This is a genomic window from Phyllobacterium myrsinacearum, assembly GCF_002980555.1.
Lineage (GTDB): Bacteria > Pseudomonadota > Alphaproteobacteria > Rhizobiales > Rhizobiaceae > Phyllobacterium > Phyllobacterium myrsinacearum.
In genome coordinates this window covers 341,436-399,106 of record NZ_PVBT01000001.1, presented here as the reverse complement: position 1 = coordinate 399,106, position 57,671 = coordinate 341,436, and the positions used below count along the sequence as shown (strand labels likewise).

Annotated in this window: 51 protein-coding genes and 1 riboswitch (2 of these 52 cut by a window edge); of the genes, 27 read left to right on the top strand and 24 right to left on the bottom strand. The window is 60.3% G+C overall.

Annotated elements, in window-relative coordinates; all coding sequences use genetic code 11:
• Nucleotides 1–93: riboswitch (cobalamin riboswitch) on the bottom strand; it reaches 83 nt to the left of the window's first position.
• Nucleotides 94–119: 26 nt separating this feature from the next.
• Entirely contained in the window at nucleotides 120–728 is a 609-nt protein-coding gene (locus C5750_RS01880; RefSeq protein WP_105732167.1) for an MOSC domain-containing protein, read from the bottom strand.
• Between the two features lie 119 nt (nucleotides 729–847).
• The gene (gene ettA / locus C5750_RS01875; RefSeq protein WP_105732166.1) at nucleotides 848–2,497 is read right to left on the bottom strand and encodes an energy-dependent translational throttle protein EttA; all 1,650 of its coding nucleotides are present in this window, start codon (nucleotides 2,495–2,497) and stop codon (nucleotides 848–850) included.
• A gap of 564 nt (nucleotides 2,498–3,061) precedes the next feature.
• Here ettA and C5750_RS01870 point away from each other — a divergent pair.
• The 6 genes from C5750_RS01870 to C5750_RS01845 all read left to right on the top strand — a co-directional run bounded on the left by C5750_RS01870 (nucleotide 3,062) and on the right by C5750_RS01845 (nucleotide 9,700).
• A complete protein-coding gene (locus tag C5750_RS01870) occupies nucleotides 3,062–4,030 on the top strand; it encodes an alpha/beta fold hydrolase (RefSeq protein WP_105732165.1) in 969 nt (322 codons plus the stop codon).
• A gap of 5 nt (nucleotides 4,031–4,035) precedes the next feature.
• On the top strand, nucleotides 4,036–5,223 hold the full coding sequence (locus C5750_RS01865) for a CaiB/BaiF CoA transferase family protein (RefSeq protein WP_105732164.1): 1,188 nt from the start codon (nucleotides 4,036–4,038) through the stop codon (nucleotides 5,221–5,223).
• A complete protein-coding gene (locus tag C5750_RS01860; RefSeq protein ID WP_105732163.1) occupies nucleotides 5,207–6,856 on the top strand; it encodes a thiamine pyrophosphate-binding protein in 1,650 nt (549 codons plus the stop codon). Before C5750_RS01865 ends, C5750_RS01860 begins: the two co-directional genes overlap by 17 nt.
• Nucleotides 6,857–6,930: 74 nt before the next feature.
• Nucleotides 6,931–7,677 (top strand): glycosyltransferase family 2 protein, encoded by a 747-nt coding sequence (locus tag C5750_RS01855; protein WP_105732162.1) that lies wholly within the window; start codon nucleotides 6,931–6,933, stop codon nucleotides 7,675–7,677.
• Nucleotides 7,670–7,990, top strand: coding sequence for a lipid-A-disaccharide synthase N-terminal domain-containing protein (locus C5750_RS01850; protein ID WP_105732161.1), 321 nt, complete (start codon nucleotides 7,670–7,672; stop codon nucleotides 7,988–7,990). Before C5750_RS01855 ends, C5750_RS01850 begins: the two co-directional genes overlap by 8 nt.
• 24 nt (nucleotides 7,991–8,014) lie before the next feature.
• Nucleotides 8,015–9,700, top strand: coding sequence for an ArnT family glycosyltransferase (locus tag C5750_RS01845; RefSeq protein ID WP_105732160.1), 1,686 nt, complete (start codon nucleotides 8,015–8,017; stop codon nucleotides 9,698–9,700).
• Nucleotides 9,701–9,722: 22 nt separating this feature from the next.
• Here C5750_RS01845 and C5750_RS01840 read toward each other — a convergent pair whose 3' ends face one another.
• Together C5750_RS01840 and mgrA are read right to left on the bottom strand one after the other, a co-directional pair.
• A complete protein-coding gene (locus C5750_RS01840) occupies nucleotides 9,723–11,042 on the bottom strand; it encodes a UDP-glucose dehydrogenase family protein (protein ID WP_105732159.1) in 1,320 nt (439 codons plus the stop codon).
• A 154-nt stretch (nucleotides 11,043–11,196) separates the two neighbouring features.
• Nucleotides 11,197–12,258, bottom strand: a complete 1,062-nt coding sequence (gene mgrA, locus C5750_RS01835) for an L-glyceraldehyde 3-phosphate reductase (RefSeq protein ID WP_105732158.1) — start codon at nucleotides 12,256–12,258, stop codon at nucleotides 11,197–11,199.
• 171 nt (nucleotides 12,259–12,429) lie between these two features.
• On the opposite strand from mgrA, the gene C5750_RS01830 reads away from it, so the two are divergent.
• Together C5750_RS01830 and C5750_RS26970 are read left to right on the top strand one after the other, a co-directional pair.
• Nucleotides 12,430–12,687, top strand: coding sequence for a type II toxin-antitoxin system Phd/YefM family antitoxin (locus tag C5750_RS01830; RefSeq protein WP_105732157.1), 258 nt, complete (start codon nucleotides 12,430–12,432; stop codon nucleotides 12,685–12,687).
• A gap of 145 nt (nucleotides 12,688–12,832) precedes the next feature.
• Nucleotides 12,833–13,066 (top strand): hypothetical protein, encoded by a 234-nt coding sequence (locus tag C5750_RS26970; RefSeq protein ID WP_342588447.1) that lies wholly within the window; start codon nucleotides 12,833–12,835, stop codon nucleotides 13,064–13,066.
• A 3-nt stretch (nucleotides 13,067–13,069) separates the two neighbouring features.
• Here the strand turns inward: C5750_RS26970 and C5750_RS01820 are convergent, their stop codons facing one another.
• From C5750_RS01820 to C5750_RS01795, 6 genes are all read right to left on the bottom strand, one after another.
• Nucleotides 13,070–14,071 (bottom strand): ABC transporter ATP-binding protein, encoded by a 1,002-nt coding sequence (locus tag C5750_RS01820; RefSeq protein ID WP_105732155.1) that lies wholly within the window; start codon nucleotides 14,069–14,071, stop codon nucleotides 13,070–13,072.
• 28 nt (nucleotides 14,072–14,099) lie between these two features.
• A complete protein-coding gene (locus C5750_RS01815) occupies nucleotides 14,100–15,167 on the bottom strand; it encodes a Gfo/Idh/MocA family protein (protein WP_105732154.1) in 1,068 nt (355 codons plus the stop codon).
• Complete coding sequence (locus C5750_RS01810; protein WP_105732153.1) at nucleotides 15,164–16,003, bottom strand: carbohydrate ABC transporter permease; 840 nt, start codon at nucleotides 16,001–16,003, stop codon at nucleotides 15,164–15,166. Before C5750_RS01810 ends, C5750_RS01815 begins: the two co-directional genes overlap by 4 nt.
• Before the next feature lie 12 nt (nucleotides 16,004–16,015).
• Entirely contained in the window at nucleotides 16,016–16,966 is a 951-nt protein-coding gene (locus C5750_RS01805; protein ID WP_105732152.1) for a carbohydrate ABC transporter permease, read from the bottom strand.
• Between the two features lie 208 nt (nucleotides 16,967–17,174).
• The gene (locus C5750_RS01800; RefSeq protein WP_105732151.1) at nucleotides 17,175–18,434 is read right to left on the bottom strand and encodes an ABC transporter substrate-binding protein; all 1,260 of its coding nucleotides are present in this window, start codon (nucleotides 18,432–18,434) and stop codon (nucleotides 17,175–17,177) included.
• A 34-nt stretch (nucleotides 18,435–18,468) separates the two neighbouring features.
• On the bottom strand, nucleotides 18,469–19,380 hold the full coding sequence (locus C5750_RS01795; RefSeq protein WP_105732150.1) for an N-acetylmuramic acid 6-phosphate etherase: 912 nt from the start codon (nucleotides 19,378–19,380) through the stop codon (nucleotides 18,469–18,471).
• 198 nt (nucleotides 19,381–19,578) lie between these two features.
• Here C5750_RS01795 and C5750_RS01790 point away from each other — a divergent pair, with 198 nt between their 5' ends.
• The 9 genes from C5750_RS01790 (at nucleotide 19,579) to C5750_RS01750 (ending at nucleotide 28,459) form a co-directional block, all read left to right on the top strand.
• Nucleotides 19,579–20,466, top strand: coding sequence for a glucosamine kinase nucleotide-binding domain-containing protein (locus tag C5750_RS01790; RefSeq protein ID WP_105732149.1), 888 nt, complete (start codon nucleotides 19,579–19,581; stop codon nucleotides 20,464–20,466).
• A complete protein-coding gene (locus tag C5750_RS01785) occupies nucleotides 20,459–21,247 on the top strand; it encodes a GntR family transcriptional regulator (RefSeq protein WP_105732148.1) in 789 nt (262 codons plus the stop codon). Before C5750_RS01790 ends, C5750_RS01785 begins: the two co-directional genes overlap by 8 nt.
• A 17-nt stretch (nucleotides 21,248–21,264) precedes the next feature.
• The gene (locus C5750_RS01780) at nucleotides 21,265–22,275 is read left to right on the top strand and encodes an SIS domain-containing protein (RefSeq protein WP_105733061.1); all 1,011 of its coding nucleotides are present in this window, start codon (nucleotides 21,265–21,267) and stop codon (nucleotides 22,273–22,275) included.
• Entirely contained in the window at nucleotides 22,272–23,441 is a 1,170-nt protein-coding gene (gene nagA, locus C5750_RS01775; protein ID WP_105732147.1) for an N-acetylglucosamine-6-phosphate deacetylase, read from the top strand. Before C5750_RS01780 ends, nagA begins: the two co-directional genes overlap by 4 nt.
• A 52-nt stretch (nucleotides 23,442–23,493) precedes the next feature.
• On the top strand, nucleotides 23,494–24,093 hold the full coding sequence (pncA, locus tag C5750_RS01770) for a bifunctional nicotinamidase/pyrazinamidase (protein WP_105732146.1): 600 nt from the start codon (nucleotides 23,494–23,496) through the stop codon (nucleotides 24,091–24,093).
• Between the two features lie 162 nt (nucleotides 24,094–24,255).
• Entirely contained in the window at nucleotides 24,256–25,566 is a 1,311-nt protein-coding gene (gene ugpB / locus C5750_RS01765; protein WP_105732145.1) for a sn-glycerol-3-phosphate ABC transporter substrate-binding protein UgpB, read from the top strand.
• Nucleotides 25,567–25,631: 65 nt separating this feature from the next.
• Nucleotides 25,632–26,522 (top strand): sn-glycerol-3-phosphate ABC transporter permease UgpA, encoded by an 891-nt coding sequence (ugpA, locus tag C5750_RS01760; RefSeq protein WP_105732144.1) that lies wholly within the window; start codon nucleotides 25,632–25,634, stop codon nucleotides 26,520–26,522.
• A gap of 11 nt (nucleotides 26,523–26,533) precedes the next feature.
• Nucleotides 26,534–27,382 (top strand): sn-glycerol-3-phosphate ABC transporter permease UgpE, encoded by an 849-nt coding sequence (gene ugpE / locus C5750_RS01755; RefSeq protein WP_105732143.1) that lies wholly within the window; start codon nucleotides 26,534–26,536, stop codon nucleotides 27,380–27,382.
• 6 nt (nucleotides 27,383–27,388) lie between these two features.
• Nucleotides 27,389–28,459, top strand: coding sequence for a sn-glycerol-3-phosphate import ATP-binding protein UgpC (locus C5750_RS01750; RefSeq protein WP_105732142.1), 1,071 nt, complete (start codon nucleotides 27,389–27,391; stop codon nucleotides 28,457–28,459).
• A gap of 59 nt (nucleotides 28,460–28,518) precedes the next feature.
• Here C5750_RS01750 and C5750_RS01745 read toward each other — a convergent pair whose 3' ends face one another.
• The 5 genes from C5750_RS01745 to C5750_RS01725 all read right to left on the bottom strand — a co-directional run bounded on the left by C5750_RS01745 (nucleotide 28,519) and on the right by C5750_RS01725 (nucleotide 34,286).
• The gene (locus tag C5750_RS01745; protein ID WP_425350402.1) at nucleotides 28,519–29,301 is read right to left on the bottom strand and encodes a MetQ/NlpA family ABC transporter substrate-binding protein; all 783 of its coding nucleotides are present in this window, start codon (nucleotides 29,299–29,301) and stop codon (nucleotides 28,519–28,521) included.
• A gap of 30 nt (nucleotides 29,302–29,331) precedes the next feature.
• Entirely contained in the window at nucleotides 29,332–29,997 is a 666-nt protein-coding gene (locus tag C5750_RS01740) for a methionine ABC transporter permease (RefSeq protein WP_105732141.1), read from the bottom strand.
• Nucleotides 29,987–31,027, bottom strand: coding sequence for a methionine ABC transporter ATP-binding protein (locus tag C5750_RS01735; RefSeq protein ID WP_105733059.1), 1,041 nt, complete (start codon nucleotides 31,025–31,027; stop codon nucleotides 29,987–29,989). The genes C5750_RS01740 and C5750_RS01735 overlap by 11 nt, the downstream gene beginning before the upstream one ends.
• 642 nt (nucleotides 31,028–31,669) lie before the next feature.
• Nucleotides 31,670–32,977 carry an O-acetylhomoserine aminocarboxypropyltransferase/cysteine synthase family protein gene (locus C5750_RS01730; RefSeq protein ID WP_105732140.1) on the bottom strand — a complete coding sequence of 436 codons (1,308 nt, stop codon included), beginning with the start codon at nucleotides 32,975–32,977 and terminating at the stop codon, nucleotides 31,670–31,672.
• Between the two features lie 211 nt (nucleotides 32,978–33,188).
• Complete coding sequence (locus C5750_RS01725) at nucleotides 33,189–34,286, bottom strand: NADH:flavin oxidoreductase/NADH oxidase (protein WP_105732139.1); 1,098 nt, start codon at nucleotides 34,284–34,286, stop codon at nucleotides 33,189–33,191.
• 110 nt (nucleotides 34,287–34,396) lie between these two features.
• Here C5750_RS01725 and C5750_RS01720 point away from each other — a divergent pair, with 110 nt between their 5' ends.
• Nucleotides 34,397–34,726 carry an ArsR/SmtB family transcription factor gene (locus tag C5750_RS01720; RefSeq protein ID WP_105732138.1) on the top strand — a complete coding sequence of 110 codons (330 nt, stop codon included), beginning with the start codon at nucleotides 34,397–34,399 and terminating at the stop codon, nucleotides 34,724–34,726.
• A gap of 304 nt (nucleotides 34,727–35,030) precedes the next feature.
• On the top strand, nucleotides 35,031–37,373 hold the full coding sequence (locus C5750_RS01715; protein ID WP_105732137.1) for a putative bifunctional diguanylate cyclase/phosphodiesterase: 2,343 nt from the start codon (nucleotides 35,031–35,033) through the stop codon (nucleotides 37,371–37,373).
• Nucleotides 37,374–37,399: 26 nt separating this feature from the next.
• Here the strand turns inward: C5750_RS01715 and C5750_RS01710 are convergent, their stop codons facing one another.
• The 5 genes from C5750_RS01710 to C5750_RS01690 form a co-directional block, all read right to left on the bottom strand.
• The gene (locus tag C5750_RS01710) at nucleotides 37,400–39,196 is read right to left on the bottom strand and encodes an acyl-CoA thioesterase (protein ID WP_245420953.1); all 1,797 of its coding nucleotides are present in this window, start codon (nucleotides 39,194–39,196) and stop codon (nucleotides 37,400–37,402) included.
• Nucleotides 39,197–39,487: 291 nt separating this feature from the next.
• The gene (locus C5750_RS01705) at nucleotides 39,488–40,288 is read right to left on the bottom strand and encodes an inositol monophosphatase family protein (protein WP_105732135.1); all 801 of its coding nucleotides are present in this window, start codon (nucleotides 40,286–40,288) and stop codon (nucleotides 39,488–39,490) included.
• Nucleotides 40,289–40,311: 23 nt separating this feature from the next.
• Nucleotides 40,312–41,373, bottom strand: coding sequence for an ABC transporter ATP-binding protein (locus C5750_RS01700; protein ID WP_105732134.1), 1,062 nt, complete (start codon nucleotides 41,371–41,373; stop codon nucleotides 40,312–40,314).
• On the bottom strand, nucleotides 41,370–43,598 hold the full coding sequence (locus tag C5750_RS01695; RefSeq protein ID WP_105732133.1) for an ABC transporter permease: 2,229 nt from the start codon (nucleotides 43,596–43,598) through the stop codon (nucleotides 41,370–41,372). The genes C5750_RS01700 and C5750_RS01695 overlap by 4 nt, the downstream gene beginning before the upstream one ends.
• A gap of 86 nt (nucleotides 43,599–43,684) precedes the next feature.
• A complete protein-coding gene (locus C5750_RS01690) occupies nucleotides 43,685–44,713 on the bottom strand; it encodes an ABC transporter substrate-binding protein (RefSeq protein ID WP_105732132.1) in 1,029 nt (342 codons plus the stop codon).
• A gap of 202 nt (nucleotides 44,714–44,915) precedes the next feature.
• Here C5750_RS01690 and C5750_RS01685 point away from each other — a divergent pair, with 202 nt between their 5' ends.
• Entirely contained in the window at nucleotides 44,916–45,929 is a 1,014-nt protein-coding gene (locus C5750_RS01685; RefSeq protein ID WP_425350401.1) for a LacI family DNA-binding transcriptional regulator, read from the top strand.
• 4 nt (nucleotides 45,930–45,933) lie between these two features.
• Here C5750_RS01685 and C5750_RS01680 read toward each other — a convergent pair whose 3' ends face one another.
• The gene (locus C5750_RS01680) at nucleotides 45,934–47,268 is read right to left on the bottom strand and encodes a sensor domain-containing diguanylate cyclase (RefSeq protein WP_158531231.1); all 1,335 of its coding nucleotides are present in this window, start codon (nucleotides 47,266–47,268) and stop codon (nucleotides 45,934–45,936) included.
• Nucleotides 47,269–47,476: 208 nt separating this feature from the next.
• Nucleotides 47,477–47,983, bottom strand: coding sequence for a peptide deformylase (locus C5750_RS01675; RefSeq protein ID WP_105732129.1), 507 nt, complete (start codon nucleotides 47,981–47,983; stop codon nucleotides 47,477–47,479).
• A gap of 172 nt (nucleotides 47,984–48,155) precedes the next feature.
• Between C5750_RS01675 and C5750_RS01670 the strand changes: the two genes are divergently transcribed.
• From C5750_RS01670 to C5750_RS01640, 7 genes are all read left to right on the top strand, one after another.
• Complete coding sequence (locus tag C5750_RS01670) at nucleotides 48,156–50,330, top strand: sensor histidine kinase (RefSeq protein WP_105732128.1); 2,175 nt, start codon at nucleotides 48,156–48,158, stop codon at nucleotides 50,328–50,330.
• Nucleotides 50,331–50,514: 184 nt separating this feature from the next.
• The gene (locus tag C5750_RS01665) at nucleotides 50,515–50,706 is read left to right on the top strand and encodes a hypothetical protein (protein WP_105732127.1); all 192 of its coding nucleotides are present in this window, start codon (nucleotides 50,515–50,517) and stop codon (nucleotides 50,704–50,706) included.
• A gap of 233 nt (nucleotides 50,707–50,939) precedes the next feature.
• Nucleotides 50,940–51,392 carry a (2Fe-2S)-binding protein gene (locus tag C5750_RS01660; protein WP_105732126.1) on the top strand — a complete coding sequence of 151 codons (453 nt, stop codon included), beginning with the start codon at nucleotides 50,940–50,942 and terminating at the stop codon, nucleotides 51,390–51,392.
• A 19-nt stretch (nucleotides 51,393–51,411) separates the two neighbouring features.
• The gene (locus C5750_RS01655; protein ID WP_105732125.1) at nucleotides 51,412–53,703 is read left to right on the top strand and encodes a xanthine dehydrogenase family protein molybdopterin-binding subunit; all 2,292 of its coding nucleotides are present in this window, start codon (nucleotides 51,412–51,414) and stop codon (nucleotides 53,701–53,703) included.
• A gap of 11 nt (nucleotides 53,704–53,714) precedes the next feature.
• The gene (locus C5750_RS01650) at nucleotides 53,715–55,019 is read left to right on the top strand and encodes a c-type cytochrome (protein WP_105732124.1); all 1,305 of its coding nucleotides are present in this window, start codon (nucleotides 53,715–53,717) and stop codon (nucleotides 55,017–55,019) included.
• A 64-nt stretch (nucleotides 55,020–55,083) separates the two neighbouring features.
• A complete protein-coding gene (locus C5750_RS01645) occupies nucleotides 55,084–55,701 on the top strand; it encodes a TetR/AcrR family transcriptional regulator (protein ID WP_105732123.1) in 618 nt (205 codons plus the stop codon).
• 45 nt (nucleotides 55,702–55,746) lie between these two features.
• On the top strand, nucleotides 55,747–56,967 hold the full coding sequence (locus C5750_RS01640) for an MFS transporter (protein WP_105732122.1): 1,221 nt from the start codon (nucleotides 55,747–55,749) through the stop codon (nucleotides 56,965–56,967).
• 1 nt (nucleotide 56,968) lies between these two features.
• Here the strand turns inward: C5750_RS01640 and C5750_RS01635 are convergent, their stop codons facing one another.
• Both C5750_RS01635 and C5750_RS01630 read right to left on the bottom strand, forming a co-directional pair.
• The gene (locus C5750_RS01635) at nucleotides 56,969–57,343 is read right to left on the bottom strand and encodes a DUF4406 domain-containing protein (protein ID WP_105732121.1); all 375 of its coding nucleotides are present in this window, start codon (nucleotides 57,341–57,343) and stop codon (nucleotides 56,969–56,971) included.
• Nucleotides 57,344–57,369: 26 nt separating this feature from the next.
• Nucleotides 57,370–57,671, bottom strand: partial view of an NUDIX domain-containing protein gene (locus C5750_RS01630; RefSeq protein WP_105732120.1) — the 3' portion only. 283 nt of this gene lie beyond the right edge of the window; the window shows 302 of its 585 coding nt (coding positions 284–585); its start codon lies beyond the right edge, outside the window — the gene reads right to left on this strand; it ends in the stop codon at nucleotides 57,370–57,372.

Genomic DNA, 57,671 nt, shown 5'->3' with positions numbered 1-57,671 from the left:
CGGCCCATCCCCTATACAGCGTTGGGCACGTGCCGGATTTGCACCGGCTTCCCGATTCTCCTGCATGCAGGCACCGGACCTGCATTCCATTCGCCACAGATCGGAAAAAGACGCAAGCGTCAGCCGGGATAAATCCATTGCTCCGGCAGGCGCGCATCGACTTTTTCACCGGAACGGATAAGCCCCGGCACCTCGACCCAGGCCACGATGCCGCGCAGCCGCTTCGATGCCTTGACGAAATCAAGCGCCGTCGAGGTGTGATCGGCCGTCTGCGCCCGCTCGGCGATGGAGCGTCCGGCGACCTTGCACGGTGCGTTCTGGCCGTCGACCTTCAGCGTCACCCCACCTTCGAAAAACAGCAGCGTGCGCGGCGGCAGCATGGAAAGCGAGGGAATGCCATCGACAACCATATTGGCGCCGATCCATTCGGGTTTGACATCCGCAAGGCCCATGGCGCTGGCAATTATGTCAAGCTCATCGGCCGCCAGAATGGAAATATGCCGTTCGTTGCGCATCTCGGTGCCGCGTGGATACCAGGGCTCGCGCCCGCCCGACCGGCGTGTCAGGCCCGCATGATAATCGCCGCGTATGCCTTCAAAGGTGAGATCGAGCGTGTCCGTGGCAGCGGTGACAAAACTGTCTTTTGGCGCCTGGAACAGCCCGCTCACCCGTCCGGCGATCTTGCGGGCCGGAAGGATGTCCGTTCTGGTTGCGAAAAGATCTGTCATGACGGCGCTCCGGTGAAATCAGCCGCATCTTAGGAAAATTGCGTGTTAAAACCAGCCAATATCACTGATGGAAACGTCAAAATTGGTGATGGGAGGGCGTCGCCGCCCTCCCGGTCGCATCAGCGTGTCAGAGGCTTGTAGCTCGGACGCTTCGGATTGACGCTGTCCGGACCCAGACGGCGGATCTTGTCGTTCTCATAGTCCTGGAAGTTGCCTTCGAACCATTCGACGTGGCTGTCACCCTCGAAGGCGAGGATGTGTGTCGCCAGACGGTCGAGGAACATGCGGTCGTGGCTGATGATAACGGCGCAACCGGCGTATTTTTCCAGCGCGTCTTCCAGAGCCGCAAGCGTTTCGGTATCCAGATCGTTGGTCGGTTCGTCGAGCAGCAGGACATTGCCGCCGGACTGCAGCATCTTGGCAAGATGCACGCGGTTGCGCTGACCGCCGGACAGATTGCCGACCTTCTGCTGCTGATCGCCGCCCTTGAAGTTGAACGCCGAGACATAGGCGCGCGAATTCATCTCGTTCTTGCCGATCTTGATGATTTCATTGCCGCCGGAGATTTCTTCCCAGACATTCTTCTCCGCCGCCAGATGATCACGGCTCTGGTCGACATAACCGAGATGAACCGTTTCACCGATGCGGATGGAGCCGGAATCCGGCTTTTCCTGTCCGGTGATCATCTTGAACAGCGTGGTCTTACCCGCACCGTTCGGACCGATGATGCCGACGATGCCGCCGGGGGGCAGCTTGAAGGTCAGGTTTTCGATGAGAACACGATCACCGAAGGATTTGGTGAGGTTCTCGGCTTCGATAACCACCTGTCCCAGACGTTCGCCCGCCGGGATGATGATCTGCGCATCGCCAGGACGCTGCTCATTGGCGGCATCGACCAGCGCATCATAGGCCTTGATACGGGCTTTCGACTTGGCCTGGCGCGCCTTGGGGCTGGCGGAAATCCACTCGCGCTCGCGTTCAAGAGCCTTCTGGCGCGAGTCGTCCTCACGGCCTTCCTGCTGCATGCGCTTGGCCTTCGCCCCGAGATAGGCGGAGTAATTGCCCTCGTAGGGAATACCGCGGCCGCGGTCGAGTTCGAGAATCCAGCCGGTCACGTTGTCGAGGAAGTAGCGATCGTGCGTGATCAGCAGGACGGAGCCGGCATATTCGCGCAGGTGCTTTTCCAGCCATGCGGTGGTTTCGGCGTCAAGGTGGTTGGTCGGCTCGTCGAGGAGCAGAAGATCGGGCTGCGACAGGAGCAGACGGCACAGCGCCACGCGGCGGCGCTCACCGCCGGACAGCTTTTCCACGCCGGAATCACCGGGCGGGCAGCGCAGCGCTTCCATGGCCATTTCCACCTGGGATTCCAGATCCCAGAGGTTCTTGGCGTCGATGATATCCTGCAGCCGGGCGCCTTCATCGGCGGTTTCGTCGGAATAGTTCATCATCAGTTCGTTGTAGCGGTCGAGAATGGCCTTCTTGTCCGCGACGCCGTCCATGACGTTGCCCATCACATCCTTGTTCGGGTCCAGAACCGGCTCCTGCGCGAGGTAGCCGACCGTGGCACCATCGGCCAGCCAGGCTTCGCCGGTATATTCCTTGTCCATGCCGGCCATGATCTTGAGAATGGTCGACTTACCCGCACCGTTCGGTCCGAGAATGCCGATCTTGGCATCGGGGTAGAAGGAAAGATGGATGTTTTCGAGAACCTTCTTGGTTCCGTATGCCTTGTTCAGGCCGGCCATATGGTAAATGAATTGGCGTGCCATAACGCGCGTCACTCCGATGTTCGGGATTTTTGGGACATGAATTTGCGCCGTATGTAGGCGAAAGGGGCGCGGGTGGCAATGCACGCGGCGTTTATTTCGGGATTGCCGGGCGTTTTACATTCTTATCGTGCGTGGTTCGACAAGCACAACGGAAATGAAAACCGTCCTCCAAAACGAGCGAAACCGGGTGCGGATATTTCCGTCACCCGGTTTCCCCTCTGGTGCCGCATTTGGGGAGCGTCCTCTTCCCCCCGGAACGGCCATGTAACTGGCAAGCGCCTGGATATCCCGGTCCAAACAACCATCCCAACGCCGCAAACCAGCGCTCTGTCAGCCGTGAAAGCCGGGGACAATCGAGACAAGACACGGGATCCAATCTCTTTCGGAAAGAAGTTTTGCGGCAAGTTTTTGCCGTTTGCAAGAGGTTTTGCAAAATAAAATTGCAGGAACAGGCATGTGATTATTTATTGTGCAAAAACCCGGAAAGATACCCGAATTTACGCAGAATTTATTGTGGATTGACTAATCACGCGCCACCCTTTCAATTGATCGCGGGAGGCATGAATGGGTTTTGCAGACATCGAAACGATCCGGTCAGCGACGGGCGCGGCGCTGGCCATGCGCTTTTCGCCGGCAGCAGGCGCGGGCAAGGCCGTTGTCCAGATCAGCCATGGCCTGGCCGAACACAGCCTGCGCTATGGCCGGTTTGCCGAACATCTCAACAGACACGGTTTTGACGTCTACGCCCACGACCATCGCGGCCACGGCTATACCAAAGCCGATGGTGCCCCGCTTGGCCGTTTCGCCCTTCGCGACGGCATGCGTCTGGTGCTCCAGGACATGGACACCATCAACGCCGCCGCCCGCGCCCGCCATCCGGGCTTGCCGCTTGTCCTCTTCGGCCACTCCATGGGCGGCCTGATCGGCCTCAATTATGTGCTGGGCTATCAGGAAAAGGTCGACGCCGCCGCCATCTGGAACGCCAATTTCTCTGCCGGGCTTGCAGGACGGCTGGCGCAGGGCATCCTGCGCGCCGAACGCATGCTGCTTGGCTCCGACGTGCCGAGCATGCTTCTGCCAAAACTGACCTTTCAGACCTGGGCGCGCGGCATCAGGGATGCCCGCACCCCGTTTGACTGGCTGTCGCACGACCCGGCCGAGGTGGACGCCTATATCGCCGATCCGCTGTGCGGCTGGGACGCGTCGGTCGGCATGTGGCGCGATGTCTTCGGCTTCACCTTTGCCGGGGCGGACAACAGCCGCCTTGCCAAGGTGCGGCGCACCCTGCCTTTCAATCTCGCCGGCGGGGCGGAAGATCCGGCCACTGCCGGGGGCAGCGCCGTGACAGATCTCGGCCAGCGGATGCAGCGGCTCGGATTCAGCGATCTCACGACCAAAGTTTATGCCGGCACCCGCCACGAAGGCTTGAACGAAATCAACCGCGACGTAATCATGCGGGACTTCACCGATTGGGCGGTTCGAGTCGTTCAGCAACAAGCCCCGAAACAAACATTGAATTTGGAGCCCCTTTAACAACCATGACTGAAGCTCCCCTCAAAGGCGTGCGTGTCATTGAACTCGCCCGCGTCCTCGCCGGACCATGGGCCGGGCAAATCCTGGCCGACCTCGGCGCCGATGTGATCAAGGTGGAAAATCCCGCCGGCGGCGACGAAACCCGCGGCTGGGGCCCGCCCTTCATCACCAGCAAGGAAGGCGAAAACCTTTCCGCCGCCTATTTTCATTCCTGCAACCGCGGCAAGCGCTCGATCACGGTCGACTTCACCTCTCCGGAAGGCCAGGAAACGGTGCGGGCGCTCTGCCGGACGGCGGATGTGGTTCTCGAGAACTTCAAGGTGGGTGGCCTGAAGAAATACGGCCTCGACTATGAAACATTGAGTGCCGGCAATCCGCGCCTCGTCTACTGCTCTATCACCGGTTTCGGCCAGACCGGCCCCTATGCCAGCCAGGCCGGCTATGACTTCATCATCCAGGGCATGTCGGGGCTGATGTCGGTCACCGGCGAGCCGGACCGCGAGCCGCAGAAAGTCGGCCTTGCCGTTGCCGATGTGTTCACCGGGCTTTATTCGGTCATCGCCATTCAGGCGGCACTGGCCCATGCGGCAAAGACCGGCGAAGGCCAATGGGTGGATATGGCGCTGTTCGACGTGCAGTCCGCCGTCATGGCCAATCAGGCGATGAATTATCTTGCCACCGGCAACAGCCCCAACCGCATGGGCAACGCCCATCCCAACATCTCGCCCTACGAAGTCGTCCCCACCTCCGATGGCCATCTTATTCTTGCGGTCGGCAATGACGGGCAGTTCGCCCGTTTCTGCACCATCATGGGGCTGGACGGCCTCAGCGCCGATCCGCGCTTTCTCACCAACCGGGCCCGGCTGGAAAACCGGGCCGCGCTGACCGCCATCATCCGGGCGGAGACGCAGAAGCGCACGCGCGCCGACCTGCTCGCCGCCTGCGCCCAGAACGCGGTGCCCGCCGGGCCGATCAACCGTATCGGCGAAATGTTCGACGATCCGCAGATCGTCTCCCGGCAATTGCGCCTCGACCTTGATGATGCCCATGGCAGCAGCATCCCCTCGGTGCGCACGCCGATCGTCATGTCGAAGACACCCCTCACCTACAACAGACCCTCGCCGCGCCTCGGCGAACACAGTGCAGACATTCTCCAGGAATTGAAGGACGCATCCGATGAAAACCGGCGGTGAATTGATCGTAGAAGCCCTGAAAGCCAACGGCGCGGAACGATTGTTCTGCGTCCCCGGCGAAAGTTACCTCGCCGTGCTGGACGCGCTGGTGGATGCCGACGTGGGTGTCACCGTCTGCCGGGCCGAAGGCGGGGCGGCGATGATGGCCGAAGCCTGGGGCAAACTGACCGGCAAGCCCGGCATCTGCTTCGTCACGCGCGGCCCCGGCGCAACCAACGCCTCACCCGGCATCCACATCGCCATGCAGGATTCGACCCCGCTGATCCTGTTCATCGGCCAGGTGCAGCGCGATGCGCGCGAGCGCGAAGCCTTTCAGGAAGTGGAATACCGCCGCTTCTTTGCCGACACCGCCAAATGGGTGGCTGAAATCGACGATGCCCGCCGTATCCCGGAATTCGTCACCCGCGCCTTCTCCGTCGCCACTTCAGGCCGCCCCGGCCCCGTCGTGCTCGCCCTGCCGGAAGACATGCTGACCGACAAGGTCGAAGCGGTGGCCGCACAGGGCTGGCAGCCGGTCGAGACAGGCCCGTCACCCGCCAGCATCGAGAGGCTCGCCGACCTGCTGCAGGGCGCCAAAAAGCCGTTCATGATCCTCGGCGGCTCGCGCTGGGATGAAGCCGCAGTGCGCTCCATCACCCGCTTTGCCGAGAAATGGCATCTGCCGGTCGGCTGTTCCTTCCGCCGCCAGATGCTGTTCGATCACCTGCACCCGAATTATGCCGGCGATGTCGGCATCGGCATCAACCCGGCGCTTGCCGCCCGCGTCAGGGAAGCCGATGTCCTGCTGCTCGTCGGCGGACGTTTCGGCGAAATGCCATCCTCGGGCTATACGCTGATGGACAGCCCTTATCCCAGGCAGACACTGATTCATGTGCATCCCGATGCCGATGAGCTTGGCCGCGTCTATCGCCCCGCGCTTGCCATCAATGCCGCACCGGATGCCTTTGCCGGGGCGGTTGACCATCTGGCGCCGCCCTCGCATATCAACTGGCCCGGTGAAGCGGAGGCTGCGCACGCCGCCTATCTCACATGGTCGACCCCGCCGCAGAGCGGACCCGGCAATGTCGCCATGGGTCCGATCATGACCTATCTTGAAAGCGTACTGCCGGACGATGCGATCATGACCAATGGCGCGGGCAATTACGCCACCTGGCTGCACCGTTTCCATCGCTTCCGCCGTTTCGGCACGCAGGCCGCACCGACATCGGGCTCCATGGGCTATGGCCTGCCGGCAGCTGTCGCGGCCAAACAGCTTCATCCGGAACGGATGGTTGTCTGCTTTGCCGGTGATGGCTGCTTCCTGATGAACGGCCAGGATTTTGCGACCGCGGTCAAATATGGCTTGCCGATCATCGTGCTCGTCATCAACAACAATATCTACGGCACCATCCGCATGCATCAGGAGCGGGAGTATCCCGGACGCGTATCGGCAACGGACCTTACCAACCCCGATTTCGCCCTGCTGGCCCGCGCCTATGGCGGCCATGGGGAGACCGTGGAGGCAACGGCGGATTTCGAAGGCGCATGGCAGCGCGCCGTTCAAAGCGGCAAACCGTCGATCATCGAAATCCGGCTCGACCCCGAAGCAATCACGCCCGCGAAGACCTTGACGGATATCCGCAATAAGCGTTGATCATTCCCTGTTGAATGATTTGAGGATGGAAAGGCGGCTCTTTCGGTGTTAAGGAGCGCGCCTGACCAGACAATATGAAAGCCTGCACATTGAGCAATCCGGCAATCACAATCGTAATTCCCTGCCGAAACGAGGCCGCAAACCTGGCCTTCCTTCTCGATGAAGTGGATGCAGCCATGGAAGGCCGCAGCTACGAAGTGGTGGTGGTCGATGACGGTTCCACCGATGGAACGGGCGACGCCCTGGCCGAACGCATCCGCGCCGGCAAGCCGCTGCGCCATATCCGCCACGACAAATCAGCCGGCCAGAGCGCTGCAGTCCGTTCCGGCGTTTTCGCCGCGAGGGGCGCGATCGTCGTGACGATGGATGGCGACGGCCAGAACGACCCGGCCTATCTGCCCAAACTCGCCGATGCGCTGATCCAGGCGGGCCCCGCCGTGGGCATTGCCGCCGGCCAGCGCCTGAAGCGCACCGACACCAAACTGAAGCAGATTTCGTCAAAACTTGCCAACAAGCTGCGCGGCGCCATCCTGAAGGACAACACGCGCGATTCCGGCTGCGGCTTGAAGGCGGTGCACACCCAGCTTTTCCGCGAACTGCCGTTCTTCGACGGCTGGCACCGCTACCTCCCCGCGCTGGTGATCCGCGAGGGTTACGGCGTCGTGCATGTGGATGTGGTGGACCGGGAGCGCCGCCACGGCAAATCCAATTACGGTATTCTCGACCGCGGTTTGCGCGGCATTCTCGATCTTTACGGTGTGTGGTGGCTGAGAAAGCGCCGCAAGACCGTTCCAACCATTACGGAGATCAGCCATGGCTGACGCAATTACCAATTGGCTGCACTCGGTCTTTGTCGCCCAATTCGATGCCTGGATCGTCCTCGGCTTTTTCGCACAGGGCTGTTTCACCATGCGCTTCGTCGTCCAGTGGATCGCATCGGAAAAGGCCAAGCGCAGCGTTGTCCCGGTGACGTTCTGGTTCTTCTCGCTCTTTGGCGGCGTTCTGCTCTTTATCTACGCGATCGTACGCAAGGATCCGGTGTTCATCGCCGGACAGGGTTTGGGCCTCGTCGTCTACATCCGCAATCTGTGGCTGATCGCCAATGAGAAAAAGGCAATGACGCAGGACAGCTGAGCCAAGGCACCGCAAGGCACGATCATGACCCATTCTGACCCTGCTTCTGCGGGTACCGCAAAACTCCGCTTCAGCCACTACCTGCTGCTCATTTTCATCTGCCTTGTGTCGTTCGTGCCCGGAATCGCCGCGATTCCGCCGCTCGACCGGGATGAAGCGCGTTATATCCAGGCCACGCACCAGATGGCGGAAACCGGCGACTACGTCGACATCCGCTTTCAGGACGCCTCGCGCTACAAGAAACCCGTTGGCATCTACTGGCTCCAGAGCGCCGTGCTGAAGGTCACCGGCTATGACCAGACGGCACCGGTCTGGGTTTACCGGCTTGTCTCGGTCGGCGGTGCAACGCTGGCGGTTCTCGCCACGGCGGCACTCGGCGCATTCCTGTTCGGCCAGAGCGCCGGGCTGCTCGCGGGCATGGCGCTTGCGGCCATTGTCATGCTCGGCTTCGAAGCGCGTGTGGCGAAAACCGACGCCACCCTGCTCGCCACCGTGATGTTTGCCCAGGGTGCGCTGGCATCGGTGTGGATGGCCAGCCGCAACAACACCCCGGCAAAATGGGCGCCTGCCCTCGTCTTCTGGATCGCAACGGCCATAGGCGTTTTGATCAAAGGCCCGATCACGCCCTTCGTCAGCGTTCTCACCGCTGCCGCGCTCAGTCTCTTCTACCGCGAATGGCAATGGCTAAAACGCCTGAAGCCCCTGAGCGGCATCGCCATTCTGCTGGTCATTGTCCTGCCCTGGCTCATCCTGATCACCCTGAAGAGCGGCGGCGCCTTCTTCAACGAATCCGTCGGCAACGATCTTTTGTCCAAGGTGGGCGACGGGCAGGAAAGCCATGGCGCGCCGCCCGGCTATTTCGCCCTGATCTTTGTTGTGTTCCTCTGGCCCTTCGGGGTCATGGCGATGCGCGGCGGCCTGCAGGCGCTCAGCCGTTTCCGTACCGATCCGCGCCTCGCCTTCCTGACCGCCTGGTATATTCCCTACTGGCTGGTAACGGAGATGATCCCGACCAAGCTGCCGCACTACATCCTGCCCGCCTATCCCGCGCTGCTGCTGATGATGGCCTGGGCGGTGGACAGCGGCATTGCCAGCCAGCCCTATCGCGGGCGCTGGCAGATCTGGCTTGAACGGTTGACGCTGCTGGGTCTGGCCATTGCCACGCTGGCGCTGATGGGTGCAGGCACGGTGCTGCCCTGGGTCATGGCCCACACGCTTCCCATTCCAGGGATCATTGCCTTCTTCACCGCAGCGGCGGCCGGTATCTTTGCCAGCGGCCTGGTGCTCAGGGATAATCTGACGCGTGCCGTGCAGGTGACCGCAGCCTTTGCCGTCGCCACGCTGGCCCTGCTGACATGGGGCGTGGCTCCGGCCATCACGCCAATCTGGATGAGCCCAGCCATCAACAATGCCTTCAACGCGGCAAAACCCTGCGCGAACAGCGTGCTGGCTTCGGCTGGCTATGCCGAGCCGAGCCTGGTTTTTCTGGCGGGTACAAAGACCATCCTGACCAGTGGCGCGGGCGCGGCAAAATATCTGCTCGACAATCCCGCCTGTGCCATTTCCGCCGTCGACGAGGGAAGCCAGGCAGAATTTCTGCAAAACTTGCCACAGGGCGAAAAATCCGTTGTCGTGGCCGGCAGTGTTTCGGGCATCAATTACAGCAAGGGCCGCAAGACAACCATAACGCTGTACAAGGCTGCGCAGTAATCCAACGATTGCGAATGTAGTTTTAAGCGCCCTGCCCCAGGCGCGGGCGGCCGATGGAATGGTATTCCAGCCCCGTGCCATCGATATCCTGCTCGCCATAGACGTTGCGCAGATCGAATAGGAGATTGCCCTTCATCAGGCTGGCGACTTTCTTCAGGTCGAGCGCGCGATAGGCATTCCATTCGGTCAGGAGCACGGTGATCCCGGCACCCTCGACGGCTTCATAGGCCGATTTGCACCAGATGACACCCGGCAGCACCGGTTCGGCAGCGGCGCGCGCTTCCGGATCATGCGCGCGCACCGTCAGACCGGCCTTCTGCAGGGCCGGAATGATGTCGAGCGCCGGTGACTCGCGAATATCGTCGGTGTTCGGCTTGAACGCGATGCCAAGCGCCGCAACGGTCTTTGCGCCGCTCCTGGCGGCGGCCGCAATGACCCGCTCCGCCATGGAACGCTTGCGCTGCTCGTTGACCGTGACGACCTGCTCGATCAGGGTCTGCGGTGCATTCATCTTGCGCCCGGTCGCCGCATAGGCGCGGGTATCCTTGGGGAAGCAGGAACCGCCGAAGCCGGGACCGGCATGCAGGAATTTCGAGCCGATGCGGTTGTCCATGCCGATGGCACGGGCCACATCCTGCACATTGCCGCCGGTCTTTTCGCAGAGATCCGCAACCTCGTTGATGAAGGTGACCTTCATCGCCAGAAAGGCATTGGCGGCATATTTGATGATCTCGGCATTTTCCAGCGTGGTCACGATCATCGGCGTTTCACGCAGGTAGAGCGGCCGGTAGACGCGCTTCATCGCATTGGAACCGCGTTCGTCATGCACGCCGACCACCACGCGGTCGGGCCGCAGGAAATCCTCGACGGCCGAGCCTTCGCGCAAAAATTCGGGGTTGGACACCATGGAGAACGGCACATCCGGCCGCGCCTTGGCAATATGCGCGCGCACATCGGCATTGGTGCCGACGACGACTGTCGACTTGATCACGATCACCGCACCCGGCTTCATCGCCGCGGCGATCTCGTCGGCAGCGGCGTAGATATATTGCAGGTCGGCTTCCCCGTCACCGCGCCGCGACGGCGTGCCGACAGCGATGAAAATCACATCCGCGTCGGCGACGGTCGATGCCAGCTCCGTCGTAAAGATCAGACGCCCGTCACGGGCATTGCGGGTCAGGAGTTCGTCCAGACCGGGTTCGTAGATCGTCACTTCCCCGGCCTGCAGGCGCTCGATAATGGCCGGATTCTTGTCGACGCAGGTGACCTGAAAACCGAATTCGGCAAAGCACACACCAGAAACCAGACCGACATAGCCAGTCCCGATCATCGCAATCTTCATCGCACTATCCCATCCGTGACGTCAATTTCGCGCAGACATGTCGCATATTCGCGCGGCGCTGCCAATTGCAGGTTCTATCCCATTCAAAAACGCCAGCCGCGGGATCGCAGCCGGCGTTGCCGATGTGTCTTATCTAGAATGTTTCAACGCGGGTTCAAGCCAGTTTCGGCGGAGTGCGCTCCGGTCCGCGGCGCTCGGCCGACGCCGCCCACAGATTGATGTTCGCATCATTGGCATAAACGTCGATTTCAGTGAGTTCGGCATCGCTGAAATCGAGATTTTCCAGAGACTTGACGCAATCGATGACCTGCTGCGGTTTGCTCGCGCCGATAAGCGCAGTGGTGATCCGGCCGCGGCGCAGCACCCAGGCAAGCGCCATCTGCGCCAGTGTCTGGCCGCGCTTTGCCGCAATCGCGTTCAATGCCCGGATATTGGCAAGGTTCTGTTCGCTGAGGAAGGCCGGATTGAGCGACTTGCCCTGGGCCGCGCGGCTTTCTTCCGGCACGCCCTTGAGATACTTGTCCGTCAGCATGCCCTGCGACAGCGGCGAGAACACGATCGAGCCGATGCCGAGTTCCTCCAGCGTATCGACAAGGCCGTCATCCTCGATCCAGCGGTTGATCATGGAGTAGCTCGGCTGGTGAATGAGGCACGGCGTGCCCAGTTCTTCCAGTATGGCGGCCGCTTCGCGGGTGCGATGCGAGTTGTAGGACGAGATGCCGACATATTGCGCGCGCCCGGAACGGACGATGTGGTCAAGCGCCATCATGGTCTCTTCGAGAGGCGTATCCGGATCGAAGCGGTGCGAATAGAAGATATCGACATAATCGAGACCAAGGCGCTTCAGGCTCTGGTCACAGCTGGCGATCATGTATTTGCGGCTGCCCCACTCGCCGTAAGGCCCGGGCCACATGCCGTAACCTGCCTTGGACGAAATGATCAGCTCGTCACGATAGCCCTGGAAATCCGTGCGCAGGATTTCGCCGAATGCTTCTTCGGCGGAACCGGGCGGCGGGCCGTAGTTGTTGGCAAGATCGAAATGGGTGATGCCGAGATCAAAGGCCTGGCGGCAGATGGCCTGCTTGGTCTGGTGCGGCGTGTCGTGGCCGAAATTGTGCCATAACCCCAGGGAAATCGCCGGAAGCTTGAGGCCGCTCTTGCCGCAGCGATTATACTTCATCGTGTCGTAACGTTTGGGGTCCGCAGTCCATTTCATGATCGATCTCTTCCCTGTCGTCTTGCCTCGGCGCCGAGCCGGACGATTCCCGTTTCAGCGCGCCGGACTATGAACGAAAGTCATGGGGATGTCATGACGGGAAATGCGTAAGTCGCATTGCCATAATACGTATAATACGTATAATACGTAATTCAGACTGAGGAACCTGTCATGAAGCAGTTCACATTTTCGGAGGTTAACCGCCAATCAGGTGAAATTCTCGATACAGCCCTGATCGAGCCTGTCGCTCTGACCAAGCACGGTAAGGAAAAGCTCATCATCATCACGGCGGAAAAATATCACCACCTCATGGGCCAGTCGAGTGCGGTCGCCTATACGCTTGAGGATGCGCCGGATGATATTCATGCCGCGCTTTTGGAAGGTCTCGACACAATACTAACCGGCGAGGACGATGCTTCAACCCGGTGACGTGCTCGAATATCATTATCTTTGGGCACGTCAGGCCGATGCGGGTGAAGAATCCGGCCGAAAAGCACGGCCTGTCTGCCTTGTCGTCAGAACAGCCACAAATCCAGCCAATCTGTTTTTGTTTCCGCTCACGTCACAAAAACCCTTGAGATCACGTGCCTCCACCGCCATCAGCGAAATTGAATGCCGCCGCGCCGGTCTCGATTTTCCATCGTGGCTTATTCTGGACGAATACAATTATGTCGATGCCGACAAAGCCTACGACTTTGTCTCGACAACCCCACTGGGTGCTTTCAGCGAAGCCTTTCTGCGAAAGATCGCCGTTCTCATAAAACAAGCATCCGCAGAACGCCGCGTGCGGGCCGTCCTGCGGACGTAAGCATCACGCCTTGATGATCTGGTCCTTGTCGTCAAAACGGTAGGTTCGTCCGGCATCCGGCGTCGCATAGAGCACCTGATCGACCTCGTACTGGTGTTCGCCGAAGAGGCGGACCGTCAGCGGGCCGAAATCCGTCTGCAGATAGATGATCGTATCGGCACCCAGATGCTCCACATGGATGACCGACCCCTTCCAGCTGCCGGACGTGCTGCTGACCTGGATGTGCTCCGGGCGGATACCGACGGTCTTTGCCGTGGGGTCGCCGAGTTTTGCCCCGTCGATGAGATTCATCTGCGGCGAGCCGATGAAGCCTGCAACGAACAGCGTCTGCGGCGCATTGTAGAGCTCCATCGGCGAGCCGACCTGCTCGATCCTGCCCTTGTTCATGACCACGATCTTGTCGGCAAGCGTCATGGCTTCCACCTGATCGTGCGTCACGTAGATCATGGTCGCCTTCAACTGCCGGTGCAGGCGGGCAATCTCCAGCCGCGTGTTGACGCGCAGTGCCGCATCGAGGTTCGACAAAGGCTCGTCGAACAGGAAGAGCTGCGGTTCGCGCACGATCGCACGGCCGATGGCCACGCGCTGGCGCTGGCCGCCGGACAGTTCGGCCGGGCGTCGCTCCAGATAATCATCGAGCGAAAGCATGGCCGACGCGACCCTGGTGCGCTCCTTGATTTCCTCGGCGGGCTTGCCGGCCTGCTTCAGGCCAAGGCCCATATTGTCGCGCACCGACAGGTGCGGATAAAGCGCATAGGTCTGGAACACCATGGCGATGCCACGCTTTGCCGGCGGCGTGTTGTTGACCTTTTTGCCGTCGATCAGGATTTCGCCCGAGGTCGCATCCTCAAGACCGGCGATCACGCGCAGCAAGGTCGACTTGCCGCAGCCGGACGGTCCGACAAAAATCACGAACTCGCCGTCCTTGACCTCGAGATCAATGCCTTTCAGCACGTCCACCTGGCCGAAAGACTTGCGAATATTTTCTATCTTCAAAGAACCCAATGTCTTGTTCCCGTCTTCAAACTTTTAATTACAGGTCTACCGGCTTGCCGGTGCGCACGCTTTCATCCGCCGCAAGGCAGACACTGAGCGACCGCACGGCATCCTGCATGTGGCGGCCAAGGTCGAGATCCTCGCGGATGGCTTTGAGAACAAAGGCCTGCTCCAGATCGCAAAGCTCCTGATGGCCGGGTTCGCCCGCCATGTTGAGGAGTTCGTCCGGCTTGGCAAAACGCCCGTCCGCACCTGTCCTGGCCGAATGCAGCCGGATGGTCGATGTCTTGGTATGCGAGTCGATATCATCCGACTTGGCGTTCTGGTCCATGACGATGGACACGCAGCCATTGGGCGACATGACATCCTTCACGAAGAAAGCCGTTTCCGAAATCATCGGACCCCAGCCCGCTTCGTACCAGCCGACGGAATTGTCATCGAACAGAACCTGCAGATGGCCGTAATTGTACATCTTCGCATCGATCTCGCCGGAAAGCCGCACGCCCATGCCGCGCACCTGAACCGGCTTGGCATCGGTGATCTGCAGCATCACATCGAGATAATGCACGCCGCAATCGACGATGGGCGACGTGGTCTGCATCAGCGCCTTGTGGGTTTCCCATGTCGGGCCGCTCGACTGCTGATTGAGGTTCATGCGGAAGACATAGGGGCCGCCAAGCTTGCGGGCTTCCTCGATCAGCCGCACCCACGACGGATGATGGCGCAGGATGTAGCCGATCACCAGTTTGCGGCCGTACTGCTTGGCTGCCGCGACCACACGCTGCGCATCAGCGACGGTTGTCGCCAGCGGCTTCTCGACAAAGACGTCGGCGCCCGCCGCCATGGCGGCAACGGCATAGTCCGCGTGACTGTCGGAATAGGTGTTGATCGAAACCAGCTCCGGCTTGAGGTCGGCCAGCGCCTGTTCGAACGAAGGATGGATCGTGTAGCCCTGCAATTCCTTGGCCAGCGGCACGACGGAGCGGTTGACCAGCCCGACAATCTCGAAGCCGGGATTGTTGTGATAGGCGAGCGCATGGCTGCGGCCCATATTGCCAAGCCCGGCAACCAGAATCCGCACGGGCTTTTGCGTATTCGCGCTCATTTGACAGCTCCAGAGGTAATGCCGCGGATCAATTGCCGCGAGAACAGGAAGTAAAGGACGAGCACCGGCAGAATGGCGAGCGTCAGCGCCGCCAGAACCGCGTTCCAGTTGGTGACGAACTGGCCGATGAACACCTGCGAACCGAGCGTCACGGTCTTGGTGGCATCACTTGGCGCCAGGATCAGCGGGAACCACAGATCATTCCAGATCGGGATCATGGTGAACACGGCAACCGTCGCCATGGCAGGCTTGACCAGCGGCAGCACCAGCCGGAAAAAGATCGAATATTCCGAAAGCCCGTCGATGCGGCCAGCATTCTTCAGATCATCCGATACGGTGCGCATGAACTCGGTCAGGATGAAGACGGCGAGCGGCAGACCCTGCGCGGTGTAGACGAGGATCAGTGCTGTCAGGGTATTGACGAGCCCCGTCGCAACCATGCCTTGCAGAATGGCCACGGTGCCGAGGCGGATCGGGATCATGATGCCGAGGGCGAGATAAAGCCCCATCAGCGAATTGCCACGGAAGCGGTATTCCGACAGGGCGAAGGCTGCCATGGCGCCGAACAGCAGCACGAAGAAGATCGACACAGAGGTTACGATCAGGCTGTTCTGGAAATACAGGGTGAAATCGCCCTGCGTCAGCACCGAGTTGTAACCGACCAGGCTGAAGCTGGATTCATTCGGCAGGCCGAGCGGGTTGCGGAAGATCGACGCCCGGTCCTTGAACGAATTGATGATGATCAGGAACACCGGAAACAGCGCGATCAGCGTGTAGATGATCAAGGCAACGTGAACGAAACCGGAGCGGAGGGGTGATGTACGGGCTTTTGCCATGACGGGACCTTCCTAGAACTGGTACCGGCGCATGCGCCGCTGGATGGCAAAGAGATAGATGCACACACCCGTGAGGATGATCAGGAACATCACCGTGGCAATGGTCGCGCCCATGGACTTGTCGCCGATCTGCAGCTGGAAGCCGAAGAAGGTGCGGTAAAGAAGCGTTCCCAGAATATCGGTCGACCCGTCGGGGCCGGCAAGTGCGCCCTGTACGGTATAGACAAGGTCGAAGGCATTGAAATTGCCGACAAAGGTCAGAATGGAAATAATGCCGATGGAGGGCAGGATCAGCGGCAGCTTGATCTTCCAGAACTGGCTCCAGCCAGTAATGCCGTCGCATTCCGCCGCTTCGAGAACCTCTTCGGGAATGCTCAGCATCGATGCGTAGATCAGCATCGTCGGAATGCCGACATTCTGCCAGACCGAGATCAGCGATACGGTGATCAGCGCGCTGCTGGGCTTGCCGAGCCAGGGCGCAAACAGCGACTTCAGGCCGACGAGATCAAGCAGGTAGGGCGATACGCCCCAGATCGGCGAGAGGATCAGCTTCCAGATGAAACCGACGATCACGAAGGACAACAGCGTCGGCAGGAACAGCGCCGTGCGGTAGAAGGCGCCAAAGCGCAGTTTCGGCACCGAGAGCAGCGCCGCCAGCGCGACGCCGATCGGGTTCTGCACCAGCATGTGGATCAGGAAGAACACGAAATTGTTGCGCAGGGCATTCCAGAAACTCGCCGACCAGCGCGGTTCGCCGAACAGGGTCTGGAAATTGCCGAAACCGACAAACACGCCCTGACCGTCAACCACGTTGAACAGGGACAGGCGCAGGGTTTCGATCAAGGGCAGGATCATGATCGCCGTATAGACGATCACCGCCGGCAGCAGGAACACAAGGATGTGCCAGCGCCGTGCGCGTTTGTCCTGACCGCTGTCAGACTGGGAATAGTCGGCCGTGCTCATTAACTCGCAAACCCCTGCTTATTGATTGTTGGTCATGGAAAACCGGTCCACGACTGCCGTTCGTCAAACGAATGGAGCGGCAATGTCTGCCACGTCTGAGCAAGTTTTGTTTGGGCCCAAATACATCGGCCTTGGTTTCGCATAAACAAAATTTGCTCGGAATAAGCGAAATGCCGGAGCGGCGCGAACCGCCCCGGCATTCGATTGCTTACTTCGCAGGCTTGTACCAGCTGTCGAGACCGTCCTGCAGCTTCTTGGCTGCAACTTCCGGTGTATCGGTGCCGTTGATCACATTGGCCGATTCAACCCAGGTTTCGTTTTCCAGGTTCGGCTTGCCGCGCGACAGGATCTGATAGGTCGAACGGATCGTCGGCTTGCACTTTTCGCGCCAGGACACGAATTCCTGCGCCAGCGGGTCCTTCATCTTGACCGGTGTCGACGACAGGCTGAAGAAGCCCGGCAGCGCGTTGGCATAGATGTCGGCGAATTCTGGCGAAGCCACCCAGCTGAGGAATTTCTTCGCCGCTTCCGGGTTCTTGCTCTTGGCATTCATCGCTGCGCCAAGATCGGCATGATCGGAGATGTAGCAGGTGTCGCCGGCCTTCTGGACCGGTGGCAGGAACGCGCCCATCTTGAACTGTGCCTGCGTGTTGAACAGCGAGATTTCCCACGAACCGGCGGGATAGATCGCAGCGCGGCCGAGCGTGAACAGGTTCTGGCTGTCCGGATAGGTCTGGGCTTCGAAACCGTCGCCAAGATAATCCTTCCACTTGGCAAGCGTCTTGTAAGGCGCAACCCAGTCGGCGTCGGTCAGCTTCTGCGTCCCCTTGATCAGTGCGGTGCGGCCTTCTTCGCCCTTCCAGTAGTTCGGGCCGATATTCTGGTAGCCCATGGTTGCGGCTTCCCAGAGGTCCTTCGTGCCCATGGCCATCGGGATGTAGGTGCCATCCTTCTTGATCTTGTCGAGGGCAGCAAAGAATTCGGCTTCCGTCGTCGGAACGGCGATGCCCAGCTTGTCGAAGGCATCCTTGTTGTAGATGAAGCCGTGAATAACCGATGCCATCGGCACGCAGAACGTGTCGGAACCGTCATCGGTGCTCCATGCCGCCTTGGCGACAGGCGAGAAGTTCTCGATGCCAGGAAGGCTCTTCAGGCTCGACAGGTTGCCGCGCTTGAACTGTTCCAGCGACTTGTCGAACGGGCGGCAGGTGATGATATCGCCGGCACTGCCGGCATCGAAGCGCGCACCGAGAGCAGCATCATATTCGGTCGGCGGTGTCGGCGCGAACTTGACCTTGATTCCGGGGTTCTTCGCTTCAAAGGCTGGGATGAGCTTTTCCTGCCAGATGGCAAGATCGTCGGTACGCCAGCTTTCGATTGTCAGCGTGGTATCGGCAGCGTGGGCGAAGCCGGCCGAAGCCAGGATGCTCGTTGCCATGAGCAGTGATTTTAAAGTCGTGCTTCCCATTTTAGTCTCCTGTTGCACCCTTTGAGCAGTGCCGTTAACGAGAGCCGTGGCTCCCTTTCAGTTTCGAAAGCGACGGGCGTAGCCTCTGTTGATTGCTTTCGAGAATGTGTGATGCCTGTTTTGCATCGGCTGCGCCCGCTGCGAGCAGGATTGCAGGCTTTACCGAGCCGCCGGTTGTCGCCAGATGTTGTTTCGCATCGGCGATATCGCAGGCAGCGATGGCCGACACGATGTGGGCGGCGCGCTCGCGCAGCTTTTCGTTGTCAGCAATGAGATTGACCATGTAGCCGTCATGCACGTGACCGAGATGCACGGCCATCAGCGTGGACAAAAGATTGAGCGCGATTTTCTGCGCGGTCCCTGCCCCCATGCGCGTCGATCCGGCCACAATTTCCGGCGGCGTTTCCAGGGCAATCGCCACATCGGCATGGGTGAACAGCGGTACAGCCGGATTGTTGGCAATGGCAATGATCTTCAGCCCGCGCCGCTTGGCTTCATCAATGGCGGCCAGCGCATAGGGCGTGGTGCCGCTGGCAGAGATCGAAATCAGGCAATCGCCCTGACCAAGACCGGCCCCGGCGATATCGCGGGCGGCCTGCTCCGCATCGTCCTCATAACCGCCGGCAAGGCGCACGAGGCTTTCGACACCGCCCGCCAGAAGGATCACGACGCGGTCCGGTGCGATGCCATAGGTGCCGGGCAGTTCGAGTGCATCGGCCAGTGCCATCAGGCCGGAGCTGCCGGCGGCGGCATAGGCAATGCGCCCGCCCGCGGCCAGAGTTCCAGCAGCAAGCAGCGCCGCCTCGGCGATGGAATCAACCGCATGCGCCACCGAAGCCGCCGCCTCGATCTGCGCCTCGTGCAGCAAACGCAAAACATCGGCTGGCGATCGCTCGTCCAGTCCGGAAGCCTTGTCGTTGCGTTGCTCGGTACGGGTTACCACCACTCGCCTCTCCTCGTTGTGATAATTAATGCCAAAAAAATACCACTTGTCCAGAGGTTCTTAAAAAAATCATGTACTGTTTTTCGTATAATCAAAATTATGCAATAAAATCAACGCGTTTAATAAAAGTCGAAAAAACATGGAATTAACGCTTGGCTATTGGTATTTTATTGGTATTCTATTTTTTGGAGGGCAACGAGTGTGAGATATCTCCTGGGAATTGATGGTGGTGGAACAGGCTGCAGAGCGGCCGTGGCCGATATGACCGGCCGGGTTCTGGGCACCGGCAAAAGCGGTTCGGCCAATATCATGACCGACATGGAGAACGCGCGCCTGAATATTCTCGGCGCCGCCAACGCAGCCTTTGCCGATGCCGGGATCGATGCATCAGCGATTCCCGCGGCTGCAGCGGTCCTCGGGCTCGCAGGCGCCATGGTCGGCGGCAATGGCGAGAAGCTGCGGGCCACCCTGCCCTTTCAACAGTCTCTGGTGACATCCGATGGCACGATCGCCCTTCAGGGCGCGCTCGGTGATACCGACGGAACCGTTGTTATCATCGGTACAGGCACCCTGTTCGTCACGCGCCAAGGCGATGACATCCGCTTTGCCGGCGGCTGGGGCTTCAAGGTCGGAGACCTCGGCGGCGGCGCGCGTATCGGCCGCGATCTCCTGGAAGAGGCCCTGCTGGCCCATGACCGGTTTCACCCGTCATCACCCCTGACCGACGCCGTCCTCCACCGTTTTGAAAACAATCCGCACCGGATCGTCGAATTTGCCCACGCGGCGCGGCCCAGCGATTTCGGCACGCTGACCCCACTGGTGTTTGAATATGCCGCGCACGACGACGCCGTGGCGCTGGCGATTGTGAACAGGGCCGCTGCGCAGATTGAAGAGGGACTCGATGCCATCATGCCGCCCGGACAGGAACGGCTGTCATTGATCGGCGGGCTGGGAGCGCTGTTTGAACAGCGTCTTTCGCCTCGATACCGGGCAAAACTGCAGAAACCCCTGCATGACGCGCTGACGGGTGCCGTACAACTGGCGGTGAAAAACTTCGCGCCGGTGCGCAAGGAGGCCGTGCATGGCTGATGGTTTGATCGATATCCTGCCCTCCCTGAATGACGGCTCTGCCAGCGGCGGCCCGCTCTACGTCAAGCTGCAGCGGCTGATCGAAACGGCTGTCCGCGACGGCATGCTGCAGCCGGGCGACGCCCTGCCGCCCGAACGGGAACTTGCCACCATCGCCGATATTTCCCGCGTTACCGTGCGCAAGGCGGTTCAGGGCCTGGTCACCACCGGCCTGCTGGTGCAGCGGCATGGGTCCGGCACCTTTGTCGCGCCCCGCTCGGAACGGGTCGAGCAGTCGCTGTCGCACCTCACCTCGTTCACCGAGGACATGGCGCGGCGCGGCATGATCGTGCGTTCCACATGGCTCGATCGCGGCATCTATCCGCCCTCGCCGGAAGAAATGGTCACGCTCGGTCTGTCCTCCGGCGAAAAAGTCGCCCGCATCAGCCGTTTGCGCGTTGCCAATGACACGCCCATGGCGATTGAACGCGCCGCCCTGTCCATTCAGGTCCTGCCCAATCCGGAACTGGTCACGCTGTCGCTCTATGCGGTGCTGGCGGAAGGCGGCAACCGCCCGGCCCGTGCCATTCAGCGCATTTCGGCGGCGATCCTGAAGGAGGCCGACGCCAAATTGCTTGAGGTGCCCGCGGGTTCGGCGAGCCTCAACATCGAACGCATATCCTATCTCGAATCGGGAAAAGTGATCGAATTTACCCGGTCGATCTATCGGGCGGATGCCTATGAATTCGTCGCGGAGCTGAAGCTCGGCGACTCCTCGGAAATTTCAGGAGCAGTACTTTGACCACCAACGGAACTCTCATGCGCGAAGAAATTCGCTCCATCCCGGACGTAACCGCGCGGTTTCTCGATGCCTCCCGCGATACGCTGGCCAATGCCGGAGCAAGACTGCGCGAGAAGAACCCGCCGTTCCTGGCTTCCATTGCCCGCGGATCATCGGACCATGTGACAGCCTATCTGAAATATGCAACGGAACTGACCGCTGGCATTCCCGTTGCCTCGCTCGGACCGTCGGTTGCCTCGATCTATGGCATCACCCTGAAACTCGAGAGCGCCGCAACGCTTTCCATTTCCCAGTCCGGCAAGAGCCCCGACATTGTCAGCATGACCAAGGCGGCACGCGAAAGCGGCGCGCTGACGCTCGCCATCACCAATGAAATCAATTCCGACCTCGCCTATGCCAGCGATCTCGCCATCGACATCCTGGCCGGGCAGGAACGCAGCGTCGCCGCCACCAAGACCTTTGTCAGCTCGGCCGTGGCCGGGCTGGCCATGATTGGCCACTGGACGCAGAACAAAGAACTGCTTGCTGCCATCGATGAACTGCCCAAGGCTCTTGCCGCGGCCATCCGCTGCGACTGGTCGCCGTTCGGCGCCGCCATGAAGGGCGAAAACTCGCTCTTCGTGCTCGGGCGCGGGCCATCGCTTGCCATTGCCAACGAAGTGGCGCTGAAATTCAAGGAAACCAGCGCCATGCATGCGGAATCCTACAGCGCCGCCGAAGTCATGCACGGACCCAAGGCCATCGTCGGCAAGGATTTCCCCGTACTGGTGCTTGCAGCGCGCGATGCGGCTGAAGAGTCGATCGTTCAGGCGGCCGACCGCCTGGCCGAACAGGAAGCCGCCGTCTTCCTGACATCGGCAAAGCCGTCGAAAGCAACAGCGCTGCCGTTCATCGCGACGTCGCACCCATTGACGGACCCGCTGACCTTGCTGGTATCATTCTACGCTTTCGTGGAAGACTTCGCCCGCAGCCGCGGATTGAATCCGGACGAGCCACCGCATTTGAGAAAAGTGACTGAAACAATATGAGCACTGTCTATGCACTGACCGGCGCCGACATTTTTGACGGCGAAACCTGGCATGCCGGTTCGGCAATTCTTGTCGATGCGGGCATTATCACCGGTATCGTTGCCCCGGCGGACATCCCTGCGGATGTTCGCCGTGTCGCGCTCAACGGCGGCAAGCTCGTCCCCGGTTTCATCGACGTGCAGGTGAATGGCGGCGGCGGCGTTCTTCTGAATGACGGCCCGAGTGTCGAGGCAATCAGGACCATCTGCCAGGCGCATTTCGCCTTCGGCACGACGGCCCTCCTGCCAACCCTGATCACCGACACCCCTGCCATCACCAATGCGGCGATTGCCGCCGGCAAGGCGGCGGCGCTGGAGAAAGTCACCGGATTTATCGGCCTGCATCTCGAAGGGCCGCACCTCTCCGTCACGCACAAGGGCACGCATGACCCGGCGCTCATCCGTCCAATGGAGGACAGCGATCTCGTGGCGATCGTCGACGCCGTGCAGGAACTGCCGGTGCTGCTGACAACCGTCGCCCCGGAGACCGTTCCGGTCGACAAGATCAAGGCCATGGCCGATGCGGGCGTCATCGTCAGCATCGGCCACAGCGGCGCATCCTATGAGCTGGCTGTGGCCGCCAAGGATGCCGGCGCCTCCATGGCAACCCATCTCTTCAATGCCATGAGCCAGCTCGGCCACCGCAGTCCCGGGGTTGTCGGCGCTGTTCTTGAAACCGGCGACCTGTCCGCCGGACTGATCGCCGATGGTTTCCACGTCAGCAAGGCGTCCATGGCGATTGCCCTGCGCGCCAAGCAGGGTCCGGCCAAAATTTTCCTGGTGACCGACGCCATGTCAACCATCGGCACGGATATCACCAGCTTCACGCTGAACGGCCGGACCATCCGGCGGCATGGCGGCCGCCTGACGCTTGAAGACGGCACGCTGGCGGGAGCCGATCTCGATATGATTTCGGCAGTCCGCTTCGTGCATCGCGAGCTTGGGCTTGACCTCGAGGAAGCCTTGCGGATGGCCTCGCTCTATCCCGCCGAGAGCATCCGCATCGATCATCGTTACGGGCGCATTGGCAACGGATATGTCGCCAATATCGTGCATCTCGATGAGGCGCTTGACGTCGATCACGTCTGGATCGACGGCGATCTGCATTACGCCCGAAACCCGAGTTGACGGCCTTCTCCGATTGACGATACTGCCCTTTTTGGACAATCGGAGAAATAAAATGGCTGGGGATGCGCTTGTCGTCATCGATGTGCAGAATGATTTTTGCCCGGGCGGCACATTGGCCGTGGACGGCGGCAACGAAATCGTCCCGATCATCAACAAGCTGATCATCCGGTTCGATCACGTCATTCTGACACAGGACTGGCATTCCGCCGGGCATTCGAGCTTCGCCTCGTCCCATCCCGGCAAGGCGCCTTTCGACACGGCGAAAATGCCCTATGGCGACCAGACGCTGTGGCCGGATCATTGCATCCAGGGTACGCCCGGTGCCGATTTCCATGCGGACCTGCAGTGGACCAAGGCCGAACTGATCATCCGCAAGGGCTTCCGCCCCCATATCGACAGCTACTCGGCGTTCTTCGAAAACGACCGCAAGACCCCGACCGGCCTTGCCGGTTACCTGCGCGAGCGCGGCATCACCAATGTGACCTTTGTCGGTCTGGCGACAGATTATTGCGTCGCCTATTCCGCGCTGGATGCGGTGGCACACGGTTTTGCCGCCGACGTGCTGCTCGATGCCTGCCGCGCCATCGACATGGGCGGATCTCTGGCCGCCATGGTCGCGAACATGCGCAAGGCCGGTGTCACCCTGATCTGACGGATGCAAAAGTGAACAGCTGCGCATTTTTTCCACAGGCGTTAACCCAGACATTCGACCAAAGTCATAAAACTGTTGTTTCTCTGTCACATAATGAGGATAGTGCCCATAAGCGCATCCAATAAGCGTGTTCCTAACGACGCCTCATTATGGGAGACATACATGACATTTCGCGGCACTTCGCTCAGCCTCGCGCTCGGACTCGTCCTCGCGTCGTCCACCTCATCCTTTGCCGTCACCGAAATCAGCTGGTGGCATGCCATGACCGGGGCCAACAACGAGGTTGTTGAAACCCTGTCCAAGGAATTCAATGAAAGCCAGAGCGACTACAAGGTCGTTCCCGTGTTCAAAGGCACCTATCCGGAAACGCTGAACGCCGGCATCGCCGCGTTCCGCGCCAAGCAGGCACCGCACATCATGCAGGTGTTCGATGCCGGAACGGGCGTCATGATGGGCGCCGAAGGCGCGATCAAGCCGGTGGCCGACATCCTGTCGATGGGCGGCGCAAAGTTCGACAAGAGCCTCTATCTGCCGGGCATTGTCGCCTATTATTCCAAGCCGGATGGCACGATGCTGTCCTTCCCCTACAACAGCTCCTCGCCGATCCTTTACTACAACAAGGACATCTTCAAGAAGGCTGGGCTCGATGAAAACAACCCGCCAAAGACCTGGCCGGAAGTCTGGGAAGCCGCCAAGAAGATCAAGACCAGCGGCGCAGCAAAATGCGGCTACACCTCGACATGGCTGACATGGATCCACACAGAAAACTTTGCCGCCTGGAACAATATCTCCTACGGCACCAATGAAAACGGCATTGCCGGAACCGATGTCGAGCTGAAGATCAACGCGCCGCTTTATGTCAAGCACTTCCAGGAACTGGCTGATCTCGCCAAGGATGGCACGTTCCGTTACGGCGGGCGCACATCCGAAGCCAAGCCGCTGTTCCTGTCGGGCGAATGCGGCATCTTCACCGAATCCTCCGGCGGTCTGGGCGATGTGGTCAAGTCGGGCATGAATTACGGCACCGGCCAGCTTCCCTATGACCCCGACGCCAAGGGTGCGCCGCAGAACACGACACCGGGCGGCGCCAGCCTCTGGGTGTTCGCCGGCAAGTCCGACGCGGAATATAAGGGCGTTGCCGCCTTCTTCACCTTCCTGTCGCGCACCGACATCCAGGCCCGCCTGCATCAGGTATCCGGCTATCTGCCGGTGACCCTTGCCGCCTATGAGGACACCAAGAAGTCCGGCTTCTACGACAAGAACCCTGCCCGCGAGATTCCGATCAAGCAGATGATGGGCAAGGCTCCGACGGAAAACTCCAAGGGCGTGCGCCTGCCGAACCTGCCGCAGGTGCGTGATATCGAGAACGAAGAGTTCGAGAACATGCTCTCCGGCAAGCAGACGGCCCAGCAGGCCCTCGACAATGCCGTCAAGCGCGGCAATGCAGCCATCAAACAGGCAAACGGCCAGTAAGAGCCGGTTCATGAACGCCCCGTCCGCATGGCATGCGGACGGGTTTCTTTTCAAGAGGGGCAATCATGGCATCGTCAACGCGCGTCACTTTTCCGAACAAGGTCCTGCCCTACCTGCTGCTGGCACCGCAGCTTGCCATTACGATTGTCTTTTTCTACTGGCCCGCATCCCAGGCGATCCGCCAGTCGGTGCTGCGCGAGGATCCGTTCGGCCTGTCGACCCAGTTCGTGGGCCTCGGCAATTTCAAGCGCATCCTGAGCGATCCCAACTACCTGAACTCGCTGCAGGTCACGATTGTCTTCTCCATTGCAACGGCAGTCATCGCCATGGGCTTCGCGCTGCTGTTTGCCGTCATGGCCGACAAGGTCATCCGCGGCAAAGGCGTCTACCGCACCCTGATGATCTGGCCCTACGCCGTGGCCCCGGCCATTGCCGGCATGCTCTGGCTGTTCCTGTTCAATCCCTCGATGGGCACCTTCGCCTATATGATCCGCTCCGCCGGCTACAATTGGGACCCGCTGCTCAACAGCAACCAGGCCATGCTGCTGGTGGTTGCAGCCGCCGCATGGAAGCAGATCAGCTACAATTTCCTGTTCTTCGTTGCCGGACTGCAGTCCATTCCCAAATCACTGATTGAAGCAGCGGCCATTGACGGCGCCGGCGAAACCAAGCGCTTCTGGACCATCATTTTCCCGCTGCTTGCCCCGACCACGTTCTTCCTACTGGTCGTCAACACCGTCTACGCGTTCTTCGACACGTTCGGCATCATTCATGCCGTCACCGGCGGCGGCCCCGGCAAGGCGACGGAGACCTTGGTCTACAAGGTTTACAATGACGGTTTCGTCAACCTGATCCTCGGCGACTCCGCCGCGCAGTCCGTGATCCTCATGGTCATCGTCATCGGCTTGACGGCGATCCAGTTCCGTTACGTCGAACGCAAAGTCCATTACGGCTGAGGAGCGCAGAGATGATCCAGAACAATCCCATCGGCCGTCTCGTCGCCCACATCATCCTGATTGTCGGCATTCTGATCGTGGCCTTCCCGATCTACTACGCCTTCGTCGCCTCGACCCAGTCGCTGCAGGACATCATGCGGCCGCCGCTATCGCTGCTGCCCGGCGGACATTTCTGGGAAAATTATACAACGGCACTTTTCGGCGGCATCGGCCGTATCGGCGGCGTGAGTGTCGGCCGCCTGCTCATCAACAGCACGATCATGGCGCTGGCGATTGCCGTCGGCAAGATCATCATTTCGATCCTCTCGGCCTATGCCATCGTGTTCTTCCGCTTTCCCGGCCGCATGGTCTTCTTCTGGCTGATCTTCATCACCCTGATGCTGCCGGTCGAAGTGCGCATCCTGCCGACCTACAAGGTCATGGTCGACCTCGGCCTCATCGATACCTATACCGGCCTGACGGTTCCGCTGATGGCGTCGGCCACAGCAACGCTCTTGTTCCGGCAGTTCTTCATGACCATACCCGGCGAACTGGTGGAAGCGGCACGCGTCGACGGTGCGGGCCCATGGCGTTTTTTCAAGGACATCCTCCTGCCCCTGTCCAAAACCAACATCGCAGCGCTGTTCGTCATCCTCTTCATTTACGGCTGGACCCAGTATCTCTGGCCGCTGCTGATGACAAACCGCAACGACATGACGACCATTGTCATCGGTCTGCGCAAAATGATTTCCTTCGCCGATGCCGACACCGAATGGCATCTGGTGATGGTGACCTGCATTCTGGCCATCCTCCCCCCGATCCTCGTCGTTGTGCTGATGCAACGCTGGTTCGTGCGCGGCCTGGTCGAAACGGAGAAATGATCCCATATGGCAAGTGTTGAACTTACAAATGTCCGCAAGGTCTATGCCGGGGGTGTCGAGGCGGTCAAAGGCGTCGACATCGACATCAAGGACGGCGCCTTGTGCGTGCTTGTCGGCCCATCGGGCTGCGGCAAGTCCACCTTGCTGCGCATGATCGCGGGACTGGAATCCATCACCGGCGGCACCGTTGAGATCGACGACAAGGTGGTCAACGATCTCGGCCCTGCCGAGCGCGACATCGCCATGGTCTTCCAGAACTATGCGCTCTATCCGCACATGAAGGTCTATGACAACATGGCCTACGGCCTGCGCAACCGCGGCATGCCGAAGGATCAGATCGACAAGCGTGTGCGCGAGGCCGCGGCAACGCTGGAGCTGACGCATCTGCTCGAACGCCGCCCGCGCGAGCTTTCAGGCGGCCAGCGTCAGCGCGTCGCCATGGGCCGCGCCATCGTGCGCAACCCGAAAGTGTTCCTCTTCGACGAACCGCTGTCCAACCTTGACGCCAAGCTGCGCGGCCAGATGCGGGTGGAAATCAAGAATCTGCAGCGCCAGCTCGGCGTGACCAGCGTTTATGTCACCCACGACCAGCTGGAGGCCATGACGCTCGCCGATATTCTCGTGGTGATGAATGCCGGTGCGGTCGAGCAGATCGGCGCGCCGCTCGATATCTACGAAAAGCCTGCCAGCACATTCGTTGCCAGCTTCATCGGCGCCCCGCCCATGAACCTCATTCCGGTCACGGCGGATGAATCCGGCCTGATCCTGAAAGACGGCACGCGGATCGGTGCTCAAGGTATCGTCGTATCCGATAAAGACGCGATCATCGGGTTCCGTCCGGAAGATCTGGAGGTTGCCACAGGAACGGAAAGCCACATTGGCGGCCTGCTGCTCGACCTGAAAGTGCTCGGTGTCGAGCCGGTCGGCGCGGAAAGCTATGTCTATGGCATCATCGGCGGGGAGCGGGTTGTCGTGCGGGTTGCCGGCCGCTCCGTCTCCCAACCCGACGATCATCTCAGGGTGATCATCCCCAAGGAAAAGCTGCATCTTTTCGGCGGCAACGGCAAACGCATCTGAAGACATTCAAAGCATACCACGCCCCTCCACCCACCGGTGAAGGGGCGTGAAAGTGCCGATTACCAGGCTGGAACAGCCGCACCCTTGTACTTGTCGAGGATGAACTGCTTGACCGGATCGGAATGGTAGGATTCGATCAGCGTCTTGACCCAGGGCTTGTCCTTGTCGGCCTTGCGCACGGCGATCAGGTTGACGTAAGGCGCCTTTTCACCTTCCTTCAGGATCGGGTCCTTCATCGGATCAAGACCGGCCTCAAGCGCGTAATTGGTGTTGATGGCAGCGGCATCCACATCGTCGATGGAACGCGGCAGCTGGGCGGCGTCAAGCTCAACGAACTTGAAGTTCTTCTTGTTTTCGACGATGTCCGCGAGCGTTACCTTGAGGCCTGAACCTTCCTTCAGCTTGATCACGCCCTTGTCGGCAAGGATCAGCAGCGCACGACCGCCATTGGTCGGATCGTTCGGAATGGCAATCGTGGCGCCGTCGGCCAGCGCATCGAAGCTCTTCACCTTCTTCGAATAAACGCCCATCGGGAAATTCACGGTGTTGGCGACATCAACGAGATCGAACTTGCGGTCGGCGATCTGGTTGTCGAGATAGGGCTTGTGCTGGAACGAGTTGGCGTCAAGCTCGCCATCGTTCAGCGCCTGGTTCGGCACGACATAGTCGGAAAATTCGAAAATCTCGATATCGAGGCCCTTCGGCTTGGCGATTTCCTTGACCTTTTCCATGATCTGGGCGTGTTCGCCCGGCGTCACGCCGATCTTGATCGTTTCGGCCAGAGCGCTTGTCGCGCTCAGGATGGCCGCCAGCGCGGCGGTGGCGAGGATTTTCTTCAACATTGTAGTCTCCTGTTTTACCTTGAACTGTTCTCAGCGGGGACGGATGCGCTTATCGAACTGCCGCGCCAGCCGGTCACCGGCGCTCTGGACGAGTTGAACGAGCACGATCAGCACCAGAACCACGATGGCCATCACATCCGGCATGAAGCGCTGATAGCCGTAGCGGATGCCGAGATCGCCAAGCCCGCCACCGCCAACGGCACCGACCATGGCTGAATAGCCGATCAGGCTGACAATGGTGAGCGTCAGGGCCGACGTGATGCCGGGACGCGCTTCCGCCAGCAGAACCTTGAACACGATCTGGGCGGGACTTGCGCCCATCGCGCGGGCAGCCTCGGTCAATCCCGGATCGACCTCGCGGATTGCCGATTCAACCAGACGTGCGATGAAGGGAATGGTTGCAATGGTCAGCGGCACAATCGCGGCGGTGGTCCCGATCGAGGTTCCGGCAATCATGCGTGTAAAGGGAATGATGGCGACGACCAGAATGATGAAGGGCGTCGAGCGGGCCGCGTTGACGACAAGGCCGAGCACCTTGTTGACCGACGGCGCGGCAAAAAGCTCGCCGCGCCCGCTGGTCGCCAGAAAAACACCGAGCGGAATGCCGAACAGCGAACCGATCAGGCCCGCCACGGCGACCATATACAACGTCTGGCCCGTGGATTTCACCAGCAGTGCAAAAATATCAGCGGACATAGCCGACAACCTCCGATGACAGGCCGTGATCGGCAAGAAAGCTTCGGGCGTGGGTTATCTTCGCTTCATCGGCAAGCAAGGACACAACCAGCATGCCGAAGGGACGCCCGGCAATCTCGTCGACCGCACCGGCCATAATGTTGACCTCGATGCCGAGATCGCTGCCGAGCCGCGCCAGCATGGGCTCCGTCGCATTCTCGCCCTTGAAGATGATGCGCAGGATCGTCCGCAGGCCCGGTTCCGGCTTCTCCACCATCTGCCGTGTGAGGAACTCCGGCAAATGCAGGCCCGCCAGTCCGCCAAGGAGCGAGCGGGTGGTCGCATGGGTATGCCCGGTGAACACGTCGAAGGTGGGACCCTGTTCGACGATGCGCCCGCCATCGATAACCGCCACGTGATCGGCGATGGTCTTGATCACTTCCATTTCATGGGTGATCAGGAGAACCGTAAGGCCAAGTTCCTTGTTGATGGTCTTGAGCAAGGCCAGGATCGAGCGGGTTGTTTCCGGGTCGAGTGCCGACGTCGCTTCATCCGACAAAAGCAGTTTCGGTTCCGTTGCCAGAGCCCGCGCGATGCCGATGCGCTGCTTCTGCCCGCCTGATAATTCCGAGGGATAGCGATCGCGCTTGTCCGACAGCCCGACAAGATCAAGCAGCGGTGTCACGCGCTTTTCAATGGTCGGCCTGTCGATACCGGCAATCTCCAGCGGCAGGGCGATATTGTCGAACGCTGTTCGCGACGCGAGCAGATTGAAATGCTGGAAGATCATGCCGATGGAGCGGCGCACATCGCGCAGCTTCTTTTCATCGAGCCCGGCAATATTCACCCCATCAACAACGACGCGGCCGCTCGTCGGCTTTTCCAGTCCGTTGACCAGGCGGATCAGGGTGGACTTGCCCGCACCGGACCGGCCGATAATGCCAGTGACGGAACCGCGCGGGACAATCAGATCGACGCCATCGAGCGCAGCAACCTCCGCGCTGGTGCGTCCTGCCGCAAAGCGCTTGGAAACGCCTTCAAACGCCACCATCGGGTCAGCTGCCTTGGCCAATCCGTCGCCCGCAGCCGCTCCCGCCGCTTCTCCTGTCTTTCGTGTCACAACCGTCATAACCATTTGCGCCGCCCGTGCAGCCGCCCTGTTGTCTGTTTGCGACCGTCTATACCGATCTGGTCGACTTTTCGATAGGGCTTACGGGCAAGCATGAACATTTTCGATGGTGGAAATCTCGGGTTCATCGGCCGGCAGCCGAAACTATTCGTCAAGATCACGCCAAGCGCATTCGACTATAGTTGCAAATTCCTATTTAAAACAACCACTTACCTCAAATGATTCAACTCTGCATTTCTAGCGGTGCTCTGTGAAAACGGGCAATGAATTGAACAGGCGTTTCACACGCGATCCATTTGAGGGCGAAGCAGACACACCGAGCCAGCCGGTGTATCGGGGAGATGGGCCTCCCCGACCACGGCAATGGCCTTGCTCTCAAAACTGGAGGTGATCTATGCGGAATTTGCCGGCTAGCATCACGCTAGTCGCGAAAAGAACCCGGACCGGCTGGCAGCTGATAGTCCGGATTCAATTCTCGAACTAGACCATGAGAGGTGGGCGAAAGCCCGCCTCTCACTCCAGAACTTACAACATTTAATCGATGATTCCAACCAACCCTGGGTTTCAGGCAGCGAGTGCAAGTTTCGATGCGTTCAGGCCGCGCTCCAGATCGTTGAGGATATCATCGATATGTTCGATGCCGACCGAGAGCCGGATATAGCCTTCGGAAACGCCGCTCGCGCGTTGTTCGTCCGGTGAGAGCTGAGAGTGTGTTGTCGTTGCCGGGTGGATGGCGAGGCTGCGGACATCGCCGATGTTGGCCACATGATAGAAGAGTTCGAGCGCTTCGATGAATTTGCGTCCTGCCTGCAGACCGCCTTTAAGCTCAAAACCGACCAGACCGCCGAAACTGCCCGAAAGATACTTTTCCGCCCGTTCACGATCAAGACCGCTCTGCTGCGATGGATGGATGACCTTGGCGATCTCCGGACGCTTGGCCAGGAACTCGGCAACCTTCTGCGCATTCTCGACATGACGCTCAAGGCGCAGCGACAGCGTCTCGATGCCTTGAATGGTCTGGAAGGCATTGAAGGGCGACAGCGCCGCACCAAGGTCGCGCAGCAGCGTGACGCGCGCCTTGATGATATAGGCGACGGGTCCGATGGGTTTCACCGCTTCGGTCCAGACCGCGCCGTGATAGCTTGGATCGGGTGTGTTCAGCGCTGGCTGGCGCTGCGGGAATTTCTCCCAGTCAAACTGGCCGCCATCAACGATGATGCCGCCGATGGAGGTGCCGTGGCCGCCGAGATATTTGGTGGTCGAGTAGACGACAATGGCAGCGCCGTGCTGCAAGGGACGCGCGATCAGCGGCGCCGCCGTATTGTCGACGATCAGCGGAATGCCATATTCGCGCCCGATGGCAGCCACTTCAGCAATGGGAAACACGGTGAGTTTCGGATTGGGCAGCGTTTCCGCGTAATAGGCGCGGGTCCGCTCGTCCGTGGCCCGGCGAAACGCTTCGGGGTCTCGGGGGTCAACAAACCGCACCTCGATGCCCTGATCCTTCAGCGTATTGGCGAAGAGGTTCCATGTGCCGCCATAGAGATCGGTGGAACTGACGATATTGTCGCCAGCCCGCGCAAGATTCTGGATGGCAAGGGCAGACGCCGCCTGCCCCGACGACACCGCCAGCGCAGCGATACCGCCATCGAGCGCGGCAACACGCTTCTCCAGGACATCGGTGGTCGGGTTGCCGATACGCGTGTAGATATTGCCGAGTTCCTTCAACGCGAAGAGATTGGCGGCGTGTTCCGTATCGCGGAACTGGTAGGAGGTGGTCTGGTAGATTGGCACAGCCACGGCGCCGGTTGCGGGATCCGCCCGCCAGCCGGCATGCAGGGCGATGGTCTCGGGATGCAAATGGACTGCCATGGTTTTCGTCCTCGTGTTGGTGCGGAATGATCACCCTGAACACTAGGAGAAGTTGCAAAGAGGGAATACGCAGGCCGTTGCTTATTTCAGCGCATTCGGGAAATCCCATGCTAAAAGCGCTGCGCAACGCCCCACTTTATGCCAGTCAGGCAGCGATGGGGCCGGGTACGGAGAATTCCATTCCCGGCTCCACGGTATTGACCCGTAGCGCTCAGGCAGCCCGATAGCGTTCCAGCCAATGGGCGTACGGTGAAGGCAGAACCCAGGCCGCCTTCTCGACGCCCAGTTCCTTGGCGGCGCGGAACGGCCAGTGCGGATCGGTCAGCAGCGGACGGGCCAGCATGACAAGATCGACCTTTCCATCGCGGATAAGACCATCCGCCTCATGCGGGGTGCTGATGTACCAGGATGTCGAGGCTGGCAGGCCGGTTTCGCGGCGGACACGTTCCGCAACAGGCCCAAGGAAAGCCGGCCCCCATGGAATGTTGGTCTTGCCGAGAGAAAAGCCCATGCTGACATCGATGAAGTCGAGCCCATTGGCCTTCAGCAGTTTGACAAGTTCTATGGCTTCGCTGAGGGTCTTCTCGTCCTGTCCGTCATACTCAATGACACCGAGGCGCGCGGTCAGCGGCAGGTTGTCCGGCCAGACGGCCCGCACGGCCTGAACCGTTTCGATCAGGAACCGGCTGCGGTTCTCAAAACTGCCGCCATATTCGTCGGTACGCTTGTTGGAATGCCCGGACAGAAAACTCTGGGCGAGATAGCCATGGGCAAAATGCAGTTCGAGCCATTCGAACCCGACCGAGAGCGCCCGCTTGGCGCTGTCGACAAAGGCCTGCTTTACCCGCTCGATATCGGTCTTGGTCATTTCACGCGGAACCTTCGACAGCCCGCCGCCATAGGCAATAGCCGAAGGGGCAATGGTTTCCCAGCCGCGCGGATCATCGTCCGCAATATGGTCATCGCCTTCCCATGGCCGGTTCGCGCTGGCCTTGCGCCCGGCATGGGCAATCTGGATGCCCGGAACGGCGCCGGCATTCTTGATGGTTTGAACCGCCGGTGCGAATGCCTTGGCCTGTTCATCATTCCACAGTCCTGCGCAACCCGGAGTGATCCGGCCTTCCGGCGACACAGCGGTGGCCTCGACAATCACCAGTCCGGAACCGCCGCGCGCCAATCCGCCGAGATGGACGTGATGCCAGTCATTGATCACGCCGTCATTTGCCGAATACTGGCACATGGGGGAGACGGCGATTCGGTTGCGCAATGTCACATCCTTCAAGGTGAAGGGGTCGAATAGAGAGGCCATATGTTTACTCCAAGATGGGGTGCCGCAGACATTCGGGTCCGCTTTCATTTCGATAGTTCGATATTATTCGAACAATAGCAATACACAAAATTTTGTGCTAGGACATGTGCATGAGAGAATATCGCCATCCCCAGATCACCGAAGTGCAGCTTGAGTCCGTGCTCTATGCACTGAGCGACCCCATCCGTCTGTCGATTGTCCGGCAACTGGCCCGCGAGGGCGAGGCAACCTGTGCCGCGCTTGAGAACGGGCGCCCGAAATCCAGCATGTCGCATCATTTCCGCGTGCTGCGGGAAGCCGGGATCATCAAGACACGCAACGACGGCACCTCGCGGATCAACGAATTGCGCGACGATGAACTGGCCGAGGTTTTTCCGGGCCTCCTGCCGGCAATTCTCGCTGTCCGGAGCAAGAACAACGTGGCAGAATGGACCTCTTGAATGATCCGCCACGCAGCTGGCAAAAACGCCCGCTTTATACATAGAAACGACTTTGATTCTTACATGAATTTAATAATATAAGACATCGGCGCGATCTTTTATATTTGAATATTCATATTCAATTCGCATTAAACGCAGAGAAATTACAGAATTTCATACAAATAACTTCATATTACTCAGGCATAAACCATACAACCATAAAGACATTGGTAACTATTATAAAAAATGGTAAGCAAATTAACCAATGCCGAACGCAATAAAAATAGCATAGGGAAATATGAACTCGCCGTTCTGAGGTCCGTGAGTGCAACTGTCGAATTTCCATACGCCTGACGCTATCCGGTCCATGTTCGGCATGCGGGGAACGATAAATCCTGCCGTCAAGCGGCGGGTCTATGCTGAACAGATGGATGTGGCGCTGCGACTGGCGCCCTTTACCGTCATCGTCGCCATGAGCGTTGTGTTCGTGGTGGCATTTGTCTTCTGGGATCGGGGACATAGCCTGTATCTGGGCAGCCTGGCCACCATCGTCACAATCATGACCGCCGCGTCGCTCTTTGCCTGCTGGCAATGGTACAAGGTGCCGAAGGTCAAGGAGCTCGGCTTCGCCGGCATAAAATACCTGATCATCATATCCGCGTGTTACGGCCTGTGTCTGGCCAGTATCCCGCTCATGCTTTTTCTGGAAGCCGATGCTTACCATAGGCTGCTGATCGCCTGTACGGCGGCCGGCCTGATGGCAACGGGTATCGGCGTTGCCGTGGTGCCGCTGGCGGCCATTGCCTATTCCGGCGCGATCATCACCGGCTCGTTCTTTGCCCTCGCCTCGACCGGCGAGGATTTCTTTCTTTTCATCGCGATTCTGCTGGCGATCTATGCACTGTTCATCCTCTTCACCATCGTGCACATGAGCAACCTGATTGTCATGCGCACGCTCGACCAGATCAAGGTCGAGCAGCAGAAGGAGGTTATCAGCCTGCTTCTCTACGATTTCGAAGAGAATGCCAGTGACTGGATCTGGGAAACCGACGCCGATCTGAAACTTCAGCATACCTCGCCGCGGCTGGCACAGATCGCCGAGAAAACCACCAAGCAATTGCAGGGCATGCCCTTCGCCCAACTGTTCAAGGTCGACCAGTCCCACGCCGAAGAGGCCGTGAAGGTCGGATCGATCTGGCAGGCCATTGAAAACCGCACGACCTTCCGCAACCACATCTTGCCGATCAATATAAAGGGCGAAACCCGCTGGTGGTCGCTGACCGGCAAGGCTATCTTTGACAATGCCGGGCAGTTCTGCGGCTATCGCGGCGTTGGTTCCGACGTGACAGCGGCAAAACAGTCGGAAGACAAGCTGTCCTACCTCGCCCGCTATGACGTGCTCACCGACCTGCCGAACCGGACCCTGTTCTCCGATCAGCTCTCTGAGGCAACCAAGGAACTGGAAACGGGCCTCACCGGTTTTGCCGTTTTCTGCATCGACCTCGATGAATTCAAGACCGTCAATGACAGCTTCGGTCACGGTATCGGCGACCAGTTGCTGAAGCAGGTGGCCGAACGCTTGCGCAGCACATCGCCTGCCCGCTATATCGTGGCGCGCCTTTCCGGCGATGAGTTTGCCATTCTGGCACCCGGTGCGGGCCAGGCTGAAGCCACGGCGCTGGCGGAAGATCTCGTGCAGCGCGTATCGCAGCCTTTCTGGATCGACGGTATCCAGATCAACATTCATATCAGCATCGGCATCGCGCTTGCGCCCATGGACAGCGTCAGCGACATCATGCGCTGCGCCGATCTGGCATTGTACCGCACCAAGAACGAGGGCCGGAATAGCTATCGCTTCTACGAAGTCGAAATGGATGCGCGGATCGAGGCCAAGCGGGCACTGGCAATGGACTTGCGCGGCGCATTGGCGCGGCAGGAATTCATTCTGCATTTCCAGCCGATCGTGTCGGCCATAACGCTCAAGACCGTCGGGTTTGAAACCCTTCTGCGCTGGAAGCATCCGGTGCACGGGTATATCTCTCCGGCCATCTTCATTCCGATTGCGGAAGAAACCGGCAATATCATTCCCCTCGGGGAATGGATCATCCAGGAGGCTTGCAAGACAGCGGTATCCTGGCCCGATGATATCCACGTGGCCATCAATATTTCCGCGATTCAGTTCCGTCATTCGGATCTGGCTTCCATCGTGCGCGATGCCCTGACAACCAACAAGCTGAAACCCAACCGCCTCGAACTCGAAATCACCGAATCCGTGTTCCTTGAAGCCAATGTCGCGGCGATTTCCCTGCTGCGGCAGTTCCGGGCGATGGGCGTAAGCATCGCGCTTGATGATTTCGGCACCGGCTATTCCAGCCTGAGCTATCTGCGCAAGATGCCGTTCGACAAGATCAAGATCGATCAGTCCTTTGTGCGCGATCTGCCGCACAACCGGGGAAGCCTTGCCATTATCCGTGCGGTGATGGGCCTTGGCGCCAGCATGGGCATGAAGATCACCGCCGAGGGCGTAGAGACCCGCGAACAGCTCGCCTGCCTGCAAAAGGAAGGCTGCGATCAGGTACAAGGCTTCCTGTTCAGCCCCGCCGAACCGTTCGAGAAGACCGCAGGCCTCATGTCCTTCGACCGCGACCGTTACGAGGTCGCCAGCTGAGGCGTGGCAATGGAAGCGGAAGGCGCTCAGGCCTGCCGCTTCGTCTTGTCCTGAACGGGCGGGCGATAGCTCGGTGACAGCCGAGAATCCTTCGGCCAGTAAGCCAGGAACCCCTTGATGACTTCGCCGGGAATATCGAGCGGATTGTACTGATCCCGGTCCACAAACATCAGCGACTGTTCGCCATGGCCGAGCAGGCCTTGCGCTGCGCTGTGGATTTCATGCTGCAGCGTGACGAATTTGCGGTTGTGCCGGGCGATCTTGATGCGAACGCTGATCTGTTCGAACTCCTTCGATTCCCGCCGGTAATCATGGGTGAAGGAGCGCGTGAGAATATAGAAGCGTGTCGTCGCCAGATCGAAATCCGGCATGCAGACATTGAAGAACAATTCGCGCGCCTTACCCACCCAGCGCACATAATTGGCGAAGTAGACATTGCCGACCGAATTGGTGTCGTCATAGGTCGGTGTGAGGTGCATGACGAACCATTCGCCATCGAAACCATGCGATTGTGTTATTTCCTCGCCGCCGGATGCGTTTGTCAGCGGCGCGGCGCTCATCATGCGGATAGGCTGGTCGACGATTTCAACCGGTATCGCCTTTGAACGGGGACCGACCAATTCAACGATGACAGGCAAAGCGCCGATCAGCCCGATGAAAGGCGACAGGAACAGGAAGCCAGGGACAGGCTGGATATAACCGAGAACGAAGATCAGCGATGATCCGCAGCCGATGAGAAAACTCAGGACCGGATCGAATTTCGGTTTCGCGCCCAGTGCCTCGCAGACCAGATTGGCGGAGGCGCTGACGAAGAGCGTCGCGAAAGGCATCATGAAATACATGAGCGAAAAGTTTGCCGGTACTGCGGCATAGGCAACCCAGGTCGCGCCGATCAGCAGCCACAACGGCGACGAGGCAATACCATCGGGAATAAGCGCCAGCAGCGGGCTGTTGCTGCGCATGTTCTTGCCGCGCAGATACCAGTTCGTCGCGCAATAGAAACTGTCGACCGTCGACGTGAGCGCCGCAATCGTCCAGATCGCAAAGGCAATCGCCAGATAGGGGGCGCCGTTTTCCGCGGCCAGAACAACGGCCGCGGAAACCGAACCCTGCGCGCTCGGCAGGCCATCCATGGAAATGATGCTGCCGATGGGGCCGACCGTCGATGCGATCGCCGCGTTGAGCAGAAGGAAACCGAAGAACAGCAATGCGCCCGCACCATAGGCGATGCCGACCGACCCGCCCTCGCGTTTGATATAGACGGCCCGCTGCCAATGCTGGATATCGAGCCATGGGCCAAGCAGGAAGCCGATCACCGTCGGCATGACAAGCCCGTAAAAACGCCCGTCGAACTGCTGGAGCGGGACCCCGGGGTAATCCGATGTCTGCCGCAGGCCGAAAAGCAGCACGAGCCCGGCGGCAACACCGACAACGGTGTAGAGGATATGCAGCGTCTTGATCTGCTGCAGCGACAGTGCGTGCCCGATGGCGCAGGAAGCCAGAAGCAGGAAGGCAACGCCTATTGTCGCGCCCTCACCCACAATCGGCTGCCACAAATAGGCGACGAAGCCGAAAATCGTCACCACGAGCGCCGCCATCTGGAACAACAGAAAGACGCCGACATAGCGGTTCTCGATGTCTTTCATGATCTGGTCCGGCGTACGCTTGCTGCGGCCGAGAATAAAGCCGAACAGCCACAGACCGCCAACATTCGAGATCGCGAAACCGAAGAAACCGAGCCAGCCATAGGTCAGGGTGACGTGGATGGAATAGAAAAAACCCAGTCCCCACAGCCAGGACAGGCCAATTGTAGGCGCCCACATCAGATTTCGCACGAACGTCATATCTATCCAGCTTTACGAGAGTCGGTGATCGACAACACCAACTTTAATCCACGTTATTCGCTGTAATAAGTCAATGATCTGCTCTTCGCAGTTGCGGAAAGATTCAACATTTTTGCTTTCTTTCCCGTTGCGAATGCAAGCAGCCTTTGCCGGTATCTTTACCCAGCGAAACACCGGAAATACTGCGCGAATGCAGCCGTACACTCATAAAATCTGGTTGAAATGGCATCAAGACCGCCGGCGCGAAGGCGCCGGCAGTGTGTTGCCGGATCAAAGACCCGCGATCTTCCTGAGATCATCGACTGCGCCCGTACCGGCGGCAAGAACCGGTGCGCCCCTGGTCAGCGCATCGCCCTTTGCCGGGAATGGATGGTGCCAGCCGCCCGCTTCCTTGACGAGGCAGTAACCCGCCATGCAGTCCCATGCATGCATATAGGGTTCGTAATAGCCCACGAGACGGCCTGCCGCGACATAGGCCAGCATGAGTGCGCCTGATCCGTTGCGGATAAAATTACCGCCGGCCTCCAGCAGCTTTTCCACCAGCGCGGCAACGACGGCGGGGGTGACGTGATGATTGGCACCGATACCCGTCACCGCATTGCGAATGGTCTTGTCCGGATCAATGGCAAGTGCCTTGCCGTTCAAGGTCGCCCCCATCCCCAGCGCCGACGCATAGAGTTCGTCATTGCACGGGACATAGATGACTCCGACGACGATTTCCTCACCGCGCAGCGCTGCAATCGAAATGCACCAGGTCGGCATGCCGTTGACAAACGGGCTGGTGCCGTCGATCGGATCGACGACCCAGGTGAAACCGGAGGTTCCCGCGCTCACGCCATACTCTTCGCCAAGCACCGCATCAGCGGGAAAGGCCGCCGCGATGCGGGCGCGGATCAGTTCTTCCACTTCCCGGTCGGCAATCGAAACCACGTCCTGCGGATCGGCCTTGGTCTCGATGACCAGCCGCTCGCGCGCATTGAAATGCGCGAGTGCCACGGCGCCGGCTTCCACGGCCATTTCCTGGGCAAGAGCAAAACGGCCCTGCAACTCGGCTTCGGCATGCGATGTCATGATAGTCCTTTGAAAATGCAGTTTCAGTTGTTGATGATGGCGATGCCGCGATGGTGGAAGCCAATGCTGACACGGGTTGCGGGAGGAAGATTGCGGTCAACAGCCGGATCGACCACGAAGAGCGTTCCGGAGGCGGTTTCCACTTCATACTCGACGTGATCGCCGAGATAGGCAGCGTGCCGGATGCTTCCGGCGAAGGCACCATTGCCGCCCGGCTCCAGCGTGATCGCATTGGGCCGGACCGCGAGCTTCGCCGGTCCCGGCCGGGCGTTGCGGCCCGGTACGGCGTGTTCCAGCGTGCCGACACGGATGATGGCATTGCCACCGTCACTGCGCAGCACCTCACACGGCACGACATTGGCTTCGCCGATGAAGTCGGCGATGAAGGAGGAAGCCGGAGCTTCGTAAAGCTCGCGCGGCGAGCCCTGCTGGGCGATGACGCCCTCCTGCATGACGATGATCTGGTCGGACACCGCAAGCGCTTCTTCCTGATCGTGCGTGACGTAAACCGCCGTGAACCCGAGACGCTGCTGCAACTCGCGGATTTCGGTGCGCACGCGGCGGCGCAGCCGTGCATCGAGATTGGACAGGGGTTCATCCAAGAGCAGCACCTGCGGCTCCAGAACCAGCGCCCGCGCAACCGCCACACGCTGCTGCTGGCCGCCCGACAGTTCGGCGGGAAGGCGCTGGCCGTAGCCGGCAAGGCCAACCTGCTTGAGCCCCTCCTCCGCTTTTTCCCGTGCGTCGGATTTCTTCATGCCCGAGGATTCAAGGCCATAGGCGACGTTTTCCGCAACCGACATATGCGGAAACAGCGCATAGGACTGGAACACCATCGAGACATCGCGCTCATTGGCGGGAAGCATCGTCACATCCTTGCCGCCGATCAGGATACGGCCCGCGGACGGATGCTCCAGCCCCGCCAGCATGCGCAGGGTCGTGGTCTTGCCGCAGCCCGACGGGCCGAGCAGCGTGACCAGCGTGCCAGGCTCGATCGTCAGCGAGAGATCGTGAATGGCCGTGAAATTGCCGAACTGCTTTCTGACATTGGAGAAGACGACGGAGCCGGTGCGATGGGTGGTCATGATGCGGCCTTTTCTTGTGGAGCGGCGGAGGGAACGAAAGCTGTCGCAACGCGGTTTTCGCGGCGCAGTTTTCGTTCACCCACCAGAAGCTGGAAACAGGTGATGATGACGATCATGACGACAATCAGCATCGAGGAGTAGGCCACCGCCACACCGTACTCGCCGTTTTCGACGAGCCCGACAATATAGGAAGTCGCCATATTATATTCGGCACTTACAAGGAATATGACAGCGCTGATCGAGGTGATGGCGCGCACGAAGGAATAGACCAGCGCCGCCACGATGGCCGGACGCAACAGCGGCAGGATCACCTTGCGGATGGTGCGGAAGCTGGTTGCCCGCAGCGTCAGCGACGCTTCATCGAGACTCTTGTCGAGCTGGCTCATCGCCGCCACCCCGCCGCGCACGCCCACGGGCATGTTGCGGAAGACGAAACAGGCGATCAGGATCAGCGCGGTGCCGGTCATCTCAAGCGGCGGCAGGTTGAACGCCATGATGTAGCTGATGCCGATGACCGTGCCGGGAATGGCAAAGCTCATCATCAGGGCAAATTCGAAGACATTGCGGCCGACAAAACGCTGGCGCACGATGAGATAGGCCGTGAGCAGGCCGACGGCTGCGGTCAGCGGCGCTGAAATCAGCGCGATCTTGATCGTCGTCCAGAACGAGTTCCAGGCAACGCCGGTCCAGGCAATGGCGCCATTGTTGAAACTGAAGGAGAACGCCCGCTGGTAATGTTCCAGCGTCAGCGTGTTGTCGAGCCCCCAGGTGCGCACGAAGCCGCCGAACAGGATCATGCCGTAGATGACGAGCGTGAACAGGATCCATGGAATGACAATGGCGTGGACACCAATCGACAGGGAGCGCGGCAGGGCGATATGCGCGCCGGAATCACCCTTGCCGGTGACCGTGGCAAAGCTTTTGCCTGCCAGCCAGACGCGCTGGGCGAGAAACGCCGAGAGCGTGAAGAACAGGAGAATGATCGCAAGCACCGCTGCCCGCGACGGATCGTTCTGCGAACCGACGACGGCGAAGAAGATTTCCGTCGACAAAACGCCGTGGCTGCCGCCGAGCACCAGCGGATTGCCGAAATCCGCCATGCTTTCGATGAAGCCGATGAGGAACGCATTGGCGAGACCCGGCTTCATCAGAGGCAGGGAAACCCGCCAGAACGTGCGCCAGCGGTCGGCACGCAATGTCTGCGACGCCTCTTCCATCGACGGGCTGACGCCCTCGACGACGCCGATCAGGACGAGGAACGAGATTGGCGTGAATGACAGGACCTGCGCGATCCATATGCCGGTGAGGCCGTAGAGCCAGCGGCCGGGTTCGATGCCGAAAAGCTCAGACAATTGCTGCGTTACGACACCGGCGCGGCCGAACAAAAGAATCAGCGCGAGGCCGATGACGAAGGGCGGCGTGATGATGGGCAGGATCGTCAGAAGACGCAGGCCCTTCTTGAACGGAAACCGGGTGCGGGTGGCGACCAGCGCAAAACACAGGCCGAGAAGCGTGGACCCCGACGCGGCGAGGATGGCGAGGAACAGCGTGCGCCAGGCAATGCCGCAGCGGTTGCCGCCCACCACGCAATCCAGACTCCAGATCGACGGGTCCTGGATATTGCGCACGAAACCGGAAGGGTCGAACGAACCGTCAACACTTTGAACCGAGCCGATGAGCATGCTGCCGACGGGATAGAACACAAAGATGGCAACAAGGAAGATGAGAAGCGCAATCGACGCGACGACAAAGGCGTCGCCGCGCAGCACGCCGCGCTCTGCCAGCCCGAAGGAGAACATCAGGACGAAGGACAGCGCGACCAGACCGGCGCCCGCTCCCATGGATGGCTGCCCGCCCGCAAGCGGCCCGAACAGGCTTTCGCTGATGCCCCATGTCCAGCCGGTGAAGCCGATGGCAAGTCCCTGCAGAACCAGAAAGACAATGCCCGCGGCCCCTGCACCAACAAGCAGATTGGCACGCAGCGGCGACACCCGGAACGCCCGTGCAGCCAGTCCCAGCGCGAACAGCAGGGCAATGACGGCCAGCGACCAGCGGCCATGGCTGGCGATCTGCACAAGGCCCGGCGCTTCCGCCGAACCGGACGGGAATTTGCCCAGCCAGCCAAGGCCGTAGAATCCGCTTTCGATCCTGTACCACGGCACAAGTGCAAACCCGGCAAGGCCTATACCGAGAGCAATGTTCAATCTCCGGTCGCTACGTTCCATTGTGCTACCCAATACTGTCTTCAATGGTGGAAATGGTCGGCGTGCCCGCATGGAAATAGCGGGCACGCGAAACTGCTGAACTCAGGTCAATTGGCGCTGGCGCCGATTTCCTTGTCCCAGCGGTCAAGCAGTTCCTTGCGCTTGGCTGGATCGCCATAGGTCTTGAAGTCATAATCGATGAGCTTGATGTCTTCGAATTTCGGCGCCTCCGGCGGTACGACCGCCGCCTTGTTCGAAGGCAGCTGGAAGGATTTTGCTTCCTTCATGTGCGACTGCACCTCGGCAGACAGCGCCCAGTCATACCATTTCTTCGCTGCATCGAGATTGCGCGCACCCTTGACGATCGACATGGAGCCGATCTCGTAGCCCGTGCCCTCGCATGGCGCGACGGTTTTGACCGGAAAACCTTCGACGGTCTGGGCCACCGAATCGTGCATGAAGACGATACCGAGCGCCGTTTCACCGCGCGCCGCTGCCTTCACCGGAGCGGAACCGGATTTCGTATATTGCGAGACATTGGCATTGAGCTTCTTCAGGTAGTCATAGGCCTTGTCCTCGCCCATGATCTGCACCAGCGATGCAAGCGCCGTATAGGCCGTTCCCGACGAGTTCGGATTGGCCATCTGGATTTCGCCCTTGTAGGACGGATCGAGCAGATCGGCCCAGCACTTGGCTTCCTTCATGCCCTTTTTCTTGACGATATCGGTGTTGTAGCCCCATCCCAGCGCCCCGGCATAAACGCCGACGGTCTTGTAGCCCGAACTTTCCGCCTGCTTCTTGGCCCAATCCTGCAACTGGTCGAGCAGCGGCGATTTATATTCCTGCGTCAGGCCTTCCGATGCCGCCTGCAGATGCGGATCGCCGGTGCCCGCCCACCAGATATCGGTCTTGGGGTTGCGCGCTTCGGCGCGGATTTTCGCATAGGTTTCGCCCGACGACAGACGCACCATGTTGACCTGAATGCCCGTATCCTTCTCAAACATGCCCTTCATCAGCTCGCAGATGACAACATCGGCCGAGCAGATCAGATTGAGATTGTCCGCCGCACGTGCCTCCACCGGCATCATCGAGAGACCGGCGGCAAAAGCAGCAGCAATGGCAAAGACTGAACGCATGAATTTCTCCTCCCTGAAAAAACGGCACCTCCATGCCGCTGCTTGTTTTTGCAAGCGTGTGCAAAAGTTTCACAAGCAGACAGTTCATGTCAAGTCGACTTAGGATATTTGCCCGATAAAATTTGGATGTATCCGGCTTGCAGAGATAGGCAATCGTGTGCAATCTATGGAAAAGCCGAATGTTGCCCGGGTGGAAATCTCGTTGAACAAATCATTCATCAGCGCCGAGGACGTTGCGAAAAGAGCCGGCGTATCGCGCTCGGCGGTTTCACGCACGTTCACGCCTGGTGCCAGCGTATCCGACGAGACGCGCCGCCGCGTGATCGAGGCAGCCGATGCCCTCGGCTATCACGTCAATCAGCTCGCCCGCGGCCTGATGCGCAGCGAAAGCGGCATCGTTTGTCTCGTTGCCTCGGAAATGGACACGCCCTACCGCGCCCGGCTGGTGCGGGAACTGTCCCATGCGCTGCAGAAGGCCGGCAAGGTGTGCATGATCATCAACACGGACCGCTCCGACGGCAGTGTCGATGCCGCTCTGCGGCAGACGCTCAATTACCGGGCGGACGCCTCGATCCTGCTCTCCGGCCTGCCCGACAAGGCGATCACCAAACTCTGCCTCGACAGCGGGCAGCGCATTGTCCTGATCAACCGGGATGACGAGATCGAAGGGCCGTTCCGCATCAATCTCGACGACAGGCGCGCCGCGCGGGCCGCCGTCAATGCCTTCCTGCGCGCCGGCTGCCGCCGTCTGGCCTTTGCCAATTCGGCCGTCGGCACGCCAAGCCTGATGGCGCGCGAGCACGGTTTCACCGCCGCCGCCGCCGAATTCGGGCTCGAGGTGACGGTCATACGCCATGGCAATACGGTGTATGAGAGCGGGCAGCACATTGCCCGGATGCTGTTCACCGAAACCGCCCGCCCCGATGCGGTTTTCTGCGTCAACGATCTCATGGCGTTCGGGCTCATGGACAGCGCGCGTCACGATTTCGGCCTGCGCATTCCGGAGGAGCTCTGCGTCACCGGTTTCGACGACATCCCCCAGGCAGACTGGTCATCCTATGCGCTGACGACATTTGCCCAGCCGGTCGAAGACATCGTCAGGACCAGTGTCGCCTGGCTGACAAGCGGCACCGGCGATGTTGATGCCGCCAACCGGTCCGTTAATCTGCACGCGTCGATGATCTGGCGCAAAACCATCCGCACGCCGGGCCGGTAAACCCCTAATCGGTTGAAAAACTGCCCCAGACACGCACCCTGCCGCGCCCGGCGCGTTTTGCTTCGTAGAGAGCCCGGTCAGCCAGGTTCACCAATGCATCCGCACCGTCCTGGGTCGAGGGGGGCAATTGCGCAAGCGCGCTGATGCCGATGCTCACCGATGTCCGGCCAGCCGGAACATCCTCATGATCCAGTTGCAGGCCGGTAACCGCCTCCAGCAAAGTCGCAGCAATATCCGCCGCCTCATCGACGCTGGCGCCGGGCAGCAGTGCCGCAAACTCTTCACCGCCGAAACGCGCGACAACGCCGGTCCCCTTCCCGATCACCTTGCTGAGGACACGCCCCACCTGCACAAGGCACCGGTCCCCGGCCAGATGACCATAGACATCATTATAGGCCTTGAAGTAGTCGATATCGATCATCAGCAAGGCCAGCGGCTGCCCGTCATCGCGCGCCCGCTCATATTCCCGCTTGAGCAGGCGGCTGAACTTGCGCCGGTTCGGCAGGCTCGTCAGATGATCGCTTTCCGACAGTTTTTTCAGTTTCCGGTTGGCTTCAAGCAGCTTGCGCTCCAGTTCCATCCGCAGCCGGACGGTCAGGGAAAGCTCTTCTTCGATCTGTTTCTGGCTGCTGATATCGACGCTGGTGGCAAGCAGCCGCAGCGGTGATCCATCGGGACCATATTCGACGATCTTGCCGCGGCTGAGTATCCACGCCTCGCCGCCGCTGCCGCGCTGCACCCGGTAAACCGCTTCGAAATGCGGCTTCCGGCCGCTGACGACATCTTCGAATGCCTCGATTGTCCGGGCCTTGTCATCGGGATGAACGATATCCCACGCCACGTTCTCCGCCGCCGGGCTAGCCGGGTCCAGCCCAAGCAGCGTCCGGTATTGCGGCGAACGCCAGACCCGGTTCGTGGCGATGTTCATGTCCCATATCCATTGCCCGGCACTTTCAAGCGCATAGGTCGTTCGCTGTTCGATTTCGGCCAAGCGCTCGGAAATCTGCGTCATATTGGTGATATTGGTATAGGCCACCGAAATTCCCGCCACTTCCCCAAGGTCATTGGTCACCGGAGCGGCGGAAATCATCAGCGTTTCAGTCCCCCGCTGCATCTTGTGATCGGGAATGGGCTTTTCCTTCAGGGCCGCGACCAGGCTGGCGCGCAGCAGGGCAGCGTGGTCGGGCACGACATCCTCCACCGACCGGCCAGCCGCATGATCGCTGCTGACCCCAAGCATGCGGGAAAGCTGGTCGTTGACCGTCACGAAGATGCCGTCGCGATTGAGATAGCACAGCCCGACCGGGACCTTGTCGTAGACGGCTTCAATCTGGAGCAAGCGGTCGCCACCACGCTCATTTTGAGTATCGAATGGTGAGTTTCGCGACTTACTCGATGGCATTACGCAATCTTCGCTCCTCTGCGGTCATCGCCGCAGCATGCCTACTTTGGCGACGGGAGAGCCGGAGCGTCAAGTCAAATACTGCAATCTAAGGTTAATTATCGGTCACCCGTTCAACCCTATGCTACACTCAAACATCGGTGGGCTAAGCGATCTGAATGCGCTGCTGCTTTTCGAACCGCTTGATCAGCCGGTCGCGCTTAAGCCTCGACAGCCGGTACAGCCAGAAAATGCCGTCGAGCTGATCGATTTCGTGCTGCAGGCAAACGGCAAGCAGCCCGTCCGCCTCCTGCGTCTGCGCCGTGCCCGATACATCCTGATAGCGGATGCGGATTGCCGCCGGACGTTCGACCTCGTCATTCATGCCGGGCATCGATACGCTGCCCTCCATGTTCCTGACCAGAACATCCGACGCCCACTCGATCGCCGGATTGATATAGGACCGCACGCCCTGACCATCCGCAAGCTCGATGACGACAACGCGCTTGAGGACGCCGACATGCGGCGCGGTTATGCCGATGCCGGGCGCATCGCGCATCGTGTCGAGAAGGTCGGCAACAAGCTGCTGCAAACCGTCATCAAACACGGTGACAACCTCCGCCCTCGCCCGCAGATCGGGATGGGGGAATTTCAGAATCCTGCGGATCGTCATATCGATACTCCAGCCGGGCCGCGTGGCAGATCAGCAACGCACGGACTTCCTGTTGCCTCAAACCGGTGCCTGAATGCAAGCTTGCTTTACAAGCGCCACCCCGCCCGATAATCCACGAGGGGAAATACTGCGGTCGCCGTTATCGAACGGACTGACCCAACGAGGCTGATGCATGTCCTCCAGCGAAACCGAGATCAAACAACAGGTTCTGCCCAGGGGCGCGCTTTATATGACGCTGCTGGCTCTGGCCACGACGATTGCCTCGTTCATCGTCATGATGGGCATCACCAGCATCTCGCCGACAAAAGAGATCACCCAGCTCATCATCGCCGCCAACACCGTTTCGATCCTGCTGCTGGTCTACCTGTCCTATGCGACGGTACGAAAACTCTTCCTGTTCAAGAACAAGGAGAAGCACAATAATCTGCACACCAACATTGCCTTCATCTTTGCGCTGATCGCATCGATTCCGTCGATCATCGTGGCGTGCTTTTCCCTGATCATCCTCGACAACCGGCTGAATTCATGGATCAATGTCGACAACAACAAGATCATCGACATGTCCATCAAAGCAGCGCAGTCCTATACCGAGGACAATGCGCAGAATCTTTTGACCACGACCCTGTCCATGGTCATCGAGCTCGACCAGCGGCGCATGCTTTTCAGCCTGGATCGCGGCGCCTTTTCCGACTGGCTGACCTATGATGCCGGCCGCAACAACCTCTTGGGCGCATCCCTGGTCGATTCGAGCGGCACACCCGTCGTCAGCGCCAGCCTCATCAATGACCATACCTTGCCGCCGGTTCCCCTGTCGGCGCTGCGCGGCGCCGCCGGCGACCGGCCGGTGCTGATCCCGCCAGGTGCCACCAATCTCGTCGGTGCCGTCATCAAGACGCAGGCCCTGCCCGATCTCTATCTCTACACCGTGCGCACCATCGATCCCTCGGCCCTCAACAATATGCGGATCATGACCGACAACAACAGCGAATATCAATCGCTGGCCAGCAACCGCAAGAACACGCAGATCGCCTATGCGCTGCTCTATATCGAACTCACGCTGCTCTTGCTGCTCACCGCCGTCTGGACGGGCATCGCCGTGGCCAACCGCGTGGTTCAGCCGATCCGCCTGCTCATCGGCGCGGCGGAAGAGGTGGCAACCGGCGATTTCGACGTCTCGGTTCCCGTGCGCGGCTCCGATGGCGACATCGGCTCGCTGTCCCTCACCTTCAACAATATGGTGCAGCAGCTGAAGACCCAGCATACCGACCTGATTTCAGCCAAGGAGCAGATCGACGAGCGCCGGCGCTTTACCGAAGCCGTGCTTTCGGGGGTGACCGCCGGAGTGATCAGCGTCAACACGGAAGGCGACATCGCCGTTATCAACCGGCCGGCCGAAACCATGCTGCTGGGTGACCACGTCTCCACCATCGGCAGCAACCTGACGGAACTCGTGCCGGAGTTCGGCGAAGTGTTCACCACGGCGCGCGACAGCGGCCGCTCGTCCAGCCGCAAGCAGATCGCCATGACCCGTAACGGCGTTGCCCGCTCCTTCAATGTCCAGATCACCCGGGAAGATGCGGATACGCACAACACCTCCTACGTGGTGACCGTCGACGACATCACCGATCTGGTGGCTGCGCACCGCTCCTCCGCCTGGGCCGATGTGGCCCGGCGCATCGCCCACGAGATCAAGAATCCGCTGACACCTATTCAGCTCTCCGCCGAACGGCTGCGCCGCCGCTATGGCAAGGTTATCACCGAGGACCGTGAAGTTTTCGACCAGTGCACCGAGACCATCATCCGGCAGGTCGGGGATATCGGCCGCATGGTGGACGAGTTTTCCGAATTCGCGCGCATGCCCAAGCCGCAACTGGCGGCGACCGACATCCGCGATGTTCTGCGCGATGCATCCTTCCTTGTCGAAATCAGCAACAGCCAGATCAAATTTGCCCACGAATTCGCCGGCGAACCGCTGATCGGCAATTTCGACAGCCGCCTCCTGGGGCAGGCATTCGGCAATATCATCAAGAACGCATCGGAATCCATCGATGCGGTGCTGCAGACCGGCGTCATCAGCGAAGGACACATCCTGGTGCGGGCCATGGCCGACGGTCCTTCCATCGTTGCCGAGGTGCTGGACAACGGCAAGGGGCTGCCAGCGGAAAACCGTCACCAGTTGCTGGAGCCCTATGTGACAACCCGCGAAAAGGGAACCGGCCTTGGCCTGGCCATCGTCAAGAAGATTGTCGAGGATCACGGCGGGCAATTGGAGATGCACGATGCACCGGCGAGTTTCCATGAAGGGCGCGGTGCCCTGGTGCGCATGGTCTTTCCGCGCGTGACCTGATCACGCGATTTTAACGAAAAGTTAACGCAATTTCACGGCTTCGATATCAAATGTGATGATTGCGTGGCGGACAACAAATTGAGCGGCACAGCTGAAAGTGTTATAGTCCATTCGCTGTAATCCGGATGGCTGAACACCCGTTCCGCACGCTCCGGCAGCAGGACATGAATCACTCCGGGCAAAAATGATCGTTGACCATCAGAGTCAGCGGCGGGTGTTCGTGATCCTTGAGAACGCGCTGGATTATCCGGCTACGCTCAACAGGAGGCAGGCGATGCGACACGTTAAAGAAAATGGCGATTTATCCAACTGGATGACATGCTCGGTCATTTTTTTCGGCGCACTGATGGTGACTGCGGTTATCCTCGCCATCTGATCATCCGGTGAACCTTGGAAATCTATCTCTGGCGATACGCGAGCAGGCGTAACGCCACCGGTTGTATTTTGCCGGCGCATTCCGGCGCTCCATGGCAGCGCCCTTGCGGCCGGCATTTATCACCTTCCCGTTACTACCTCTGGTAAGCACTGCTTTTCTGTGCCAACAATCATCTATGCTGCGTTGACTTTGACACCTGTCCCACGGGATGCGGATAACCGAGGAGCGGCCGAATGATAGCCCTGAATGTAAACGGCGAAGAACGCAATGTGGATGTGCCGGAGGATATGCCTCTGCTCTGGGTGCTGCGTGACGTCATTGGCCTGACCGGCACCAAGTTCGGTTGCGGTATCGCCCAGTGCGGCGCCTGCACGGTACAGCTCGACGGGCGGCCTGTCCGCTCCTGCGTCCTGCCTGTCGCTTCCGTCGGCGCCCGCAAGGTCACGACGATCGAAGCCATCGGCACGACGCCCGCGGGCAAGAAGATACAGGACGCCTGGCTTGACCTCGAGGTCATCCAGTGCGGCTATTGCCAGTCCGGGCAGATCATGTCCGCCTCGGCCCTGCTCGACCGCAACCCCGCCCCCAGCGACCGGGATATCGACGCCGCCATGTCCGGCAATATCTGCCGGTGCGGCACCTATACCCGGATCCGAGCGGCGATAAAGCAGGCCGCGAAGGCCTGAGAAAAGGGAGATAGCCAGCATGAGCAAGCCATCCTCCTCCCCGACAACAGCCACCTCCCGCCGCGCCTTCCTGCAGGGCGGCGGACTGCTTCTGGGATTTGCATTGTTCGGCGCAGGTATCAAACCCGTGCTTGCAGCGAGCACCGCGCAGCCGGTCGACGGCGATGTCACCGCCGCCTTTGCACCCGACGCCTTCATCCGCATCGGTACTGACGGGCTGATCACCCTCATCCTTCCCAATATCGAAATGGGTCAGGGCACCCATACCGGCGAAGCCACGCTGATTGCCGAGGAGCTGGAAGTCGGCCTTGACCAGGTGAAGGCCGTCGATGCGCCGCCGAACGACAAGCTCTACGCCACCGCAGCTTTGGGCGGACAGGCGACCGGCGGCTCCACCTCCATGCGGGCCACGTGGGAGCCCCTGCGCAAGGCCGGTGCAACCGCGCGGATGATGCTGATTGCAGCAGCCGCAGCAGAATGGTCCGTACCCGCGGGCGAATGCGTGGCCAGGCTCGGCGTGGTAACCCACCAGCCAACCGGACGCCAGCTTGCCTATGGGGCGCTTGCCGACGCGGCCGCCCGGCAGCCGGTTCCATCGCAGGTCACACTGAAGGACCCGAAGGATTTCCAGCTGATCGGCAAGTCGAGCCGCAGGCTGGATACGCCGGGCAAGGTCAACGGCGCGGTGAAATACGGCATCGATATCCGCGTGCCCGATATGAAGGTCGCAACCGTCGCCGCCTGCCCCGTCCTCGGCGGCAAGCTCGGGGATGTCGACGACAGGGCGGCCCGCGCCGTTCCCGGCGTGCGCGACATCGTCCGGCTGGACAATGCCGTTGCCGTCATCGGCGATCATTTCTGGGCGGCAAAAAAGGGCCTGGAAGCCCTCGACATCAGCTGGGTCGACGGGGCGAACGCCAACCTTGCCAGCGCCAATATCATGGCGGCGCTGAAAGCAGCGTCCGAGCGCAAGAAGCCGATCATGGCGCGGCAGGAAGGCGATGTGGACGGCAGGATGAAAGCCGCCGCCACGAAGGTCGAGGCGACATACGAGTTGCCGTTCCTTGCCCATGCACCGATGGAACCGATCAACTGCGTCGTGCATGTGCGGCCGGATGAATGCGAAATCTGGGTCGGCACGCAGGTCCCGGCTATCGCGCAGGGCCTCGCCGCACAGGTGACGGGCTTGCCGCTCGACAAGGTCATCCTGCACAACCAGCTCATCGGCGGCGGATTCGGACGGCGTCTCGTGGCCGAATCCGTGGCGCAGGCTGCCGCCATCGCCAAGCAGGTGAGCTATCCCGTCAAGGTCATCTGGACCCGCGAAGAGGATATCCAGCACGACCTCTACCGCCCCGCCTATTACGACCGCATATCCGCTGGTCTGGGTGCCGACGGATTGCCAACCGTCTGGGTCGACCATGTGGCTGGCGGCTCGGTGCTCGGAAATTACATTCCGGGCGGCTGGCCCGAGGACAAGCTGGACGATGATGCGGTCGAAGGCGCGGCCAAACCGCCCTATGACCTCCCTGTCATCCAGGTCGACTGGGTGCGCGAGGACCCGCCCGTTCCCATCACCTGGTGGCGCGGGGTTGGCCCCACGCACAATGTCTTCGTGGTTGAAAGCTTCATGGACGAACTCGCCCATGCGGCGGGCAAGGACCCGGTGGAATACCGCCGCACCCTGACCAGAAACCAGCCGCGGGCAGCGGGCGTGCTTGAACTTGCCGCCGAGAAATCCGGCTGGAGCACGCCGCTTGCCGCTGGCATGGGCCGGGGTATCTCCCTGCACGATGCCTTCGGCAGCTACATGGCCGCGGTGCTGGAAATTTCCGTGTCACCGGCTGGCGAAATCACCCTGCACCGCGCGGTTGTGGCGGTGGATTGCGGCATCACCATCAATCCGAACACGGTGGAAGCGCAGATCGAAGGTGGGCTGATCTTCGGTCTTTCCGCGGCGCTCTACAGCGGCATCACCTTCACCGATGGCCGCGTCGACCAGAGCAATTTTCACGACTACCGCATCCTGCGCAACAATGAGGCGCCAAAGATCGAGATTTATCACGTCAAGAGCAGCGAATCCCCCGGAGGTATCGGCGAGACCGCGACGGTTTCGGCGGCGCCCGCTCTCGCCAATGCCATCTTTGCGGCCACCGGCAAACGCCTGCGCACGCTTCCCTTCAACCGGGACGCGTTGAAGACCGACGGCGCCGACAAGAAAAGCGTGTCGATGATTCCGCCGCTCGCGGCACCCATCGCGGCAGCACTGGCAAGCGTGAAACCGGCCGATACCGAACTCGAAAAGCTGTGAGACCCTGAATCATGAAAAGACTCGGCCTCCTCCTTCTCGCCGCCGTGGTTGTCATTGCAGCGGGTGTCGCGATCTTCCTGTTCAAACCGGCCTCGCTGCCGGATGTTTCCGCAGCACAGGCAAAGCTGCCGGCGGGTCAGGCACTGATCGATCGGGGCGAATATCTCACCCGCGCCGCCGACTGCGTTGCCTGCCACACCACCGCCGGTGACAAGCCCTATGCCGGCGGCCTCGCCTTCAAACTGCCGTTCGGCACGATCTATTCGCCCAACATCACGGCGGACAAGGATACCGGCATCGGTAACTGGAGCGATGCGGAATTTGTGCGCGCGCTGCATCAGGGCATCGATAAGGACGGCCAGAATCTCTACCCGGCATTCTCCTACGCCGCCTATGCCCAGATGACGACGGAAGATGCGCTGGCCATCAAGGCCTATCTGTTCAGCCTGCCGCCGGTCAAAGCCGACGCGCCGAAGAACGAACTGGGTTTCCCCTTCAACCAGCGCTATGTGATGCGCTTCTGGAACCTGCTTTTCGTGCCCAGCGGCCCCTTGCAGCCGGACCCGGCGCAGACAGCTGAATGGAACCGCGGCGCCTATCTGGTCGAAGCCATGGCCCATTGCGGCGAGTGCCATACGCCGCGCAACCTGTTTTACGCCGTCGACAATGGCCGGAAATTCGCCGGGGCCGAACTGCAGGGCTGGAAGGCCTACAATATCAGCTCGGACAAGCGCACCGGCATCGGCGGCTGGAGCGACCAGCAGCTCTTCGACTACCTGTCGAAGGGCCATGCGGAAAATCGCGGCGCCGCCACCGGCAGCATGGGAGAAGCCGTCGACTTCAGCCTGCGCCATCTGACGCCGGAAGACATCAAGGCCATCGTCACCTATGTCAAATCGGTACCGCCGCAGACGTCCACCGACAAGGCTGTGGTTGAAGCAGAACCCGCTGCGCTCACGGCATCCACCGCCTATGCCCCTGCTGCGGACGCGGCAACGCAGGACGGGCTTGGTCTCAAGCTTTTCCAGGGCGCCTGCGCCAGCTGTCACGGCTGGAACGGCGAAGGACTGCAAACGCCCTATGCCGCGCTGAAAGGCAGCCGGACCGTCAACGACCCCGATGGCACCAATCTCATCCAGGTCATCCTCAAAGGCGCCCACATGACCACCCCGCAAGGCAGGCAGTCCATGCCAGCCTTTGCCACCGCCTATTCGGATGTCGAGATCGCTGCGCTGAGCAATTATGTGCTGGGGCATTTCGGCGGCAAGCAATCGGCCATTACCCCGGCGGATGTGGCCAAGGCACGTACGCAATAGAGCAAAAGGCGGGATATCGGAGATAACACTTGATTTAGGGAATGATCTTTCCCTATATTGAGGCATGACCGAAATCACCGCATCGAAAACCATGCGCGGCCGTGGCCGCCCCCGCGAATTCGATATGAACGAAGCGCTCGACAGGGCTTTGCGCGTCTTCAGCGAACGCGGCTACCACGCCACCTCGATCGGCAATCTGACCGACGCCATGCAATTGGCTTCAGGCAGCGTCTACAAGGCGTTCAAGGACAAGCGCGGCGTGTTTCTGGCCGCCTTTGACCGCTACCGGGCCGTGCGCAGCGGCAAGCTGCGCGCCGTCGCCGATACGGACAAGACAGGCTATGAACGCATCCGCGACGCCTTGACCCTTTATGCCGATGTCTCGCATGGCCAGGCTGGGAAATTGGGCTGCCTTGTCGTCAGTTGTGCCAGCGAGCTGGCAACGTTCGATCCGGAAGTCGCGAAAAAGGTCGCGGCAGCCATGGATACCAATGAAGCTGTGCTGCGGGACCTGATCGAGCAGGGCAAGAAAGACGGCTCGGTGCCTGCCCATATCGATGGCAGGGCGACGGCGCGGCTGCTGCTCTGTCTGGTCCAGGGCATGCGCGTTGTCGGAAAAACCGGCCGGACGCGCGATGAAATGGTGGCCGCCGTCGGCGTGGCCATGAAAACCCTGACCTGATCGCATCCATCGGAAAATTCTCAATTCCCTCCCAAGGAGTTATCCATGTCCTCCCCCCATTCAGACGCCCCGTCTGATCATCCGGCCATTTCCCCATGGCTGACGCTGCTGCTGGCGACCGCCTGCGGATTGATCGCCGCCAACCTCTATTACGGGCAGCCGTTGGCTGGCCCCATCAGCGCGGAACTTGGCATGTCGCCGGCAGCGGCTGGTCTCATCGTCACGCTGACGCAGATCGGCTACGGCCTTGGCCTGCTGCTGATCGTGCCGCTGGGCGATCTCTTCGAAAACCACCGCCTGATCTTGACCGTCATTTTCGCCGGTGCCGCCGCCCTGCTCGCTGCCGGACTGGTCACCCATCCCCTGCCGTTCCTCGCCGCCGCCCTGTTCATCGGGCTCGGCTCGGTTGCCGTGCAGATCCTCGTCCCCTATGCCGCCCACATGGCGCCGGAAGCCGCCCGCGGCAAGGTTGTCGGCAATGTCGTCAGCGGCCTGATGCTGGGCATCATGCTGGCGCGCCCTGTCTCCAGCTTCATCGCGCAGTTTTCCTCGTGGCACGTGGTGTTCTACCTCTCATCCGCCGCGATGATCGCCCTGATGATCGTGCTGGCATTGGCGCTGCCGAAGCGGGTTCCCGCCTCGAAACTCACCTACCGCCATTTGTTGTCATCCATGGGCCGCCTGGCGGTGACAACGCCAATCCTGCAGCGCCGCGCACTGTATCAGGCCTGCATGTTCGGAGCCTTCAGTGTGTTCTGGACCACAACACCGCTGCTGCTCGCCGGACCGGAATTCGGCCTGTCGCAGGGCGGCATTGCCCTGTTTGCGCTGGCAGGGGTTGCCGGTGCCATCGCAGCCCCCATTGCCGGACGCTGGGCCGATCGCGGCCTGACGCGCCCGGCAACGGTCTTCGCCATGCTGCTGGTATCGGCATCGTTTCTGATGACGCATCTGGCGCCGCATGGCTCGACACTGGCGCTCGGCCTGCTCACCGCTGCCGCCATCCTGCTCGACTTTGGCGTCACCACCAATCTCGTGCTGGGACAGCGGGCGATTTTCTCGCTCGGACCGGAATACCGCAACCGCCTGAACGGGCTTTACATGGCGACATTCTTTGCCGGCGGCGCCATCGGTTCGGCCGTCGGTGGCTGGGCCTTTGCCCATGGCGGCTGGTGGCTGACCTCCTGGATCGGCTTTGCCCTTCCGGCGCTGGCGCTTCTCTATTTCACCACGGAAAAGCGCGCCGTGCTGGTGCCCGCCACATAAACTAGTGCGAGGCCGCCAAAGCCCCGCAGCCCGGCACGTCCTCCAGCCGGTAATAGACCGGGATACCGCGCTCATGGGCAAGGCGGACATCATTGTCCGCCCCCTTTGAATCGCCGGGCAAGCGCAGGATCGCATCGCACAGCGCGATCAGCCGCCCGGCAGCCGGATGGAATATTTTGTCGTAGAGCGCATCGCCGATGTGCTTGCCGCCTGCCGCATGCCATACGGGCAAGGCCACCCATTCGCCGATCATCGGCAGATGCCCCGCCTGAAACAGCGGCCAGGACACTTCCTCCAGCCGCTTGAGATTGTCAGCCATCTTGCCGGCATCGTCATTGGTTCCGGACCGGTATGGCCCGGCGATCAGAATAAGCATGGTCTTCTCCGCAGGATTTGTGTGGGTTAAGCGAAAATGTGCAGGGCTGCATACTGCAACAGCATGATTGTCTTGCCGTCCTCGATGGCGCCGCGGCCGATCATGGCCAGTGCCTCGTCAAAGGGCAGTTCGAGGACATCGATATCCTCCCCCTCGGCTGCCTCGCCGCCGCCATCCGAAACCCGGTCCGACGAGGTATATTCTCCGGCAAAGAAATAGAGCTTTTCGGTCACCGATCCCGGGCTCATGAAAGCCTCGAACACCTTGCGCACATGCTGCACGCGATAACCGGTCTCCTCCTCCGCTTCCTTGCGGATGCGCTCCTCCG

Excerpts from the sequence above, each read along its gene's own strand:
- C5750_RS01880 (WP_105732167.1), bottom strand. The coding sequence starts at position 728 with ATGACAGATCTTTTCGCAACCAGAACGGACATCCTTCCGGCCCGCAAG.
- ettA (WP_105732166.1), bottom strand. The coding sequence starts at position 2,497 with ATGGCACGCCAATTCATTTACCATATGGCCGGCCTGAACAAGGCATAC.
- C5750_RS01870 (WP_105732165.1), top strand. The coding sequence starts at position 3,062 with ATGGGTTTTGCAGACATCGAAACGATCCGGTCAGCGACGGGCGCGGCG.
- C5750_RS01865 (WP_105732164.1), top strand. The coding sequence starts at position 4,036 with ATGACTGAAGCTCCCCTCAAAGGCGTGCGTGTCATTGAACTCGCCCGC.
- C5750_RS01860 (WP_105732163.1), top strand. The coding sequence starts at position 5,207 with ATGAAAACCGGCGGTGAATTGATCGTAGAAGCCCTGAAAGCCAACGGC.
- C5750_RS01855 (WP_105732162.1), top strand. The coding sequence starts at position 6,931 with ATGAAAGCCTGCACATTGAGCAATCCGGCAATCACAATCGTAATTCCC.
- C5750_RS01850 (WP_105732161.1), top strand. The coding sequence starts at position 7,670 with ATGGCTGACGCAATTACCAATTGGCTGCACTCGGTCTTTGTCGCCCAA.
- C5750_RS01845 (WP_105732160.1), top strand. The coding sequence starts at position 8,015 with ATGACCCATTCTGACCCTGCTTCTGCGGGTACCGCAAAACTCCGCTTC.
- C5750_RS01840 (WP_105732159.1), bottom strand. The coding sequence starts at position 11,042 with ATGAAGATTGCGATGATCGGGACTGGCTATGTCGGTCTGGTTTCTGGT.
- mgrA (WP_105732158.1), bottom strand. The coding sequence starts at position 12,258 with ATGAAATGGACTGCGGACCCCAAACGTTACGACACGATGAAGTATAAT.
- C5750_RS01830 (WP_105732157.1), top strand. The coding sequence starts at position 12,430 with ATGAAGCAGTTCACATTTTCGGAGGTTAACCGCCAATCAGGTGAAATT.
- C5750_RS01815 (WP_105732154.1), bottom strand. The coding sequence starts at position 15,167 with ATGAGCGCGAATACGCAAAAGCCCGTGCGGATTCTGGTTGCCGGGCTT.
- C5750_RS01810 (WP_105732153.1), bottom strand. The coding sequence starts at position 16,003 with ATGGCAAAAGCCCGTACATCACCCCTCCGCTCCGGTTTCGTTCACGTT.
- C5750_RS01805 (WP_105732152.1), bottom strand. The coding sequence starts at position 16,966 with ATGAGCACGGCCGACTATTCCCAGTCTGACAGCGGTCAGGACAAACGC.
- C5750_RS01800 (WP_105732151.1), bottom strand. The coding sequence starts at position 18,434 with ATGGGAAGCACGACTTTAAAATCACTGCTCATGGCAACGAGCATCCTG.
- C5750_RS01785 (WP_105732148.1), top strand. The coding sequence starts at position 20,459 with ATGGCTGATGGTTTGATCGATATCCTGCCCTCCCTGAATGACGGCTCT.
- C5750_RS01780 (WP_105733061.1), top strand. The coding sequence starts at position 21,265 with ATGCGCGAAGAAATTCGCTCCATCCCGGACGTAACCGCGCGGTTTCTC.
- nagA (WP_105732147.1), top strand. The coding sequence starts at position 22,272 with ATGAGCACTGTCTATGCACTGACCGGCGCCGACATTTTTGACGGCGAA.
- pncA (WP_105732146.1), top strand. The coding sequence starts at position 23,494 with ATGGCTGGGGATGCGCTTGTCGTCATCGATGTGCAGAATGATTTTTGC.
- ugpB (WP_105732145.1), top strand. The coding sequence starts at position 24,256 with ATGACATTTCGCGGCACTTCGCTCAGCCTCGCGCTCGGACTCGTCCTC.
- ugpA (WP_105732144.1), top strand. The coding sequence starts at position 25,632 with ATGGCATCGTCAACGCGCGTCACTTTTCCGAACAAGGTCCTGCCCTAC.
- ugpE (WP_105732143.1), top strand. The coding sequence starts at position 26,534 with ATGATCCAGAACAATCCCATCGGCCGTCTCGTCGCCCACATCATCCTG.
- C5750_RS01750 (WP_105732142.1), top strand. The coding sequence starts at position 27,389 with ATGGCAAGTGTTGAACTTACAAATGTCCGCAAGGTCTATGCCGGGGGT.
- C5750_RS01745 (WP_425350402.1), bottom strand. The coding sequence starts at position 29,301 with ATGTTGAAGAAAATCCTCGCCACCGCCGCGCTGGCGGCCATCCTGAGC.
- C5750_RS01740 (WP_105732141.1), bottom strand. The coding sequence starts at position 29,997 with ATGTCCGCTGATATTTTTGCACTGCTGGTGAAATCCACGGGCCAGACG.
- C5750_RS01735 (WP_105733059.1), bottom strand. The coding sequence starts at position 31,027 with ATGGTGGCGTTTGAAGGCGTTTCCAAGCGCTTTGCGGCAGGACGCACC.
- C5750_RS01730 (WP_105732140.1), bottom strand. The coding sequence starts at position 32,977 with ATGGCAGTCCATTTGCATCCCGAGACCATCGCCCTGCATGCCGGCTGG.
- C5750_RS01725 (WP_105732139.1), bottom strand. The coding sequence starts at position 34,286 with ATGGCCTCTCTATTCGACCCCTTCACCTTGAAGGATGTGACATTGCGC.
- C5750_RS01720 (WP_105732138.1), top strand. The coding sequence starts at position 34,397 with ATGAGAGAATATCGCCATCCCCAGATCACCGAAGTGCAGCTTGAGTCC.
- C5750_RS01710 (WP_245420953.1), bottom strand. The coding sequence starts at position 39,196 with ATGTGGGCGCCTACAATTGGCCTGTCCTGGCTGTGGGGACTGGGTTTT.
- C5750_RS01705 (WP_105732135.1), bottom strand. The coding sequence starts at position 40,288 with ATGACATCGCATGCCGAAGCCGAGTTGCAGGGCCGTTTTGCTCTTGCC.
- C5750_RS01700 (WP_105732134.1), bottom strand. The coding sequence starts at position 41,373 with ATGACCACCCATCGCACCGGCTCCGTCGTCTTCTCCAATGTCAGAAAG.
- C5750_RS01695 (WP_105732133.1), bottom strand. The coding sequence starts at position 43,598 with ATGGAACGTAGCGACCGGAGATTGAACATTGCTCTCGGTATAGGCCTT.
- C5750_RS01690 (WP_105732132.1), bottom strand. The coding sequence starts at position 44,713 with ATGCGTTCAGTCTTTGCCATTGCTGCTGCTTTTGCCGCCGGTCTCTCG.
- C5750_RS01675 (WP_105732129.1), bottom strand. The coding sequence starts at position 47,983 with ATGACGATCCGCAGGATTCTGAAATTCCCCCATCCCGATCTGCGGGCG.
- C5750_RS01670 (WP_105732128.1), top strand. The coding sequence starts at position 48,156 with ATGTCCTCCAGCGAAACCGAGATCAAACAACAGGTTCTGCCCAGGGGC.
- C5750_RS01665 (WP_105732127.1), top strand. The coding sequence starts at position 50,515 with ATGATCGTTGACCATCAGAGTCAGCGGCGGGTGTTCGTGATCCTTGAG.
- C5750_RS01660 (WP_105732126.1), top strand. The coding sequence starts at position 50,940 with ATGATAGCCCTGAATGTAAACGGCGAAGAACGCAATGTGGATGTGCCG.
- C5750_RS01655 (WP_105732125.1), top strand. The coding sequence starts at position 51,412 with ATGAGCAAGCCATCCTCCTCCCCGACAACAGCCACCTCCCGCCGCGCC.
- C5750_RS01650 (WP_105732124.1), top strand. The coding sequence starts at position 53,715 with ATGAAAAGACTCGGCCTCCTCCTTCTCGCCGCCGTGGTTGTCATTGCA.
- C5750_RS01645 (WP_105732123.1), top strand. The coding sequence starts at position 55,084 with ATGACCGAAATCACCGCATCGAAAACCATGCGCGGCCGTGGCCGCCCC.
- C5750_RS01640 (WP_105732122.1), top strand. The coding sequence starts at position 55,747 with ATGTCCTCCCCCCATTCAGACGCCCCGTCTGATCATCCGGCCATTTCC.
- C5750_RS01635 (WP_105732121.1), bottom strand. The coding sequence starts at position 57,343 with ATGCTTATTCTGATCGCCGGGCCATACCGGTCCGGAACCAATGACGAT.